Below are 56,241 nucleotides of genomic sequence, written 5' to 3' on the forward strand. Positions count from 1 at the left end.
AGCCAGGATCAAACTCTTCAGTTTAATCTCTGTTTTCTAGCATTGCTGCTAGGGTCACTCACTCAAAATACTGACGAATCATCCGAAGATGATTACGTATTTTGTGCGAGCGTTTGATGCTATATATTTTGAGCTATCTGAACCGAAGTTCAGGGCACATCATCAAACGCCCACACTTATCGACTGTTGATTGTTAAAGAATTCTGCCCTTACAGGCCTTGCTACGTTAGCGACAAATCGTTGTGTTTGTCAGCAGCAGAGAGATGAGATTATGCGGTGTTTCGTGCAGCTCGTCAACCCCTCTTTGTTTCCAGCGCTTCGCGCTTTCGACAGCTCGCTGCGTCGTTGTTCGCTGCGAGGGACAGAACTATAGCGAACCGCCACCCGTTGCGCAAGGGGTAAAATGCGTTTTTTCGCGTTTCCCTTCCGCCGATGACGATCCTCCTCTCCACCCTGAACGCCCGCTACACCCACGCCTCGCTGGGCCTGCGCTACCTGCGCGCGAACATGGGCGAGTTGCAGGACGTTACCCGCATCGCGGAATTCGTCATCGGCGCGAAGACGACCGAACTGGTCGAACGCATCCTCGCACATGAGCCGAAGATCGTCGGCTTCGGCGTCTATATATGGAACGTCGAGGAGACAACAAAGCTTGTCGCCACGCTGAAGCAGGTGGCGCCGCATGTCGTCATCGTCCTGGGCGGCCCCGAGGTCTCGCACGAAACGAACGAGCAGAGGATCGTCCAGCTGGCGGACTACGTCGTCACCGGCTGGGGCGACGTCACCTTCCCCCAACTGTGCCGCGCGATCCTGCACGGCCCGAAACCGCTGATGAAGGTGCACGCCGGCGTGCAGCCACCGATGGCCGACATCGCGCTGCCCTACTCCCTGTATACGGACGAGGACATCGCCCACCGCACCTTGTACGTCGAAGCGTCGCGCGGCTGCCCGTTCAAGTGCGAGTTCTGCCTGTCCGCCCTGGACAAGACGGCCTGGCCGTTCAATATCGATACCTTCCTCGGGGAGATGGAAGCGTTGTACCAGCGCGGCGCGCGCCTCTTCAAGTTCGTCGACCGCACGTTCAACCTGAACATCAAGACGAGCCTGAAGATCATGCAGTTCTTCCTCGATAAGCTGGCGGCGCACCCGGACGATCCCGTGTACGCCCACTTCGAGCTGGTGCCGGATCACCTGCCGGACGCGCTGAAGGAAGGCATCGCCAAGTTCCCGCCGGGGGCGCTGCAGTTCGAAATCGGCATCCAGAGCTTCAACCCGGAAGTCCAGGGGCACATCTCGCGCAAGCAGGACAACGACAAGGCGGCCGCCAACATCCGCTGGCTGTGCGAGCACTCGCACGTGCACATGCACGTGGACCTGATCGCCGGCCTGCCCGGCGAGACGGTGGAGAGCTTTGCGCAGGGCTTCGACAAGCTGTGGGCCCTGGGCCCGCACGAGATCCAGTTCGGCATCCTGAAGCGCCTGCGCGGCACGCCGATTATCCGCCACACGGACAGCTTCGGCCTCGTGTTCGATCCGTATCCGCCTTACACGATCCTGGCGAACCGCGACATCGACTTCGCCACGATGCAGCGCCTGGTGCGCTTCGCGCGCTACTGGGACCTGGTCGCCAACTCCGGCCGCTTCACCTGCACCACGCCGGTGCTGCTGGGTGCACAACCGTTCGCAAACTTCATGGCCTTCTCGGACTGGCTGTACGCGAACACTGATGCCACCCACCGCATCGCGCTGGACCGCCTTGCGGCCCTCGTTGGCAAATACCTGCAGCAGCAAGGCGTCCAGGACGCGGCGGACCTGCTGGCGCGCGACGGCCATGGCGGGAAGCAGAAGGCGGCGCAATCGCCCCAAGTCGCGGCGCCGCAGCGCCAAGCGCGCCACCTGGCCGCGTAAGTGCGCTGTCACACACCGTTGAGGCAGCCCCCGTAGCGAACGAAACGAATCTCACTTACACTGGCGACATGCCCATTGCACACGAGCCAACCTTAACATTTGAACCCGGCGGCGCGTCGGGATCGACGGTCATCACCGCCGATGGCACATGGCAGGTACACGCGCTGGCTCAACGCAAGACCATTAAGGCCATCTCCGCGAAATTCAACCAGATCGCCGCCGATGCCCAATGGGACCTGACCGCGGTCGACAGCATGGACCACATCGGCGCCCAGATGTTCTGGGAAGCGTGGGGCTACAAGCGGCCCGCCACGTTGAAGCTGGCGCCTGGCCAGGAGGAGTTCTTCAAGCGGCTGGAGACCACCGGCCGGCTCGAGCTGCCGCGGCAACGCGCCCAGCGCATGGGCTGGATCACGACGCTCGGTGGCGGCATGCTGCATTTCGCCGAGCACCTGCATGGATTCGTGCGGCTGATCGGGCAAGTAGTGCAGGACCTGTGGCGCTTCATCGCCGCGCCGCAGCGCGGGCCGTGGAAGGAGATCTCCGCGAACATCTTCCATGCCGGCTTCCAGGCGCTGGGCATCACGGCGCTGGTGGGCTTCCTGATCGGCGTCGTGCTGTCCTACCTGTCGGCGCAGCAGCTGCGCAACTTCGGCGGCGACATCTACCTCGTCAACCTGCTGGGCATGAGCGTGATCCGCGAACTGGGCCCGCTGCTGGCCGCGATCCTCGTGGCCGGCCGCTCAGGCTCGTCGATCACCGCGCAGCTGGGTGTGATGCGCGTGACGGAGGAACTCGATGCGATGCTCGTGATGGGGATCTCGCACGGCTTCCGGCTGGTGATGCCGAAGGTCGTCGCGCTGGCCATCTCGATGCCGCTGCTGGTCATCTGGACCGACACGATGGCGCTGATCGGCGGCATGGTGTCGGCCAAGCTGGAGCTGAACCTGTCGGCCCGCTATTTCATCCAGAAGCTGCCGGATGCGGTGCCGCTGGCGAACTACATGATCGGCCTGGGCAAGGGTACCGTGTTCGGCATGCTGATCGCGCTCGTCTCGTGCCACTTCGGCCTGCGCATCCAGCCCAATACCGAGAGCCTGGGCCGCGGCACCACGACGTCGGTCGTCACCGCGATCACCGTCGTGATCCTGGCGGACGCCGTGTTCGCGATCGTTTTCAACGGGGTGGGGTTCTGATGCAGGCGGCCGACGACAAGGACCGCAGCTGCCCGGAGACCCCGGGCAAACTGACGCTGGACGGCAGCGTGCCCGTCGTCGAGATCACGAACCTGCAGACGAAGTTCGGCAAGACGGTCATTCACAATGACCTGAACCTGACGATCGAGCAGGGCGAGATCCTGTCGATCGTCGGCGGGTCGGGCACCGGCAAGACGGTGCTGCTGCGCCAGATGCTGGGCCTGGAGCGGCCGACCAAGGGCTGCGTGCGGGTGTTCGGCGAGGACATCACGCAAGCGAAGCCCGCCCAGCTGCAGCTGTTGCGCAATCACTGGGGCATGCTGTTCCAGCAGGGCGCGCTGTATTCGGCGCTGACGGTGTTCGAGAACGTCGCGCAGCCGATGCGCGAGCTGCGCGTGCTGCCCGATAACCTGGTGCGCGACGCCGTGCTGCTGAAGATGAACATGGTCGGGCTGGGGCCCGAGCATGCGAACAAGATGCCGTCCGACCTGTCCGGCGGGATGATCAAGCGGGTGGCGCTGGCGCGCGCGCTCGCGCTGGAGCCGAAGCTGCTGTTCCTGGACGAGCCGACCGCCGGCCTGGATCCGGACCGTTCGGAAAGCTTCGTCTCGCTGATCAAGTCCCTGCACAGGGAACTGGGGCTGACGGTGGTGATGGTGACGCACGACCTGGACACGCTGTTCGCGCTGTCGACCCGCATCGCCGTGCTGGCGGAAAAGCACGTGATCGCGGTCGGGCCGACCAAGGACGTGATCCAGGTCGATCACCCGTTTATCAAGGAATTCTTCCTGGGCGACCGCGGCAAACGCGCGCTGGAAGCGCTGCAGTAGCAGCCAAGCATAAGGAGCACACATGGAAAACCGATCACACGCCTTCATGACCGGCATCTTCACGCTGTCGCTGCTCGTGGCCGCGATCCTGTTCGGCATCTGGTTCAACCGCGACCGGGTGGAATACGACCCGTACCTGCTGGCCACCACGCTGGCCGTGCCTGGCCTCAACCCCCAGGCGGCCGTGCGCTACCGGGGCCTGGAAGTGGGCAAGGTCGACGAGATCGACTTCGATCCGAAGATGACGGGCCAGATCCTCGTCCACCTGTCGATCGATCCCGAGACGCCGATCACGAAGACCACGTATGCGACGCTGGGCTACCAGGGCGTGACGGGCATCGCCTACATCCAGCTCGACGACGACTCGGTCGGCTCGCCGCGCCTGGCCACCAATGCCGACAATCCGGCCCGCATCCCGCTGCATCCGGGCTTGCTCGACCAGCTAGAGAAGCGCGGCACGGCGATCCTGTCGCAGGCCGAGAAGGTGACGGAAAAGCTGAACGACCTGCTGTCCGACGAGAATCGCAAGACGATCCTGGCCGCGTTCTCGGACGTCAGCGACACCGTCAACCGCTACAAGGAACTGCCCGAGCGCCTCGGCCCGACGATCGACCGGCTGCCCGCACTGGCCACGAAGGCCGAAGGCGCGATCGACTCCGTCAACGCGCTCGCGCAGGACGTCACGCGCCTGTCGCAAAGCCTGCAAGGGCCGGACGGCACGCTGACGCGCCTCGGCAACTCCGTCGACCGCGCCGTCAATGGCGTGGAGGCCGTGACGACGGGCGCGCAGCTAGAGACGCTGCCCAGCATCACGGCGCTGACGGATGAAACGCGCTCGTCGATGCGCTCCGTGCGCCGCACGATGAACACCCTGAACGACCGCCCGCAGAGCATCCTGTTCGGCGCGCCGGAACCCGTCCCCGGCCCGGGCGAGCCGGGCTTCACGGCGCCCGCCAAGTGAGAATGACCGACACCATGACCAAGTTCCGCTTCCTGACCATCGCCACCGCCGCCCTGCTGGCCGGCTGCGCTTCCAGCAAGGGCCCGGCGCCCACCAGCTTCGATTTCGGCCCCGTCGCCGCGCCGGTCGCCGCGACGCCCGCGGCGGCAAGCTTCCCCGCGCTCGTCGTCGCCGACGTCACCGGCCCGGCCATGCTCGATACGGACCGCATGTATTACCGGCTGGTCTACGCCAACGCGCAGCAATCGCTGCCCTATGCGTACAACCGCTGGGCCGCCACGCCGCTGCAGCTGCTGTCGCAGCGTGTAAAGGCGCGCATCGCGCAGGGCGGCGTGAAGGTGCTGTCCACCACCGACGCCACCGGCGGCGTGCCGCTGCTGCGGCTGGAGATGGACGAGTTCTCGCAGAACTTCGCCAGCGCCAAGGAGAGCAGTGCGAACATCTCGCTGCGCGCCTCGCTGTTCCGCGACCACAAGCTCGTCGACCAGCGCACGTTCACCCATTCGGCACCGGCACCCAGCGCCGACGCGGCCGGCGGCGCCAGCGCGCTGGCCGCGGCGTCAGACGCGATCACGGCCGGCCTGCTTGCCTGGCTGGCGACGCTGCCGCCCCGTTGAGCATGAGCGAGGACGAACGCGCGGGTTCCGCGGCCGCCGGCACTCCGGCGCCGATGCCCGCGGCGCACGCCCGGCCACGGCGCGGCTCCCCGGTCGCGCGCGCAGCGCTGCTGGCCTACCTGCTGCTGATCGTCTACGCCAGCTGGTACCCGTTCTCCGGCTGGCACAACCAGGGCTTGTCGCCGCTGATCTTCCTCGAACACACGGCGATGCCACGCTACTGGACGATGTTCGACGCCGTCATCAACGTGATCGGCTACGTCCCGTTCGGCATGCTGATCGCGTATGCGCTGCACCCGCGCATACGCGGCATCTGGGGCTTCCTCGTCGCCGCCGTACTGGGCGCGCTCGTGTCCGGCCTGATGGAAGCGGTGCAGACCTACCTGCCCAGCCGGGTGTCGTCGAACCTCGACTTCTATACGAACGCCGCCGGCTGCGCGCTCGGTGGCCTGATCGGCGTGCTCACGGCGCGCAAGCTGCTGGACACGAGCCACCTGTACCGGCTGCGCCAGCACTGGTTCGCGCCGCATGCCAGCCAGGGCCTGGTGCTGATGGCACTGTGGCCGCTGGCCCAGATCTATCCGACGTCGTTCCTGTTCGGCCAGGGCCAGGTACTGCCGATCCTGTCCGAATGGCTGGGCGAGCTGCTGGAGATGGACATCGACCTGCTGTCCTATGTGCGCCCGGACCCGGAGCTAACGGTGGAACAGTACTGGTTGTCCGAGACGATGATCACCGCGTGCGGCATGGTCGGCGCGGCGCTGACCTTGCTGTGCCTGACGCGCCGCACGGCGCCGCGCGTGCTGCTGGCCGCCACCTTGCTGGTCGCGGCGGTGTGCACGAAGACGCTGGCGTCGGCACTGCTGTTCACGCCCGAGAACGCGTTCGCATGGATCACACCGGGCGCGCAGGGCGGCTTCCTGATCGGCGGGATCATGGTGGCGGGCCTCGCGTTCGCACCGCAGGTCGCGCAGCGCCGCCTCGCGATCGCCACGATCCTGCTCAGCCTCGTGGTCGTCAACAGCACCCCCGTGAACCCCTACTTCAGCGCGACGATGCAAGCGTGGGTGCAAGGGAAATTCCTCAACTTCAACGGCGCGGCGCAGTTCCTCGCGCTGCTCTGGCCGCTCTGCGCGCTGTGGTTCCTGTGGCTGCCCTCCCATCAACTCAATAAGCCGTGATCGCGGGTATCATTACGGCTTGGCTTAACCGCGCATACGAGGCACCATGAGCGACACTCCTTATTTCAAGCACCACGTGTTCTTCTGCATGAACACGCGCGACGACGGCCGCGAGAGCTGCGGCCCGCGCGGCGCCGAGCAGGCGCAGAAGCACGCGAAGAAGCGCTGCAAGCAGCTCGACATCAACGGCGAAGGCAAGGTGCGCATCAACCAGGCGGGCTGCCTGGACCGCTGCGAACATGGCCCCGTCCTTGTCGTCTACCCCGAGGGCACCTGGTACACCTACGTGGACACCTCCGACATCGACGAGATCATCGACAGCCACCTCGTCGGCGGCAAACCCGTTGAAAGGCTGAAGATCAAGTAATGATGAACAAGAACACCAAGCACTTCACGATGCAGGGCGGTGCGGGCCTGATGGAAGGCCTGCTCGACCTGCCGCTGGATGGCAAGAAGCCGCGCGGCATCGCGCTGGTCGCCCATCCGCATCCGCTGTACGGCGGCACGATGGAAAACAAGGTCGCGCAGACACTGGCGCGCGCCTTCGTCGCACTCGATTATGCAGTGGCGCGGATCAACTTCCGCGGCGTGGGCCAGTCCGAGGGCGAGCATGACCGCGGCCAAGGCGAAACGGACGACATGGAGCTGCTGTACCGGCACATGGTCGAGAAGTTTCCGGACCTGCCGGTGGCACTGGCCGGCTTCTCGTTCGGCACCTATGTGCAATCGCACCTGGCGCAGCGCCTCGCCGCGGCCGGTACGCCCGTCGAAGGCCTGGTGCTGGTCGGCGCGGCCGCCGGCAAGTGGCAGATGGCGGACATCCCGCCGCACACGATCCTGATCCACGGCGAGAACGACGACACGATCCCGATGCAGGCCGTGTTCGACTGGGCCCGCCCGCAGGACGTGCCGGTGGTCGTGATCCCGGGCGCGGACCACTTCTTCCACCGCAAACTGAATCACATCAAGAGCTGGGTCATCGCGTTGTGGCTCGGCCGCGCGCAGCAAAAGGACGACCCCGAGGAAGCCTGAGCGCCTATAATGTCCGGGCCCGCTTTTACGCTACGGTAGAAGCGGTTCCGGTTTTCGCTCGGTTCGAGCGCCATTTACAGATTTCCAGATCCATGAAAAAACTCCTCGCGGCACTGGCATCCAGTGTCCTGATTCTCTCTTCCGTCTCCGCCCAGACCCTGCCCGCACCGACGATCGCCGCCAAGTCCTGGCTGCTGCTGGATGCGACCAGCGGCCAGCTGATCGCCGCCCAGGACCCGAACATGCGCGTCGAGCCGGCCTCGCTGACCAAGATCATGACGGCGTACCTGACGTTCGAGGCGCTGCGCGACAAGAAGCTGGACATCAACCAGAAGGTCAACGTCTCCGTGAAGGCATGGAAGGTCGACACCTCCAGCTCGAAGATGTTCATCGACCCGGCGGTGCCCGTGTCGATCAACGACCTGCTGTATGGCCTGATGGTCCAGTCGGGCAACGACGCGGCCGTCGCGCTGGCCGAAGCCGTGGCCGGCGACGAAGCGACGTTCGTCACGCTGATGAACCGCGAGGCCCAGCGCCTCGGCATGACCAACACGCGCTTTGCCAACTCGCACGGCTTGCCGCACCCGGAGAACTACACGACGGCCCGCGACCTGTCGATCCTGGCCAAGCACGTGATCCAGGAATTCCCGCAGTACTACAAGATCGACTCCGTCAAGAGCTTCACGTACAACAAGATCACGCAGCAGAACCGCAACCGCCTGCTGTGGCTCGACCCGACCGTGGACGGCATGAAGACGGGCCACACCGAGTCCGCCGGCTACTGCATGGTGGCGTCGGCCAAGCGCCCGAACGGCAACCTGGAACGCCGCCTGATCTCCGTGGTGATGGGCACGAACTCGGACGCGACCCGTACGGCCGAAAGCCAGAAGCTGCTGAACTGGGGCTTCCAGAACTTCGACACGGTGAAGCTGTATTCGAAGGGCCAGGCCGTCGATACGCCGCAGATCTGGAAGGGTTCGAGCAACACGATCAAGATCGGCTTCCGCCAGGACGTGCTGGTGACGGTGCCGAAAGGCGTCGCCGCGAAGATGAAGCCGGTGCTGGAGCGGAAGGACCCGCTGGTGGCCCCCGTGGCCGAAGGCGCCAACGTCGGCAAGCTGAAGATGATGGTCGACGGCAAACCGCTGCTGGAGCTGCCGGTGGTGGCACTGCAGACGGTGGACCAGGCCTCGATCTTCGGCCGCGCCTGGGACTCGATCCGGCTCTGGCTGAAATAAACCGCCGCAACACAGCAAGCCCGCCATGCGCGGGCTTTTTCTTATGCGCTGCGCCGCCGGCGCCCGCTCTATAATTTCCTGCTCCTCCACTATCGATATCGCTGCCATGACGAAGATGCCCTCCCCCTGCCCTGTCGTTCGCACCTCCGATGACGGCCTCGCGCTGTCGCGTATCGTCGCCGGCATGTGGCGCATGGGCGAGTGGGGGATGACGCCGCAGCAGCGCCTGGCGCTGATCGAGCAGTGCATGGAACTGGGCGTCACGAGTTTCGACCACGCGGACATCTATGGCAACTACGGCGTCGAGGCGCTGTTCGGCGAAGCGCTGGCCTTGCGCCCGACGCTGCGCGAACGGATGCAGATCGTTGGCAAGTGCGGCATCCAGCTCGTCTCGCCGGCCCGGCCCGCGCACACGATCAAGCAGTACGACACGTCGGCGGAGCATATCCTGGCGTCCGTCGACAACTCGCTGAAGGCGCTGCGTACGGATTACCTGGACCTGCTGCTGATCCACCGCCCCGATCCGCTGATGGACTTCGACGAGATCGCGGAAACGTTCGAAGGCCTGCGCGCGGCGGGCAAGGTGAAGCACTTCGGTGTGTCGAACTTCTCGCGCCACCAGTTCGAAAGCCTGCACCGGCGCATCGCGCTGGCAACGAACCAGGTGGAGTTCTCGCCTCTGCATCTCGCTCCGCTGTACGACGAAACCTTCGATGGCTTGCAGGACCGGCGCGTGGCGCCGATGATCTGGTCGCCGCTGGGCGGCGGCCGGCTGTTCCGTGACGATGCGGCAAGCGCGCCGCTGCGCGCGGCGATCGAACAGGTGGCTGCCGAGACGGGGCGCCCGTTCGCGAGCGTGGTGTTCGCATGGATCATGCGGCTGCCGTGCGCGCCGATCCCGCTGACGGGCAGCGGCCGCATCGAGGCGATCGCCGAGGCGGTGCAAGGCGCCCAGTTTGCGCTGACGCGTACGCAGTGGTTCGGCATCCTGCGCGCGGCGCAGGGCCACGAGGTGCCGTGACGGCGCGTGAGTGATGCCCGTCAGTCGTCGGTATAGACCTGCGGCGGCGCGATGCCCTTCCAGCCCGCCTTCCATGCCAGGTTGAGCGCCAGCGTGCCGGCGATGTACAGCACGAAGAACAGCACGAAGTAATAGAAGCGCAGCCACGCGAGCAGGCCGACGTTCACAAGCAGCACCACGAGCGCCGCCATGCTTTTCTTCTGCTTCGAGCTGGGAAAGCGGATCGTCGACACCATCAGGCTGCCGACGACGAACAGCAGCAGCACGACGAGCCAGCCCTGCAGGCTCGTTTCCGGCGGATCGGGCCAGGCGACGACGACGGCGGCGACGCACGCGGCACCCGCCGTGATCGGCATGCCGACGAAGTACTTCGGATCGGTGCGCCCCACGTTGACGTTGAAGCGCGCGAGCCGCAGCGCGCCGCATGCCACGAATACGAACGCTGCGAGGCCGCCGGCGCGCAGCAGCGTCGGATCGGCGGGCCCCATCTGCACGAAGCCGTAGCAGTACAGCAGCATGGCCGGTGCGCAGCCGAAGTTCATCACGTCGGCGATCGAATCGAGCTGTACGCCGAATTCGGAACTGGTGCCAGTGGCGCGTGCGACGAAGCCGTCCAGCGCATCGAAGATGCCGGCCAGGACCAGCAGGAAGGCCGCCAGCCGGTAATCCTGCGGAAAACCGACGTGGGCGTTGTCCACGGAGATCACGATGCTGCCGAAACCGCACGCGATCGACAGCAGCGTGACGGAGCTGGGCAAGGCGAATTTGGCGCGCTGCATGCGCCGGGTGCGCGGTGTATTCAAGGATGCTCGCCAGGTGTTGGGGTGAGTCTTATTGTACCGCCGCCGCTGCGTGAACGAACAATGTTAACGGAACGGCAACGAGATCCCCGCACGGCGGAATTTGGCATAGAATCGGCCAAGGCCGGGCTGGACCGGCGATCGATGGGAGCTGTGACGATGCGCTCGAAGCTTGGCATGAACCTGCGATGGGAACAGATACTGGCGGCGCTGCTGGCCGCAGCGGCATTGTCGGCCTGCGGTGGTGGCGGTGGCGAGGCGGCCAACACAGGCATCACGCCCGTCACGCCCACGTCGCCCACCCCGGTGCCGGGATCGCCGACCGCCACCGGCGACACGGCCGCGGATGGATTCGCGTGGTTCAACTACCGGCGCAACCAGGTCGGCTTGTCCTCGCTCACGCGCAACGCGCAGATCGATACCGCGGCCGCCGGCCACTCGAACTACCTCCGCCTGAACAACACGGTATCGCACGACCAGGCCAGCGGCAACCCGGGATTCACCGGCACGACGCTGGCGAACCGCTTTGCCGCCGCCGGCTACAACCTGGTGCAGCCGTACGCCTACGGCGAGGTGATCTCGGCCGCGGGCGACCGCTCCGGCTTCTTCCATGCCGAAGAGCTGATCGCGGCCATCTACCACCGCTTCGTCATCTTCGAGCCGGTATTCCGCGAGATGGGTGTGGGCGCGTCGACGGGCAACAACAACTACACCTACTTCACCACCGACTTCGCCACCAGGAGCGGTTACGGCGCCGGGCTGGGGCGCGGTAACGTCGTCGTCTATCCCGCCAACAATCAGACAGCCGTACCGGTGAACTTCATGAGTGACAGCGAGTCGCCCGACCCGGTGCCGAACCTGAACGAAGTGGGATACCCGATCAGCGTGCATGCCGACATCTCGGCGACGGTGACGGTGACGAGCTTCACGGTTCGGCCGCGCGGCGGCGCCAACCTGCCGGTGCGCCTGCTGGCGCGCGCCGTCGATCCCGAAACGCCACAATCGGCGGCGGCGATCGTGCCACTGACGAAGCTCGCCGCCGGGACCACGTATGATGTGAGTTTCAGCGGCACCGCGGACAGCGTTGCCGTTACCCGCAACTGGTCTTTTACGACGAAATAGATGATGGATTCAACACAGGCCGTGCTCGACATCGAGCAGGGCATCGCGCGGCTGATGGGCAACAGCCGCATTTACTTCAATGCGCTCAAGCGCTTCGGCATCCAGATCGCGGCAGCGCACGGCATCGCCGAGCAACTGGCCGCCGGCGACCACGCCGGTGCCCAGCGCACGATCCACACGCTGAAAGGGACGGCGGGGCTGCTGGGCGCCGGTGAAGTGCAGGCGCTGGCGATCAAGGTGGAAGCGGCGCTGACGGGCGGCGACACGGCGCCGGCATTACTGGACGAACTGGCGGCGGCGCTGGACCGCGTGCAGGCGCGGATCGACACGGCCGTCGCGGAATCGGCACCGCCGCCGCAACAGCGGGAGGCGATGACGCCGCCGGAGGACATCAACGAGCTGCTCGACCGGCTGGCAGCGCTGTTCGATGAAGGCAACGGCGCGGCGATCGATCTGCTGGAACAATGGGAATCGGTGCTGGAAGAAGCAGTAGGCCAGGCGGCCTGGCAGGCCGTCGCGCGTGCCGCCTACGATTATGACTTCGAAAGCGCACTGGCGGCGCTGGAAAGCGCGCGCCGCCCGGACTGAAGCATCAGCGGGTGTATTCGGCTTCTTCGTCGAACGAATCGGCGCATTCCTTGCCGCAGAAGCGCCGCACGCTGTCCAATGGTTTCTCGCAGTACCAGCACGAGCCCTTTGGGGGCAATGCCTGGCGCGGCCGCGTGGCCGCCGCGATCGGCGCCATCAGCGCGCTTGCACCATCGGCCGGCACCTGCTCTTGGGTCGGTTCCATGATCTTCCCCTTTTCAGACAGCACGTCAACTGCCAGCAAGATTACGTCAGTGGAAGGCTTGCCGCATGAGCCGCGTCAAGACCGCTGAGCGCCCCCGCTCGAGTTGCTCTGATCAATCATAGCAGGATTAAATCAGGTCAACAGGCGAGGTTTCGTGCGCCACCGCACGCCCGGGGCGTTTCGCGGCGGGACCGCCACGCGCCTTCATAGGGAGGAAAAATTTTTCAATGGAAAGATACCGGGCGATAGTCGTAAATCCGCTACCGCCATGCGGGAGGGCGCCTACTTCCCGATACAGAACCGGCTGAAGATCACCCCGAGCAGATCGTCCGACGAGAACGCCCCCGTGATCGTCGACAGCTGCACCTGCGCCAGGCGCAACTCCTCGGCAAACAGGTCCAGCGACTGGTCCGTCTGCGCCGCGTGTTCGCCGGCCCGTTCCAGGTGGCGGGCGGCCGACTTCAGTGCGATCAGGTGCCGCTCGCGCGCCAGGTACAGCGATTCGCCCGTCTGCTGCCAGCCGGCGATGCGCAGCAGCTCGCGGCGCAGCAGATCGATGCCCGAGTGGTCGTGCGCGGACAGGTAGATGTGGGTCGCATCCTCGCTCGCGTCGAGCGACGGCTTGTGGCCGGACAGGTCGATCTTGTTCCAGATCCGCAGCACCGGCACGCCGGCAGGGAAGCCGGCGATGATCGCCTCGTCGGCGCGGGTCGGGCCGTGGTTCGCGTCAAGCATGTGCAGGATCACGTCCGCCTTGCCCACTTCGCCCCAGGTGCGCTCGATGCCGATGCGCTCGACGACGTCCACCGCTTCGTCATGGCCACGGATGCCGGCGGTGTCGATGATGTTCAGCGGGATGCCTTCGATCTGGATCGTCTCGGTGACCTTGTCGCGCGTGGTGCCGGCGATCGGCGTGACGATCGCCACGTCCGCGCCGGCCAGCGCGTTCAGCAACGACGACTTGCCGACGTTAGGCTGGCCCACCAGCACGACGTTCAGGCCTTCGCGCAGCAGCGCGCCCTGCGACGCCTGGCGGAACACCTGGTCCAGCGCCTCGACGATGCCGCGCAGCTGGCCGCGCGCGTCGGACTTTTCCAGGAAGTCGATCTCCTCCTCGGGGAAGTCGAGCGTGGCTTCGACCAGCATGCGCAGGTGCGTCACGCGGTCCACCAGCGCGTGGATCGCCTGCGAGAACGCGCCGGACAGCGATTGCGAGGCCGACTTAGCCGCCGCTTCCGTCGACGCGTCGATCAAATCCGCCACCGCCTCGGCCTGGGCAAGGTCGAGCTTGTCGTTCATGTAGGCGCGGCGTGTGAATTCGCCCGGCTCGGCCAGGCGCAGGTGGCACGCCTGTCCTGCCTCCAGCACCCGCTGCAGCAGCATCTGCAGCACGACGGGGCCGCCATGGCCCTGCAGCTCCAGCACGTCCTCGCCCGTGTACGAGTGCGGGCCTTTGAAGTACAGCGCGAGGCCCTGGTCGATCAGCGTGCCGTCGGCCTGGGTGAACGGGATATACGTCGCGTGGCGCGGCTTCAGGTCGACGCCGGGAAACAGCGCCTGCGCCAGCGCCTGCAGGTTCTTGCCGGAAGCGCGCACGACGCCGATACCGCCGCGGCCCGGTGCGGTGGCGATCGCGGCGATGGGGGAAGTGTCCAGATTCATGGGGAGGATTTTAAAGGAACGAAAAAAGAACCCGTGTTGCACACGGGTTTTGCTGCTGAGCTTGTGTCCCCTGGTGCCTGGCACCAGGGGACACGGGCTCTGCCGTTGGCGCTTACTTCGCTTCCGCCGGCGCCAGCTTCTTCGTGATCACCCACTGCTGGGCGATCGAGAACAGGTTGTTGACGACCCAGTACAGCACGAGGCCGGACGGGAAGAACAGGAACATCACCGAGAACGCCAGCGGCATGAACAGCATCATCTTCGCCTGCGCAGGGTCGGCCGGCTGCGGATTCAGCTTCATCGTCACGTACATCGAGATCGCGTACAGCACCGGCAGCACGAAGAACGGGTCCGGTTTCGTCAGGTCGTGGATCCACAGGGCCCACGGCGCGCCGCGCATCTCGACCGATGCGTTCAGCACCCAGTACAGCGAGATGAACACCGGCATCTGCACGAGGATCGGCAGGCAGCCGCCCAGCGGGTTGATCTTCTCGGTCTTATACAGCTCCATCATCGCCTGGTTCATCTTCTGCGGGTCGCCTTTGTAGCGCTCGCGGATCGCCGTCATCTTCGGCGTGACGACCTTCATCTTCGCCATGCTGCGGTAGCTCGCGGCGGACAGCGGGAAGAACAGCAGCTTGATCAGGATCGTGAAGGCGATGATCGTCCAGCCCCAGTTACCCAGCGCGCCGTGGATCTTCTCCATCACCCAGTACATCGGCTTGGCGACGATCGTCAGCATGCCGTAGTCCTTGACCAGCTCCAGGCCCGGCGTCACCTTCTCCAGCGCCGCCTCTTCCTGCGGGCCGGAATACAGCTTCGCCGTGTTCGACACGGTGGCGCCCGGCGCCAGCGCGCCCAGCGGCTGCACGACGCCGATCGCGTACGTGTTCGTATCCACCTTGCGCGTGAAGATGTCGTGCATCAGCTTCGTCTGCGGCACCAGGGCCGACACGAAGAAGTGCTGCGAGATCGCAACCCAGCCGTTGTCGGCCTTGGTCGGGTGGTCCGGCTTGAAGTTCGGGTTCTCGCGCTTGGCCGCGTCTTCCTTCTCGACCTTCTCGAAGGTCAGCTTCTTGTAGTGGTCCGCTTCCGTGTACAGCGTCGGGCCCGTGAAGCTCGAGTTGAACCACGACGAGCCTTCCGGTTTGTTGCCGTCGTGGACCAGCTGCAGGTACAGCTCCGGGTTGACCGGTGCCGTGCCGACGTTCGTCACGTCGTGGCGCACGTCGATCACGTAGTCGCCGCGCTTGAACGTGTACGTCTTCGTCAGGCGCACGCCACCCTGCTCCGCATCCATCACGAGCTGGATCTGGTTGTTGCCGTCCAGCGCGCGCGGGCCCGGGCGTACCGTGAAGCCGCTGTTATGGTTCGGCAGGTTCGCCGCGCCCACGAGGCCCGACTGCGCCAGGTAGACGCGGTTGCCACCTTGCTGGAACAGCAGCTGGTTCTTCGTCGGGTCGATGCCGTCCTTGAACTTGAGCAGCTCGAGGCGCTTGATCTGGCCGCCCAGCGTGTCGATGTCGACCTTGAACACGTCGGTCGTGATCGTCACGGTCTGGCTCTGGAACGGTGCCGCGTTACCCGGCACCGCGGCCGCGCCGGCGGTCGTGCCGACAGCGGACGGCGTGCCGGCGGGTGCCTTGGCCGGAGCCTGTGCCGTCTTGGCCGGCGTGGGCGCGAACATGGACGGCCGGCCGGTGGAGATCATCCACTCGTTCCACAGGGCGACGAGCGAAACGGCGAAGACGATCCACAGGATGGTGCGTTTATTGATATCCATTGGGTCAAGTCAGGAATGGTTGCAACCGCAAGCGGTCGTGGGGGAATGCTTTGGCGGTACGGGATCGAACCCGCCCGCGTTCCAGGGATGGCAGCGGCACACGCGGCGCGCGGCCAGCCAGCTGCCTTTCGCGGCACCATGCACGCGCAGCGCCTCGAGCGCGTAATTCGAGCAACTGGGGTAGAAACGGCAGCTGGGCGGCATCAGCGGGCTGAGGGCGACCTGGTAGGCGCGCACCAGCAACCGCAGCGGCAACGTGAACAGCTTCATTGCCGTGCCTTCGTCTGCGAAGCGAACAGGCGCGCCAGTTCGATGCGCAGCGCCGCTTTCAACGGCGTGCTGGTGGCCGGGTTGGCCTTCGTATTGACCGGCTTCGCGAGCCGCACGACGCAATCGATCGGCGGCAGGCCGGTCGTGCGGAACAGTTCGCGCGTCAGGCGCTTGATGGTGTTGCGCGTGACGGCGCGCGGTGCGAAGCGTTTGGCAACGACAACGCCCAGCCGCGCATGGGGCAGCTGATTCTGGCGGGTGTAGAGCACGAAGTGCGCGCTTTTCTGAGCTGGGCGCAAACGAAAAACGGATGAAAATTCATCCGTTTTAACGATGCGCCGAGCGCGCGCGAAGTCGTGTGAACCTTCGCCTGTCGAGCCGTTGGAACCGATGTCCACGCTCAGCGAACAAGCTTTGGCTTATACAGCCAGACGCTTGCGGCCCTTGGCGCGGCGTGCGTTCAGAACCTGACGGCCACCACGGGTAGCCATACGTGCACGGAAGCCGTGGGTGCGCTTGCGACGCACGACGGAAGGTTGGTAAGTACGTTTCATGTTGGTCTCGCTAAAGAAGCAAAAAAATGCAAAATCGGGCCTGCCGCGCGGCGGAAGTACTCTGCATGCGCGCCAGTGGAATCCCTTCAGTTATTGGTGCCAATGACATTTCGCGCACCTATGCCAACAACCTCGGCACAAGCTGGCCAATCTCATCGCCCGCTAAGGTCCGCGCTGATCGTAAACTGAAAAAACACGGAGTACGGGCGGGGAACCCTGAATTATCGGCATTCTCTACATCGTTGTCAACAACCGCGCCACCCCGCAGCCGGGGCCGTCGTGCCATTTTTTCCGCAAAATCTGGCACAACCCTGTGGATAACTTGTTGGGTTCGGAGTTAGAATAGCGTGTTACGTGTGGCACTTATGGGCCCGCCGATCGTCCGACACCCTCTGACGCTACGCGGCCACACTTGGTGCCCTCCCACAGCTTTTGCAGACTGACGATTCATGGAAAATTTCTGGCAGACCTGTTCCGCGCAACTGGAACTGGAGCTGACGCCGCAACAATTCAGCGCGTGGATCAAACCACTCGTGCCGCTCGACTACGAGAACGGCAAACTGCGCATCGCGGCGCCCAACCGCTTCAAGCTCGACTGGGTAAAGACCCAGTTCGCCAGCCGCATCACCGCCCTTGCATCGCAATACTGGGAGGCGCCCACCGAGGTGCAGTTCGTGCTCGACCCGCGCCTGAACCCGGCCAAGAAGCCGGTCGCCAGCCCCGCGCCGAGCGTGCCGGGCGCGCCAAGCGTGCACACGGCCGACGTGCGCACGGGCGACCCCGTGACGCCGCCGCCGGGCAACGAATACGCGAACCAGCGCGGCCGCGAACAAAGCCGCATCAACCCGGATCTGACGTTCGAAAGCTTCGTCACCGGTAAGGCCAACCAGCTGGCGCGCGCCGCCGCGATCCAGGTGGCGAACAACCCGGGCGTGTCGTACAACCCGCTGTTCTTCTACGGCGGCGTGGGCCTCGGTAAGACCCACTTGATCCATGCGATCGGCAACCAGGTCATGAGCGACCAGCCGGGCGCGCGCATCCGCTACATCCACGCCGAGCAGTACGTGCGCGACGTCGTGACCGCCTATCAGCGCAAGGGCTTCGACGACTTCAAGCACTACTACCACTCGCTCGACATGCTGCTGATCGACGATATTCAATTCTTCGGCGGCAAGAGCCGCACGCAGGAAGAATTCTTCTACGCGTTCGAGGCGCTGATCGCCGCAAAGAAGCAGATCATCATCACGTCCGACACGTATCCGAAAGAGATCACGGGCATGGACGACCGCCTGATCTCGCGCTTCGACTCGGGCCTGACGGTGGCGATCGAGCCGCCCGAACTCGAGATGCGCGTGGCGATCCTGCTGAAGAAGGCGAAGTCGGAAGGCGTGACCCTGTCCGACGACGTGGCGTTCTTCGTGGCGAAGCACCTGCGCTCGAACGTGCGCGAACTGGAAGGCGCGCTGCGCAAGATCCTCGCGTACTCGCGCTTCCACGGCAAAGATATTTCGATCGACATCGTGAAGGAAGCGCTGAAGGACCTGCTCTCGGTGCAGAACCGCCAGATCAGCGTGGAGAACATCCAGAAGACGGTTGCCGACTTCTTCAACATCAAGGTCGCGGACATGTACTCGAAGCGCCGCCCGGCCAATATCGCGCGGCCCCGCCAGATCGCGATGTACCTGGCCAAGGAACTGACGCAAAAGAGCTTGCCGGAGATCGGCGAACTGTTCGGCGGCCGGGACCACACGACCGTGCTGCACGCCGTGCGCAAGATCGCCCAGGACCGCACCAAGAACCCGGAATGCAACCACGAACTGCACGTGCTGGAACAGACGTTGAAAGGTTGATGGCCCACGTTCAACCCAACGGCAGATGCCGGGGTCAGACCCGGCGGGTCTGACCCCAGGGTTTGCTCTTGGGTGAAAAGAACGACAGCGCTCCGCGCTCTTTGCCTTATCATGCGGCAACAATTAGCATTACGAATTAGTTATTAATTTTTTTATCGAGGATATTTATGCAACTGGTCAAAACCACCCGAGATACGCTACTTCGGCCACTGCAGATCGTGAGCGGTATTGTCGAGCGTCGGCACACGATGCCGATTCTGGCCAATATCCTCATCCGCAAGGAAGGCGAGGCAGTCTCGTTCCTGTCCACCGATACGGAAGTTCAGATCACGACGCACGCGGACATCGGCTCGGGCGCCGAAGTCACCGGCACCACGGTTGCCGCCCGCAAGCTGCTCGACATCCTGCGTGCGCTGCCGGAGTCCGGCGACGTGTCGCTGACCTTGGTGAACAAGCGCCTGACCGTCCAGAGCGGCAAGTCGCGCTTCGCGCTGCAGACGCTGGCCGCCGAGGAATTCCCGACCGTGCAACAGGCCGAAGCCTTCAACGCCTCGTTCTCGCTGCCGCAGAAAACGCTGAAGCACCTGTTCAACATGGTGCACTTCGCGATGGCCCAGCAGGACATCCGCTACTACCTGAACGGCCTGTTGCTGGTGCTGGACGGCGAGAACGTGATCGCCGTGGCCACCGACGGCCACCGCCTCGCGTTCTGCCAGGTGAAGACGGAGCAGTCGTTCGAGCGCCAGGAAGTGATCATTCCGCGCAAGACGATCATCGAACTGCAGCGCCTCCTCGAAGAGAACGACGAAGCGGTGCAGCTGGATATCGCCGCCAACCAGGTCAAGCTGGGCTTCGCCGACATCGAACTGATCTCCAAGCTCGTCGAAGGCAAGTTCCCCGACTACACGCGCGTGATCCCGAAGGGTTACAAGAACGACTTCACGATCGGCCGCGACGAGCTGCTGCGCTCCCTGCAGCGCGCGGCGATCATGACGAGCGATAAGTTCAAGGGCGTCCGCTGCATCATCAGCCCCGGCTCGCTGAAGATCTCGTCGACCAACGCGGACCAGGAAGAGGCGGTCGAGGAACTGGAAATCGACTACGGCGGCGATTCGATCGACATCGGCTTCAACGTCACGTACCTGCTGGACGTGCTGAACAACCTGAAGTGCGACCAGGTCAACGTCTCGCTGGGCGACTCCAATTCGTCCGCGCTGATCTCGATCCCCGACAACCCTGATTTCAAGTACGTCGTGATGCCGATGCGGATCTGATCCGCTTGCAGTTCCTGATTCGTGAATTTACAGAGAAAGCAGTCCATGTCCGAAAGCCATAACGAAGTCCCTGCGCAGGCCAAATCCGAAGAATACGGCGCTTCTTCGATCCAGATCCTGGAAGGCCTGGAAGCTGTCCGCAAGCGCCCCGGCATGTATATCGGTGACACCTCGGACGGCACCGGCCTGCACCACCTGGTGTTCGAAGTGCTGGACAACTCGATCGACGAAGCGCTGGCCGGCTACTGCTCCGAGATCCACGTGACGATCCATTCGGATAACTCGATCTCGATCACCGACAACGGCCGCGGCATCCCCGTCGGCCTGAAGATGGACGACAAGCACGAGCCGAAGCGCTCCGCTGCCGAGATCGTGCTGACGGAGCTGCACGCCGGCGGCAAGTTCGACCAGAACTCGTACAAGGTCTCCGGCGGCCTGCACGGCGTGGGCGTCTCGTGCGTGAACGCGCTGTCGAAACTGCTGCGCGTGACGATCCGCCGCGACGGCAAGGTCCACCAGATGGAATTCGTGCGCGGCGTGCCGCAGAACCGCGAAATCGAAATGCGCGACGGCGTGGCCGTCTCGCCGATCAAGGTCATCGGCGACACCGACAAGCGCGGCACCGACGTGCACTTCTGGGCCGACGAAGACATCTTCACGCACGTGGAATTCCACTACGAGATCCTGGCCAAGCGCATCCGCGAACTCTCGTTCCTGAACAACGGCGTCAACATCAAGCTCTCCGACCAGCGCACCGGCAAGGAAGAGATCTTCGCGTTCGAAGGCGGCACGCGCGGCTTCGTCGAGTACATCAACAAGGCCAAGAACGTGCTGCACCCGACCGTGTTCCAGGCGACCGGCGAACGCCAGTCGGACCAGGGCACGACGATCTCGGTGGACGTGTCGATGCAGTGGAACGACGCCTTCAACGAACAGGTACTCTGCTTCACGAACAACATCCCGCAACGCGACGGCGGCACCCACCTGACGGGCCTGCGCGCCGCGATGACGCGGGTGATCAACAAGTACATCGACGAGAACGAATTCGCCAAGAAGGCCAAGGTGGAAATCTCCGGCGACGACATGCGCGAAGGCCTGACCTGCGTGCTGTCCGTGAAGGTGCCGGAACCGAAGTTCTCGTCGCAGACGAAAGATAAACTGGTGTCGTCCGAAGTGCGCGGCCCGGTGGAAGAGATCGTGGCGAAGACGCTGACGGACTTCCTGATGGAAAAGCCGAACGACGCGAAGATCATCTGCGGCAAGATCGTCGAAGCGGCACGTGCCCGCGAAGCGGCCCGCAAGGCGCGCGACCTGACCCGCCGCAAGGGCGTGATGGATGGCCTGGGCCTGTCGTCGAAACTGGCCGACTGCCAGGAACGCGACCCGGCGCTGGCCGAACTGTACATCGTCGAGGGTGACTCCGCAGGCGGCTCGGCCAAGCAAGGCCGCGACCGCAAGTTCCAGGCGATCCTGCCGCTGCGCGGTAAGGTGCTGAACGTGGAGAAGGCACGCTTCGAGAAGATGCTGTCCTCCGAGCAGATCACGACCTTGATCGCAACGCTCGGCACATCGATCGGCCCGGACGAATTCAACGTCGAAAAACTGCGCTACCACCGCATCATCATCATGACCGACGCGGACGTCGACGGTGCCCACATCCGCACGCTGCTGCTGACGCTGTTCTATCGCCAGATGCCGCAACTGGTCGAACGCGGCCACGTGTACATCGCCCAGCCGCCGCTGTACAAGGTCAAGGCCGGCCGCGACGAGCGCTACCTGAAGGACGACCTGGAAGAAGCGGGCTACATGATGACGGTGGCACTGAACACCGCCGTGCTGACGCCGCGCGAAGGCGCCGACCCGATCACCGGCGAAGCGCTGACGGAACTGGCCCGCCAGTACAATCTGGCGAACGCCGTCATGACGCGCCTGACGCGCGTGATCGACCGTGCCGCGCTGACCGCGATCATGACGGGCGTGAAGCTGGACCTGTCCACGATCGACGCGGCCCGCGCCACCGCGCAGGCCCTGTCGGACAATGTGAACGACGCTGCGGTGACGGTGTCCGTCCGTTCGGACGAGCTGTCGGAAAAGCACATGCTGTGGATCGAGCGCATGCATCACGGTAACGTGAAGGTGTCGACAATCGACGCCGACTTCGTCACCAGCGCCGACTACGCCGTGCTGTCCAACGCCGCATCGACGTTCACGGGCTTGATCGGCGAAGGAGCCTTCATCCGCCGCGGCGAAGGCGAGCGCACGAAGGAATCCGCCGTACGCGACTTCCACGACGCGATGCAATGGCTGCGCGACGAAGCCGAGCGCACCGTCACGAAGCAGCGCTACAAAGGTCTGGGCGAGATGAATCCCGAGCAGCTGTGGGAAACGACGATGGACCCGACCGTGCGCCGCCTGCTGAAGGTGCAGATCGAGGACGCCATCGCGGCGGATCAGATCTTCACGACGCTGATGGGCGACGACGTGGAACCGCGGCGGAACTTCATCGAGTCGAATGCGCTGCGGGCGGGGAATATCGACGTGTAAGCGTCGCCTGCTTCAGCATCTGCACGGCCTCCTTCGGGAGGCCGTTTTTCATTGGCGGTTCAAGCAGCGCTGGCCGTGCCTTGCCGGATCATGCGCGCAATCGTCACGAGATTGACGGCCGCGATGACGACTTCCAGCGCCGTGCCGCCGATCGAGCCCGAGATGACGTTATTGGCGATCCACAGGCAAGTCCCCAGCAGCATCACCAGACGCATCGCGACGCCCTGCAGCAGAAACAACGCCAGCGTGCCCAGACACGACGCCCCGAGCGGCAGCCAGTCGCTGGGCTGCCTGGCCAACGCCATTCCCAGGCCTATATTGACCGCGACGACGGCCAGCGCGATCCAGACGGAACGCGTACGCAGCGCAAGCACTGAGCGCACCAGCGAGACCGTCGAACTGGCCACGGCCGTGTGATTGCCGAGCAGCGCGAAGTGGACGATGTAGGCGAAGCATTCGCCGGCCATGAACAGCTTGAAGCGGCGGTCGTCCGTTTGCAGGAACGAGCTGACGCCGAGGACGAAGGCGACGTAGCCGACGCATTGGGCGGGGGAGAACCAGTCGATGGGCATCAAGATGACGGCGGCCAGCCAATGGCGGCCGCAGGAAAATCGAACAGCCCACGATTATACTGGGCGCGGCCCTGTACGACCGCCGCAGCGCTAATCGGAGCTGAATTCAGCGCACGTAGAGATAAGTGTCGCTCCGCACGAAGTCTTGTGTCCGTGGTACGCGACGGGCACGCCATCGATCGTATGGCTGTCACTGCCCTCGACAATCGTGCACACCCCATGACCCGGCATGGGGCAGACACACTTGTCGCCCAACAGGGCGACCGCCTTGCCGCCGACCTTGAAGTGTGTGGCTATTACCGACATGACCTTGCCGCCATGGCTGGTCGGATCGCCGAGACGAATGACGTTTTTCATGGCTGAGCCTTCGTCAAAGTCCACTCGGTGGGAGTACTCAGGGTGAAGGTGGGCTGATGGTTCTTCAGCTTGTCCAGAACGGTTGTCGGTGCGAGCAATTGGGCCTGCGGCATCCGCGCCCCCTTGACGAAGTGCTGGGTTGCACCGCCGAGAACCTGATGGCCTTCGACATCGGCGCTACAACTCCACCAGCCGGTGGCTGGGCAGGACTGGGAGGCGCGGACGCTGGTCTCTTTGCGTTCCACATTGGCACGGGCCCCCTCCTTCAGTGATGCAGGTTGTACCTGCCGCAGGCGAAGCGATCCCGAGATTTGATCCCATAGTGTCTGCACATCCTTATCAGGCAAGCTGGAATTGACGGGTTCGCCGGGACGGCCGACTCCTGTACTAAGCTCCAGAGTCAGAAACGGCCTCAGCGCATCGGCTTCCTTCACAGTGTCGGATTCCCACATATAGCTGTGCCCATACGTTCCGTTGAGTTCTTTCACACGCTCGGACAATTCTTCACCTGGGATGCCATTGATCTCGCGCCGCCCCTTAAAAATCGTCTTAAAGTGCGATGCATACCTCGCGTGTACGCTGTTATCCGCGTGACGTTGCAGAAGGGTGGTGTCATTCTTCACGCCACTCATCGTACTTAGAGCAATGTTTATGTCTGGACGCTCAGCCCAACCGGCAAACAATACTGTGGACTCAATCGGCTTAGCCGTGGGAATGGGGTCGAGAATTATCCCATTCCCAAAGCAAAAGCCGGACCTTTCGGGCAACTCATCGTTCCGTCGTACGCGAAGTTGGCCAAGCAACGCCTGGAGCTCCTCAACCTCGTCTGAGTCTCCAATTTCCAGATAAAACGTAAAACTCACGCCATCGACACGTGCTAATGCCTCTATCGTCGCACTATTATGGTCGATTTTCTTAGGCCCCTCGAAGTGATAGGTCCACTGCCGATCAAACATAAATATCTTCCCGTTTGCAGGCGCATTCCTAACTTCCCGGACCAGTTCAAGATTTGGAAGACCTCTTTCGTTTTTTCCTGCAGCGAGCTCTTGCTCTCTGGCGAAAAGGCGCCTGCTGAACTGTGCCTCACTTTCAGAAACATCGGAAGAAACCCGCCAGCCATACACCTGAGATCCGCCGTAAGAGAACTGCATGTCTGCAGGAATATCGATCAGAAATCTCCCCACACAGATCGGGTGGAAAGATTCCGCTTTTCCTCGTGTGTCGTCCATTTTTACACCTCCAGAACTGAACCGTGCAGCAGCAATCACTAATGCCGCGAATATTAATATTGATGTCACGCATATTATCAATCTCAAGCGATTCATGATTCCGCAACACCTTTCGCTACAAGTTGCAAAGTTAAAGCGAGCGCGTGCTCATGAGAGAAAACGTCTTGGTGAGAAAATCCCTCGATACTAAATACCTCCTTCACTACATCTTTGCATCCCGCTGCCGATTTCGTTGGCACTGTTCCGTCACCCGCCTCATCTTGAAGCGATGGCACGAACCAATTCGTGTCTTTGGGCGTGAACTCAATAATCCGTCCTCCTCCCCGAAATCTCTCTACACACTTTCCGTTACCGAACACATTGACGCTTGAGTCTGGCGTTGTGCTTTTCCATATAAAGCGACCGTAAGATAAAAATTTAGGATCGCCACCATAAAGCGCATATGTATTCTGATGAAAGTAGACGCCTAAAACACTCTCATGGAACCGCTTTGCCTGCCGTACAGAGCGCGTCATCTTCTGCAGTGCAATCGTTTGATCGCGATGCTGTTCCGCCGGGTCTATAAGACTGGGATCGAATAATCTATACCAGGGCAAGATATCGGCATAGAAGTCGTAGATATTCTGAACAGGGACAGCCAAGCTTTGGCGTGGCTGTTTTCCCGTGCTCATGGGCGACACGCTTAACCATGGGGTTGGGTAGAGATGCGTGGGAAGCAACTCAAGAGCGCCCGGAGCATGAGCCATCACCGGATTCGTATGAGCCGGTGTGCGGCCTGCGATATCGGCAAATTTATCCGCAGCGGCGTTCTGGATCATTCCGTTACTCGGGCTTGATGACTCCGTTCCACAAGCAATCCGGCGGTAACAAACGGGCGCGCCCAGCGCTGGCATGCACGCATGCACAACGCATGCTATCCGGTCGTGTATCTGTTTCGCGCATGCACGCGCGACAAGTCCGCCCATTGAGTGCGTAACAAGAACCACCTGGCGGCAGTCCAGTTCAGGCGTGTTCCAGTGGGCAATGATCTCCTCGATATGCAGTCTGAGCGAGTTAGCGGATTGTTCATTCGATTGCAGCCAGTTATACCCGAACGCGTAAACCGGATACCAGTACTGCGCCAGCTTTTCAATCTCGGCAATCTCCAGCTCCGCCAACGCTCCCTTCTTTGTGCCATTCCACCGTCGCCGGTCAAACAGGTTTAAAGAATGCCAGTTGGATGAGGGGAACGGGGTCGCCGCGCAAGTGAGGAACTGACCAAATTGTGAGTGAAGCGCACACAGCAAAGTCCCGTAACTACTCCAGTGGACCTCGCCCCACCCACGCTCACGCGCCAGGCTCGCATTCATTCCTGCAATCGTTGCTGCAGCCGGCAGATCGATCGCGCCTGAAGGATCAACCTCCAACGTAGGTCCATCCAATATTTTCTGTCGAGTTGACGGAGATCTGTCCTCCCACTTGGTCGCCTCGCTGATCCCCTCATTTATGCCGTTGGGCGGCCGCCAGGCAGACTCCCCCGGCTTCAGTTCCCGATTACGAGGCGCTCCGTCCTTCGTACTCGCCCTCAAATTACTCCCCATAATCCCCGGCACGAGAATTATCGGCATCACCTTCGAAGGCGGCACATCCAGCCGTGCACGCACACGACACTCCTTCGGCGACAGCGTCGTCTTCGCACGCAACGTTCCGTCAGGAGCTGGGGTAGGCTGGCCGATCGGCCGGGTGGGTTCATTCGTGTTCGCCATGTGGACCTCAAGGTTGCTTGTCTGCGGGGTAAATCGTGATGTCGACGTCACCAATGGCGTCGCTGGTGACCAGCTCGGTGCGGCCCTCGTTATCGGTGACGCCTTCGACAGACGAGCCATCCGGCAGATCGAGCCGGTAGCGACGCCCGGCCACCGGTTTGCCGGTGTGACTGCTGAACAGCACCACCCGTTCATCCGTCTCCACCTTCGTGCTCGGGAACTTGACCTCCTTCGCACTACCGCCGCCGCCCTTCGTATGCTCGAACGAGGCTGACTTGATCGTGTACGCCCCTTTGCACTGCTGGACGACTTTCCCATCGCCGTAGTTCACCTGCGCGCCCTTGGTAGCGAGGCGGATTTCCGGTGCCTGCAGCTCGATGCCCTTGCCGGCATTGATCTTCACGCTGCCTGTCGCGGTCAATTCGATATCGCCGTTATGGCTCTGGATCACCACGTTGCCCGAGGCCGCGATCAGCTTCATGCCCAACTTGTGGGCAAAGATGCTGACGCCTCGCAGCGCGCGGAGAAACACGTTGCCGCCCGCGGCCACCTGCGCGTCTTTCGATGACAGCAGGTCGAGCGCGGTCTGCGCCGCCACAGCGACGTTGCTGTCGCTCGCCAGCAGCATGCCTTCGGGAGCGCTGGCCGCAATGACCGCGGCCGGTGCCTTGACGCCGTCCCACTGTCGTATGCGGTCGCAAAGCCGCGCCAGCTCGCCATGCATCGAGCCGTCTTCGGCATGCGTCTGTGCGAGTTGCGACAGTTGCTCTGCCACCGCTTTCAGCATCTCGGCCGTGCCGACCAAGTCGTCGCGGCTCAACTGCGGGCCGCCGGAATCGGCCTTGGCGGAAAGGAGGACGCCACCCGCTCCCCGGATCGCGATCGCGCTATCGGTCCGCAGCTCGGCGCCGTCGCCACGCGTCTCGCTGAACCCATCCACCAGGGGCTCGGTCAGCATTCCCATATTCAGCTGCGCGTCACTGTGGTCGCTGGCCAGCTGTACGCCGATGCGCCCTTTCGTATCGTCGAACCGCAGTTGGTTGCCACGCCCGCCTCCCTGCACCTCCCGGCTCCGCATCCCCGACAAATACCGGTTCCCCGGCAACCCGCCCCCACTGCTCAACTCCGGCGGCTTCCCACGCTCGTTGTACATCTGCCCCACGATCACCGGCTTGTCCGGATCCCCGCCCAGGAATGCGACGAGCACCTCGCTGCCGACGCGCGGCAACGACAGCGAACCGCATTGGCTGTGCCCCGGCCCATTGCCCGCCCAGCTGCTGGCCACGCGCACCCAGGCCGAGTCGTCGTCCGTGTTCGATGCGCCCACGTTCGATGCATGCTGGTGGTCCGCTGCGCGCGTGGCGGGGAAGCGGATCTTCACGCGGCCCAGCGCGTCGCAATGCACCTCCTCGTTCGCCGGCCCGACGACGATCGCGCTCTGCATGTGCACGGGCGGCAGGTCGGTGCGCGGGTCGTAGGCGGGGACGAGCGGTACGCCGCGGCGGACGGCCGTGAAGCGCATACGGACGGGGCGGTGGTCCAGGTCGTCGTTGGCCCAGCCGCTGCGGTGGAACACTTTCGCTACCCGCTCGGCCAGGTCGCGCGGCAGGTTGTTCTTCGCCGTGATGTGCAGTTCGGTGACGACGAATTCGCGCTCCATCTGCGGGTGGCGGTCGATCTCGGGGTGGCCCGTCAGCTCGAAGTATTCGCCGGCGCGGAAGTCACGCACGCTGCCCTCGCCGATGAAGCACTTGGTCTCGAAGTCGTGCCGCTTCATCGCCAGCGTGCCGAGCGCGGTAAGGTCGTCCGGATCGTCGCCCGCATGCGGCGGCAGTACCCGATAGTCGTCCAGCGCCGCGCCGACATCGCCGCCGCTCGGCCCCTGGTCCGTGTCGCTGTCGAGGCGCACCTGCATCAGTTCCGGGGCCCATGGGGTACGGTAGTCCCAGCTGTGCAACGTGACGACGCGCGGCTGCAGCTTGCGGACGCCGGTCCAGCCGGTGATCGCGTCGCGCCCCTCGGTGGCGGCGTCGCGGTGGTAGCGCACGGTGCCGGCCGTGCTTTGCCGCGCGCTTTCAAAACGGTTCATCAGGACCAGCTGGTGCTTCGGATACCGCTCCGATTCGTCCGGCCGGAAGCACCATGCGATGCCGCGGCGTTTGAGCAGACGGCGGATGAACGCGGCGTCCGTCTCGTTGTGCTGCATCGTGAATTCGCGCTGCGGATAGCTCACCTGCTCGAAGACGTCATCCGTCGCGATGCCGAACACGGGGCCCAGCACGCTGTTGTTGCGCTGCCATTCGTCCACCAGCCGGCGTACGATCTCCACTTCGTTGAGGTTGCGGTACACGCGGGTGTTGGTGCGCTTGTCCAGCACCGCCAACGCATCGCGGATCACCAGCTGGTAGCTCGCCAGGCCGCCGTCGCTCTCGCCGGCCCACGCTTCCGTGACGATGCCGCACACCGAGCGCAGCTTGCCGCGGTCCGTTACGATGTCGATCGCGGCCGGCTGGGCGATGAACTCCTTCAGCGGCAGCTGCGCATCGAGGGCCACGCACAGCACGCGGTACTCGAAGCCGCCGCACAGCGTTTCGACACCCTGCACCCGCTGCGGCAGCAGCACGTCTTCCATCATCATGCGCGGGTGGTCGACGCGCAGGCGCAGCGGACGGTTTTCCGTCACCAGGTCGCGGTGCGTGACGAGGAAATCGACGAACGCATTGACGATACCCATGCAGCCTCCTAAAGCGGCGAAACCTCGCCCATCCGTTCGGCACAGCGCAGCAGCTCCGCGCCGCTGGTGGAGCGCAGCACGACCCTGGTGAAATTGGTGCGCCCCGTGCAGCGGGCGTAGTAGTCGTCCAGCAGCCTGGCGAACACGAAGATGCTGCGCTGGGCAAATGCACTTTCGTCGATCGTCACTGCCACTTCCAGGCCATACGCCAGCAGCCCATGCCCCAGGTAGCGCGTCCACTTCATGTGTTCGGTGCGATGCACGGCGACGATGCCGGACAACTGGCGTTGCGCTACCGCGCAGTCGGCGGACGCGTTTTGCCCCAGCATCTCGACGAGCATGTTCCGCGAGTGGCAGCCGTATCCCCACGCCAGCGTGCGGATCAAGTCCCATTGGCCGCCGCGCCGGTCCGCCAGCGCGCAGGGCCGCGTCGGTTGGCGCAGCAGGCGGATCACGCGCCCGCCGGCCTGCTGGTCGCCCGTCAGGTCGCCGTCGGCATGACCGATGGGCAGGCTCGCCGGCAGGTCGCCGTTCGTGCATGTCAGCCGCATGTCCACCGTGCCGCTTTGCAGGCTGACGGGTTGCTCGTCGCGGTCGACGATCGTTACCTCGTCCTGCGTGCCCGTCGTGGCGTTTGCCAGCCGGGCGAGCCACAGGTACTCGGCCTGCCGGGTAAGCCCCACGTTCAATGCCGCCATGCGGGCGTTGATGGCCTGGCCATCCTTGTTCCCCGTCAGCTGGGCGGAATCGATCCGGTAGAACGTGCCCTCCGCTTCGCCGGCGCGCGGCACGACGATCTGGTAGGTCTTGCGCCCTTTCACCAGCCGCACGGGTTCCGCCGGCCGTTCGAACAGGTTGATCACGGGCGTGCATCCGAGCCGGAACGTTGCCGCTGACAGGGTTTCCAGCAGCCGCGGCGCCGGCGTCTCGTGCAGGTCCGGCAGGATCAGGTGCAGCGTGACGCTGCGCGCGCCGGGTGGCGCATGCGCGAGCACGGTGTGCAGGTCGATATCGAAGAAGTCGAACTTCTCCGGCATCGCGAAGTACTCGGCCCACAGGCGCAGCCCCGTTTCCACGTCGGTCAGCACCGGCAGCATCGCCTCCTCGGGGCGGTAGCCCACTGGCGTCAACGGCAGCGCAGCGAGCTTGCGCCATTGCTGGTCCGACTCCACGCAGGTGCACAGCGTGCGTGCCAGCAGCGCGTCGTACAGGGCCGTGCGGGTGGCGGCATCGGCATCGACGAATACACGCACCTTGTCGATACCCAGTTCGTCGAGACCGCGTGCCGGCTCCGTGCTGTCGATCGTCAGCTTGATCGCGCCGCCGGTGCCATCGGGAATACGCAGGTCGGCCGGCACGTCGATGCACGGGACGAAGCTGGCGGCAGTGATCGCAAGTGGCGCGAGCGTCACGTCGTAGACGGTGCGGAAGCGGCACGCCGGAGTAGCCCGCGTGCGCCAAGACGTGCCGCGCGGGATCGTGCTGGTCGTGCGCTCGTCGGTGCCCTGCACCTGGGCGATCGAGCATGATGGCAGCGGCCGCAGGTAGAACGGTTCGGTGTTTTCCAGCAGGTCGCTCGTGAAGCGGTCGTGCGCATGGTCCAGTTTCCACGCCTGTTGCGCGCACAGCAGCGCGGTGCCCTGCACGACTCTTTCGATGCCGGGATCGGCACTTTCGCCATCGGCCAGCGCCAGCTTGGCGGCCATCTCTGGCTTGCTGCGCACCAGCTCGCGCAAGTTGCGGCGCAGGATGGCCAGTTCCTGCATGAAGTAGGGAAGCAGCTTTTCCATGGTCAGAGCGGTAATGAGGTTGCTGCCCGCGCCGTGCAACGCACCAGCTCGCGCCCCGCCTCGTCGACAACGACCAGCTGCGTGAAGCTGTGCGGCTGCGCGTAATACGCGAGGAACCGGTCCATCACTTGGGCGAACACAAACACGCCGCGCCGGGCGAATGCCACGTCGTCGATCGTGACGCGCACCTCGATACCGTGCATCCAGGCCGCCCCTTGCGGGAAGCGCAGCCAGGCAGCGGCGCCATGGTGATCGAGGCCGACGATGCCCGCCAACAGCTGGGCCGGCGCATCGTACAGGCGCAGCAGGTTCAATAACGCCGGCAATCCCTGCCGCGACAGCCTGCGCTCGGTGGGCGAGCGGGCGGCCAGCACGTGCCATGGATGGGCGTTCGGGCGCGCTGCCGTTGGCACCATCAGCAACCGCGCCGCGCCGCCTTGCCCCGTCAGATCGCCGCCGGGATGGCCGATCCGCAGCCCGGCCGGCGGCTCGGCGTTCGTACAGGTGACGCGCACCGCCACCGTGCCGCATCGCAGGTCTAGCGGACGCTGTTCACCGTCCACGAACGAGATCGTGTCCTGCACGCCCGCCGCCGTATCCGCATGCCGGAGCAGCCAGCACCCGGTGTTGCGGGAACCGCGCGGCCCGTCGAACGGCGCGAGCACGTTGCCGTCGTGCGCCACCGCATCCACGCTGAACAGCGCCACGCGGGCTTCGTCTCCCTGCGCGATCCGCAATGGATAGGCGTTATGGCCCGCGCTGACCCGCACCGGTTCGGCGACCCGTTCGAACAGGTTGACGACGGGCGTGCACCCCAGCCGCAGTGTCGCGGCGGACAGCGCTTGCAGTGCTTCGGCCGCGTCCAGTTGCGGCAGCGCTACGTGCAGGACGAGGCGGTGCGTGCCGGCCGGGCAGCGCGCCAGCACCGGCTGCAAGTCGATGTCGAAGAAGTCGAACTTGGCGGAGAAGGCAAAGTACTCGGCCAGCAACCGCAAGCCCGCTTCGTCGCCTTGGCGCGGCGGCAGCAATGCCTCGTTGTCGGCGCATCCCACCGCGGCGAACGGTGGGACGGCCAGCTGGCACCATTGCCGGTCGCTGTACAGGCAGGTGCATACCGCATGCATGAACAACGCATCGTGCAGGGCGCTGCGTAGCGCGGGTGGCGCATCAATATAGACGCGCAGCGGCGTGGCCGCGGCCACGTCCAGCGGCAGCGCGGGATCGATGCTCTCGATGGCGATGACGATCTCGCTGCGGCATTCGGGCGGCAGCCCGAGGGCCGCGGGCATGTCCAGGCACGGCAGGAAACGGGCCGACGTGATCGCGACAGGCAGCAGCGTCACGTCGTAAACCGTGCGGTAGCGGCATGCGGGCCGGCCCCGCGTCACGAGTTCGGTGCCCCGCGCGAGCGTTGCCGGCGCGGCGCCGAGCACCTGCGCAATGGCGCACGACGGCATTACGCGGCCGTGCTCCGGTGGCAAGTCATCGATCAGTGATGGCGCGTGCTGCTCCGGAGGGCGTTGCCCGCGCGCGGCACGGAACGCCACCGACTGCATCATCCGTTTCAGCTCCGCGTCGCTGGGCGGTTTGTCCATGCTGCGCTCCCGTGATAACGAGAGGCAATATTTACACAGGCAAACTCGGCGTTATTGACGCCACGCAACAACTAACGGCGCTATCGTCAGCCCAGCGTATCCGCCCAGATATTGGCAGCCCAGCTCTGCGCGTACGTGCCTTCCAGCGCGCTGGCGTCCTTCGACAGGCCGCCGGATCCCGGCACCACGAGCAAGGTCTTCTTCGCCGCGTCGTAGGCGTGCACGGAGGCGACGTGGATCACGTCCTGGTCCGACACGTAGCTGTAGCACGTGTTCGTCAGCACGGGGGCGGCAAACGGCGCGCGGCCGGACAGCAGGTCGACGACGGCCGCCGCGCACACCTTGGCGTGCTGGTTGGCCATGTGCGCGGACTTCGGCATCAGCGGCGCCGTCTGGATCGCGTCACCGATCACGTGCACGTTGGCGGCCTGCGTCGATTCGAACGTGACGAAGTCCACCTCGCACCAGCGTGCATTCGCGTTGGCCAGCCCCGTCTTCGCGGCGATCGCCCCGGCGCGGTGCGGCGGGATCACGTTCAACACGTCCGCCGTCACCTTCTCGCCCAGTTCCGAGATCGCCGTGCGCGTTGGCGCATCGATGTCCACCGTGCGGAATCCCGGGCGGTATTCGATGATGCCGCCGTAGCGCTCCTTCCAGATGCGCTTGAACAGCGGGCCTTTCGATACGACGTCCTCGTTCGCATCGAGCAGCAGCACCTTCGAACGGGGCTTGTGGCGGCTGAAGTAATGCGCCACCTGGCACGCGCGCTCGTACGGGCCGGGCGGACAGCGGTAAGGCGCCGGCGGCACCGCCAGCGCATACACGCCGCCATCCGGCATCGCTTCGAGCTGCGCGCGCAGCGCCACCGTTTGCGCGCCCGCCTTCCAGGCGTGGAGGATCTCGCCATTGGCCGGCATGCCCGGCAGTTCGTTGAACAGGAACTCGATGCCGGGCGCCAGGATCAACCGGTCGTACACCAGCATGCTGCCGGACGAGAGCACGACGGTGCGCTTGGCCACGTCGATGCCGGTGGCGCTGTCGCGCACCAGTTGCACGCCGTGCCGGCCCGTCAGGCCGTCGTAGCCGCGCGTCAGGTCGGCGATCTGGCGCGAGCCGCCCAGCACCAGGTTCGACAGCGGGCACGAGATGAACGTGGGATTCGGCTCGACCAGCGTCACGTCGATGTCGCCGCCGCTCCAGATGCGCACGTAGCGGGCCGCTGCCGCGCCGCCATAGCCGCCACCGATGACGACGACGTGCGGCTTCGCCCGAGGTGCCACGGTGGCGCAGCCGGACAATACAGCCGCGGCGCCGGCAGCGCCGAGGAAGGCGCGGCGCTTCATCGCTGCGCTCCCTTCTGCGCCGCGAACCAGGCGGCGATCTGCTCGAGCTGTTCGTCCGTGTAGCCCTTCGCCAGCTGGGTCATGATGGTGGCGGGCCGGCTGCCTTCCTTGAACGCCTTCAGGCTGGCCAGCAATGCTTCCTTCGGCTGCCCCGCCAGCGCCGGCAGCGCCGTGCCGGCCGGGTTGCCATTCGTGCCGTGGCACCCCGTGCACGTGGCGGCCAGGCGCTCGCCGGTGGACGGCGGCGGTGCCGCCTGGGCCGCGGCGGCCAGCAGCGCTACGATGGCGACGACGATCTTCATGGCCGTACTCCCGGTGATTCCATTGTCATGCCTTGTGCCCGCAGCGCGAGCCAGGCTTCCAGTTCGACGAGGTCTTGCGCGTCCGGTGGCGGCAGCGCCGCACGCACGCCGTTCATGCAGTTGCGCAGCCGGCGCTGCAGGCTGCCCATGCCCTGCCATTCGAGGCGGTAGATCGGATAGGCGTTCGCGTGACCTTGCGGGATCGTCGCACCGGCCAGCTTGCGGCCCCAGTGATCGTCATGGCATTGCGCGCACGACAGGTTCAGCTGGCCGATGCGCGTATTGAACAGCCGCTTGCCCCGCTCGGCGGCGGCACGCGTGCCCGCATCGTTCGGCGGCGCCACGGGCATGCCGCGCGACTGCAGCGCCACGTAGGCTTCCAGCGCCAGCAGCTCGTCCGACTCGGCCTTCCACGGAGCCGCTTGCTGCGCGCCCGTGCGGCACTGGTTGATGCGCTGGCCCAGGTTTAGCACCCGGCCGGCCGCCTTGTCGAATGCGGGATACCGCGCCGCGACGCCACGCATCGACGTCTTCGCATCGCCATGGCAGGCGGCGCAGCTCTTGTCGGCCTTGCCCGCCTTCGTGCTCCACAGCGCTTCGCCGTTGGCCACCCACAGCATGGCCGGGTTCTGCGTATCGTCGCGCTGCATCGCCCACGTCGATTCGCTCATGAATTCGCTGCCGGACTTGCGCCGATCTTGCGTCTGCGTCTGGGCTTGCGCCAGCGCTGCAGCGAGCATCAGCAACAGCGGCAGCGCCGGCGCGCTCATGGCGCCACCGTCAGCGCGATGCGCTCCGTTTGCGCGAAGCCGTGGTCGCCCGTCCAGCTGAACTCCAGCGTGCCCGTTTCCGTGGCGATCGTGAAGAACGCGATGTAGGGATTGGCGGCGATCGCCGGGTGCAGCTCGGCCGCGAACACCTGCTCGCCGTTGTAGGTGCACGTGAAGCGGCGGATGACGTCCTGCGGCAGCGGCTTGCCGTCCGCCCCCGGCCGGTAGCCGGACTCCATCGGGTGCGCGATCAGTGCGCGGATCTCGATAATGTCGCCGCGCTTCGCCGTCTTCGGCATGTGGATCAGCGCTCTAGCCATCAGGGCGCCTCCCCTTCGATGCAGGCGGCCAGCGTGACGATCACGTCCACCGTCTGCTGCCAGCAGCTGCCGTCGCTCATCCTCGCGACGGCGACGAGCTTCTGCGACGTGGCAAGGCGGATGCGCGTCGATACCTCGGCCTTGCCGGCGCGCGGGCCCAGCGTGAACTTCGCCACGTCCGTTTCCGGATTGCGCTCGTTGAAGATGGCGATGCCGGCCACGTGGTCGGCCGCCGTCATCGGGCTGTCGACGCGGATCGTCACCGGCACGGCGTTGCCATTGTCGATCAGCTTGGCGATCTCGAACGTCACGCGCCCCGTTTGCGGCGGCTTGTTGTCCGTATAGGCAGCGACGGCGGCGGCCATCTGTTCAGGCGTGGCGGATGCCGGGCGCACCAGCGCCAGCAGCGTGCCCGCGGCGATCAGCTGGCGGCGGTGGCGGTTTGGTCTCATCGGTTGCCCTTCAGTGTCGCCAGAAAGGCTACCACGTCTTCGATCTGCTGGGCCGAGAGGATCGTGCGGCCCTGGTGCGCCGGCGCCACGCGCACCAGCCCTTCGGTGCGGTAGTACGACGGCATGATGGTGTCCGGATTGATGCGCGCCGAGTCGGCGATGCGCAGGCGCAGCTGCGGCACGGTCCAGCGTGCGCCTGCGCCGTCCAGGCTGGGCGCCAGGTCGCCCTGGAAGCGCTCCTCGGGAATCGGGGCCGTATGGCACAGCAGGCACAGGCCCACCTGGCGGTCCGCCACGATCGCGCGGCCGCGGACCGGGTCGCCGGGCGTGGTGCCGGGCAGCGGGTGGTCGATACCGTCGGCGGCAGCGCTGATCTGGCACGCACAGGCCAACAAGAATGGGGACAGCCCCCTTGCTACCGCCTGCATCCAACAGCAGGCGGTGGCGGTGTTGGGGGCTGTCCCCTGAAGCGCCATCGCTACGCTTTCTTCAGGCTGTGGTTCTTCAGCGGCAGCTCGCGGATGCGCTTGCCGGTGGCGGCGAAGATCGCGTTCAGCACTGCCGGCGCGGCGACGGCAATGGTCGGCTCGCCGACGCCGCCCCAGAAGCCGCCGGATGGCATCACGATCGTCTCCACGGCCGGCATCTCGTCCATCTTCAGCACCTGATAGGTGTCGAAGTTGGTTTGCTCCATCTGCCCATCCTTCACCGTGCAGGCGCCGTACAGCGCGGCCGACAGGCCGTACACGAACGAACCTTCCACCTGCGCCTCGATCTGCTGCGGGTTCACCGCGTGGCCCGGATCGGTCGCCGCGACGATGCGGTGGATCTTCAGTTTGCCGTCCTTCGCCACCGACACTTCCGCGCAGGCCGCCACGTAGCTGCCGAAGCCCATCGTTTGCGCGATGCCGCGATAGATGCCCTTCTTCGGCTTCTTGTCCCAGCCCACCCGCTCGGCCACAGCGTTCAGCACGGCCAGGTGCTTCGGGCTGTCCTTCAGCAGCTTGCGGCGCAGCGCCAGCGGGTCCTGCTTCGTCGCGTGCGCGATCTCGTCGATGAAGCACTCCACGTAGATCGTGTTCTGGTTCAGGTTCACACCGCGCCAGAACCCCGGCGGCACGGCCGGGTTGTACATCGCATGATCGATCAGCAGATTCGGCACGCCATAGCCGAACGTCCCTTCCGGGCCGGACGGGTTCAGGCCCTGGAACGCGGCCGGATCCTTGCCGTCCTTGACGTTCTGCGGGAACAGCGCGGCCAGGATCGACTGGCCGGCAATGCGCATGTGCAGCGCCGTCACGTTGCCCTGCTTGTCCAGGCCCGCCGTCAGCTTGCACTGCGTGACAGGGTGGTACTGGCCGTGCAGCATGTCCTCCTCGCGCGTCCAGATCAGTTTTACGGGCGTGCCTAGCATCTCCTTGGCGATCAGCACCGCCTGGCGCAGCCAGTCGTGCACGGCGCCGCGCCGGCCGAAGCCGCCGCCGAGGTGGAGCTTGTAGACGTCGCACTTCTCCTGCGGCAGGCCGGCCGCTTCCGACGTGGCGGCCAGCGCCGCTTCGCCGTTCTGCGTGGGCGTCCACACTTCGCAGCGCTCCGGCGTCCAGCGCGCCGTGGCGTTCATCACTTCCATCGTCGCGTGGTTCTGGTGCGGGTATGCATACACGGCTTCGATCTTGCGCGCGGCGCCGGCCAGCGCGGCCTTCGCATCGCCTTTCGCATTGCCGGAGGCAGCCTCCGGCGCAGCGAGCTTCGCCTTGATCGCCGCCGCCACGTCGGCGCTGGACAGGTTCGCGTTCGGGCCCTTGTCCCATTCGATCGGCAGCGCATCGAGCGCCGTCTTCGCGCGCCACCACGTGTCCGCCACGACGGCTACCGCATTGTCGCCCACCTGCAGCACCTTCTTCACGCCGGGGCGGCCCTTGATCGCGTCGGCATCGAAGCTCTTCAACTTGCCGCCGAAGACGGGGCAAGCCTTGATCGCCGCGTTCACCATGCCCGGCAGCGCCAGGTCCATGCCGTACACCTGCTTGCCCGTCGTCTTGTCGACCGTGTCCAGGCGCGCCAGGCGCTTGCCGGCGATCTTCCAGTCCTTCGGGTCCTTCAGCGCCACGTCCTGCGGCGGCGTCAGGCGGCCGGCCGCGTCGGCGACCTTGCCGTAGGTGACGGTGCGGCCCGTGGGCACGTGCGTGATCACGCTGTCGGCCGCGCGGCAGTCGGCGACCGGCACCTGCCACTGGTCGGCTGCCGCCTGCACGAGCATCATGCGCGCCGCCGCGCCGCCCTTGCGCACGTAGTCGTGCGATTCGCGCACGCCGCGGCTGCCGCCCGTCGAGTAGCTGCCCCACACGCGCTTCCTGGCCAGGTTCGTGCCGGGCGTCGGGTATTCGGTCGTCACGCGGCTCCAGTCCGCGTCGAGCTCCTCGGCCACCAGCTGCGCCAGTCCCGTCAGCGTGCCCTGGCCCATCTCGGAGCGGGCGATGCGGATGACGATCGTGTCGTCCGGCTTCACGACGACCCAGGCATTCACCTCGGGCGCCTGGCCGGCGGGCTGGGCCTGGGCCGTGAACGGAATGTGGAAGCCGACGACAAGGCCGGCGGTGGCGGCGGCGGAGCGTTTCAGGAAGCCGCGGCGCGCGGGCGACGCAACGGTAGCGGTGCTCATGCCTTGCTCCCTTCACGATGTTCGATGGCGAGATTGGCGCTCGTCGGATCGCCGCCGCGCGCGACGACGTGGATCGCCTTGCGCACGCGGTTGTAGGTGCCGCAGCGGCAGATGTTCGTCATGGCCGCATCGATGTCCGCGTCGGTCGGTTTCGGCTTGTCCTTCAGGAGTGCGGTGGCGGCCATGATCATGCCGGACTGGCAGAAGCCGCACTGCGGCACGTCCAGCGCGGCCCACGCCTTCTGCACGGGGTGCGAGCCGTCCGGCGACAGGCCTTCGATCGTGACGATCTTCATCTGTTCCGTCACCGTCGACACGGGCCGCACGCAGCTGCGCGTCGCTTCGCCGTCGATGTGCACCGTGCAGGCGCCGCATTGCGCGATGCCGCAGCCGTACTTGGTGCCGGTCAGCCCCAGCTGCTCGCGCAGCACCCACAACAGCGGCGTATCTTCCTCCGCCTCGAATTGCCGTACCTGTCCGTTCACGTTCAACTTCATGCCTGGTCTCCTGGTGAAGAGTGGGTGGGAGCGCGGGCGGGCGCATGGCCGGGGATCATCCCAGCACCGCGCGCGCCGATCAATGGGCGGCGGTTGGCAGCTGTATTCAAGTTCCGTCAACAATACTTTGTAGGCAACCCGGCGGATATCTTACAGCCGATTTATCTAGTCCGCATTCGTTCCGGCAATTTTGACTACGATCAAGGTTTTTGTTGCGGCGCATCACTAAACTGGCTTCCGCTAACACGTCAAAACGAAGAGGAAGCATCATGAAAAAAGCAGTCATGGCAGTAATGGCGGTCACCGTGGGCATGCTGGCAGGCCAGGCTTCGGCACAGGAATCGAACTGGCTCGTGCGCGCCCGCGCCGTGCACATCGACCCGGCCGACAAGGCCGATCCGGTCGGCGGCGTCGGCGCATCGGACCGCATCAGCGTCGAGAACAAGACGATTCCGGAAGTGGACATTTCCTACTTCTTCACCAAGAACATCGCCGCTGAACTGGTGCTGACCTATCCGCAGAAGCACGAGGTCTACCTGGACGGCAAGAGCATCGGCACGTTCAAGCACCTGCCGCCGAGCCTGATGGCCCAGTACCACTTCACGCCTGAAAAAACGATCAGCCCGTACCTCGGCCTCGGTATCAACTGGACCACGTTCTCGAAGAACAAGCTGCTGAACGGCCAGGGCAGCCTGGAACACGACAGCTTCGGCCTGGCCGCGCAAGCGGGCGTCGACTTCAAGCTCGACAAGAACTGGTCGCTGAACGTCGACGTCAAGAAAGTGCAGATCCGCAGCGACGTGATGATCGCCGGCACGAAGGTCAGCAAGGTCAAGGTCGACCCGGTGCTGCTCGGCGTGGGCGTCGGCTACCGCTTCTAAGCACGATAACAACAACGAGTACAGCGTTTCAACCTGGAGTTACTCCAAGCCTTTAGCCTGCCCGGCTTGCCGGTGCAGGCTTTTTTTTTGCCAAAAAATGCCTGGAAAATGAGGTCTGTCCGTGATGCGTTTAGTTGGCAAGCTGCGTGCGCTGAAGACGCCTGCTTTAACCCAACGGCGAAGGCTGGGGTCAGACCCGCCGGGTCTGACCCCGGGGTTTCGGGTCTCGGGTTTGCCTTAACTGAACGGCATTAGGGTCTGCCCTCATTTTCCAGGCAATGTTTTTATCGGGCCAGCTCTTCGCGCAGCTCGCGCGCGAGCGCGCGGCGGCCTTCGTCTGGCAGCCAGGTGCCGACGGCGATCGAGATGCCGCGCGCTTCCAGGCGGATCGGGTCGCGCCGCCGCCGTGGTGCCACCACGCGCAGCCAGTGCGGGTCGAGCTGGAACAGCTTGATCTTCCCGCCGCGTAGCTGCTCGACGAACAGCTTGCCATGCTCCAGCACGATACGGTCGCAATCGGACGCGTGCCGGCTGTAGTTGACGAATGCCGCCGTCACCGCGGCGATCTCCAGCGCCGCGAACACCAGCACGTACCAGGCGCCTTGCCATGTGAAGAACACGGCCACGACGACCGACAGAACGAGCAGCAGCGCCCAGGCGGCCATCGTCTGGCGCGGCGTCAGCGAGCAGTTGCGGCGCACCAGCCACTCGCGCCTGCCGCCATCGAAGGGCCAATCGCGTTTCATCGCGCATCCTCGCTTGACGATTCCTCGGCGGTGCCCGGCACGGTCGTCATATCGTTCTCCTGTCGATTGCGAGGCAATGTAACCTTCGTTGAACTGCCGCGCACACACGATAGCGCGCGGCAAGCGATCGCTGTGGTGCGGTACCAACTCAGCCGCTTGCACCTTTGGCAGGGCGTTACAGGAAGGCCAATGGATCGTTGTATGGGCGAGACAGGGCCCGTCAAAAGAACCGTATCGCCCAGCAATACAGCCTTCTTTCGTGCAACATGAAAGCTGAATCGGCGGCCGCCAAGAGCCGCGCATGACTGATATTCAACAAGTGGGGTAGACATGTTCAATCTAAAGATCGGCGCTCGTCTCGGGCTGGGGTTCGGCGCGGTGCTCGCGCTGCTGCTGGTCGTGCTGGCGATCGGCCTGAGCTCGATGGCGCGCATCGGCGCGCGTACGGACGATATCGTGGCGGACAAGAACGTCAAGCTGGAAGCGGCCAACACGATGGTCGACAACATCCGCAACGTCACGCTGGCGCTGACGACGATCATCGTCACCCCGAGCACGCCGCAGGTCAACGCGGAGCTGGAGAAGGTGGCCGGCTACCGCAAGAATTACGCGGCCGCGAAGGCCAGGCTGGTGAAGCGGCTGACGACCGAGCGCGAGAAAGCGCTGATGGCGAAGGTCGATGCGCTGCTGGCCGACGGCGCCGCCAAGAACGACAAGCTGATCGCGCTGCGCAAGGATGGCGAGATCCAGGACGGGACGGAATACCTGCTGAACACGGCGGCCCCCACGCTGACGGGCGTGCTGACCGCGATGGACGAGTTGATCGACTATGAAGCCGAGCAAGCCAATGCGGCGGGCGCGGAAGCCAATGCGGTCTATCGCAACGCCCAGCTGCTGATGATCGCACTCGGCATCGCTGCGCTGGCCGTCGGCGCCGCGATCGCGTATTTCGTCACGCGCTCGATCACCCGCCCCATCGGCGAAGCCGTCGACGTGGCCGAGACGGTGGCCGCGGGCGACCTGGCATCGACCATCGCGACCGATCGCAGCGACGAGACGGGCCGCCTGCTGAGGGCACTGAAAGGCATGAACGACGCGCTGCTGAACGTCGTCGGCCAGGTGCGCAGCGGCACCGAAGCGATCGGCACGGCGTCGCGCGAGATCGCGGCGGGGAACATGGACCTGTCGGCGCGCACCGAACAGCAGGCCGGCTCGCTGGAGGAAACCGCCTCGACGATGGAAGAACTGACCAGCACCGTGCGCCAGAACGCGGACAACGCGCGCCAGGCCAACCAGCTGGCCCGCAACGCATCCGAAGTAGCCACGCGCGGCGGCGCGATCGTCTCGCAGGTGGTCGACACGATGGGCACGATCAATGCCTCGTCGAAGAAGATCGTCGACATCATCGGCGTCATCGACAGCATCGCGTTCCAGACCAATATCCTCGCGCTGAACGCGGCGGTGGAAGCGGCCCGTGCCGGTGAGCAGGGCCGCGGTTTCGCCGTCGTGGCAACGGAAGTGCGCAACCTGGCGCAGCGCTCGGCCGGAGCGGCCCGCGAAATCAAGGAACTGATCACCGCTTCCGTCGCGGACGTCGACCAGGGCTCGCGCCTCGTCAATGAAGCGGGTACGACGATGGGCGACATCGTGCAGAGCATCACGCGCGTGACGGACATCATGGGCGAAATCGCTTCCGCGAACCAGGAACAGACGACCGGCATCGAGCAGGTCAACCAGGCCATCACGCAGATGGACGAGGTGACGCAGCAGAACGCGGCCCTTGTCGAGGAAGCGGCGGCCGCATCGCAAAGCATGCAGGAGCAGGCGGCCCGGCTGGCCGAGGTGGTGGCGTTCTTCCGCACTGGCGAGACGGCCGCCGCGGCCGCTGCCGCCGCCGCGCAGCCGGTAGCCGGCAGCAGCGCGGTCGCCCTGGCCCGCCCTGCCGAGCGCAAGCCGGCGGCACCGATTCGCACCGGCGTGAAAGTGCCGGCCCGCAGTGCCGACGAGTGGGAAGAGTTCTGAGGTAGCGTGGACGGTCAGGCGCCGCCGCGCTTGACGTGCACGCGGGCCGCGCCGTCCATCGTCGTCAGGCCGGCGGTGTGCCCCGCGGCAGTACCAGCGAGAACACGGAACCCTCGCCCGGTTTGCTGGCCACCGTCAGCGTGCCCTTGTGCGCCTCGGCCAGCTGGCGCGAGATGTACAGGCCCAGGCCAAGGCCGGACGGCACGCCGTTGCCTGCGCCCCGTTCATACGGCAGGAAGATGCGGGCCTGCATCGCTTCGTCGATGCCTGGGCCCTGGTCGATCACGTCCACACGTGCCTCCGCTTCCGTGGCGACGAGGCGGATGCTGACCGGCTTGCCGCCGCCGTAGCGCAGCGCGTTCGTCAGCAGGTTGACGATCACCTGCTCGATGCGGAACTCGTCCCACCAGCCGCTCACCGCTTGCGGCGCATCCAGTTCGAACGTGGTGCCCGCATCCTGCGCCTGGCGCGACAGGTCGCTGGTCAGGCGCCGCAGCATGTCCTGCAGCTCGGTCCAGCCGGGGCGGATCGACAGCACGCCGCTGCGGATGCGCGACACGTCCAGCATGTCGTCGATCAGCCGGATCATCGCCTGGATCTGGCGCTCGTCGCGCGCCACCATCTTCGTCAGCGCATCTTCACCGAACGCTTCCAGGTTGCCGCGATCGAGCTGCATCTTGCGCATCTGCGTTTCGAGGAACAGCGTGTTCAACGGTGTCCTCAATTCGTGTGCGACCATTGACATGAACTCGTCGCGCATGCGCAGCGCGTAGCGCAATTCCTCCTGCGCGGCGCGCAGCTCGTTCATCGTGGCCTGTTGCTCTTCCACGCGGCGGCGGATTTCCATGCGCTGACAGTGCAGGTCGACGAACACGTTGACCTTGCTGCGCACCGCATCCGGATCGAGCGGCTTGTAGAGGAAGTCGACCGCGCCAGTTTCATAGCCCTTGAACGCGTAATTGAGTTCCTTGCCGGCGGCGCTGACGAACACGATCGGGATGTGCCGCGTCTTGTCCGTGCCGCGCATCAGCTCGGCCAGCTCGAAGCCGTCCATGCCGGGCATCTGCACGTCGAGGATCGCCAGCGCGAAGTCGTGCTCGAGCAGCAGGGTCAGTGCTTCCTCGCCGGACATCGCCTGGTACACGGCCCGGTCGTCGGCGCGGATGATGGCGTTGAGCGCGCGCAGGTTCTCCGCCAGGTCGTCGACGATCAAGAGCTTCGTGGGTTCCTTGTTGGGCTCCTTGGCCACGTGGTTCATTGTGTACTCTCCAACTTTATGCGGGCAGCGCCAGCAGCAGCTCGCGGATATCCCGCAGCGGCAGCACGAGGTCGGGCGGCCGCTTCCTGATCGCTTCGTTCGGCATCACGGCGACTTGCGCCTCGGCCGGGTCCTGCACCACCGTCAGCCCGCCGGCCGCGCCGATCGCCGCGAGGCCGGCGGCACCATCCTGGTTGGCACCCGTCAGCAGGATGCCGGCCAGCCGCGCGCCATACACGTCGGCCGCCGATTCCATCGTGATGTCGATCGCCGGCCGCGCGAAATGCACCGGGTCTTCCAGCGACAGCGAGAACACGCCGCCTTCCTCGATCGACAGGTGGTAATCGGCCGGCGCGAAATACAGCGTGCCCGGTTCCAGCTCTCCCTTGTCCGCCGCCTCCTCGACGCGCAGCGCCATGCGCTGCCGGAACACTTCCACCAGCTGGTTCTGGCGGCCGCGCATCACGTGCAGTACCGTCACGACCGGCAGCGGATAGTCGGCCCGCAGCGACGGCAGGATGTCCATCAGCGCGTTGACGCCGCCGGCCGACGCGCCGACCACCACCGCCTCGATCCGGTCGACGCGGCGCGAGTTCAACGCCTGGCGCACCATCTCGTTCATCACAGTTTCCTGAACAGCCGCTCGCGCTTGACGATCGGCTCGAACAACGGGCCATAGGCGGAGAAGTCGATGCTCTCCTTGCTGCCCAGGCCCAGGAAGCCGCGGTGGCACAGGGATTCATGAAACAAGCCGAGCGCCCGCTCCTGCAGCTTCTTCTTAAAGTAAATCATCACGTTGCGGCAGCTGATGAACTGCGTTTCCGCGAACACCGCGTCGGTGGCCAGGCTGTGATCCGCGAACGTCACGTTTTCCGCCAGCGAGCGATCGAACAGCGCCGCGTTGTAGGCCGCCGTGTAGTAATCCGAGAACGCGCGCCGCCCGCCGGCGGCCTGGTAGTTCTCCGTGTACGCCCGCATGTTCTCCAGCGGGAATACTCCTTTCTTGGCCTTTTCCAGCGACTGGGGATTGATGTCGGTCGCGTAGATGATACTGCGTTCCAGCAGCCCCTCCTCCTTCAGCAGGATCGCCAGCGAATACACTTCCTCGCCGGTGCTGCAGCCGGCCACCCAGATCTTCAGCGAAGGGTAGGTGGACAGCACGGGCATCACGTGCTCGCGCAGCGCCGCATAGTAGGTGGGGTCGCGGAACATCTCCGTGACGGGGATCGTCAGGTATTGCAGCAGCTCGGAAAACGCGCTCGGCTCGTGCAGCACGCGCGACTGCAGCGTCGAGATCGTGTCACAGCCCATCTCGCGCATCGCATGCAGCACGCGCCGCTTCTGCGACGCGCCGGTGTAGTCGCGGAAGTCGTAGCTGTACTTCAGGTAGATCGCCTCCATCAGCATGCGCAGCTCGATGTCGGTATCGCTGTGCTGGGGGCGGATCGGCTGCATCATGTCGGTTCCTCAGATGCGGTCCAGCGCCGGCATCCAGACGCGCAGCAGCGAATACAGGCGCGACAGGTCGATCGGCTTGGCCAGGTAGTCGTTGGCGCCGGCCGCCAGGCACTGTTCCTGGTCGTCCTTCATCGCCTTGGCCGTGATGGCGATGATCGGCAGGCGGTTGAAGCGCCCGTCGGCGCGGATGCGGCGCGTCGCTTCCAGGCCGTCCATCCCCGGCATCATCACGTCCATCAGCACCAGGTCGATGTCGGCCACGGCGTCGAGCTTTTCCAGTGCCTCGAAGCCGTTGCGGCCGATCTCGACGATCGCGCCCTTCTGCTCCAGCGCCGAAGTCAGCGCGAAGATGTTGCGCACGTCGTCGTCCACCAGCAGGATGCGGCGGCCTTCGAACACCCGGTCGCGCGAGCGCACCGTTTTGAGCATCGACTGCCGTTCGGACGACAGCTCGGACTCCACCTTGTGCAGGAACAGCGTGACTTCGTCGAGCAGGCGTTCCGGCGAGCGGGCGCCCTTGATGATGATCGAGCGCGAGTACTTGTGCAGGTCCGCTTCCTCGGCGCGCGTCAGGTTGCGGCCCGTGTACACGATCACCGGCGGGAACGACGCGATCTCCTCGTGCGACATGCGCTGCAGCAGCTCGTTGCCCTGCATGTCCGGCAGCTTCAGGTCGATGATCATGCAGTCGAAGATCGTGGTGCGCAGCAGCGCCAGCGCCTCCTCGCCGGAGGCCACCGCCTCGATCTCGATGTCTTCGTCGGAGATCAGCTGCACCACGCTGTCGCGCTGGCGCGCATCGTCCTCGACCAGCAGGATGCGCTTGATCTTCTGCGTGAACTTCTGCTCCAGCCGCGCGAACACCTCCATCAGTTCCTCGCGCGTGGTGGGCTTGAGCGCAAAGCCAATCGCGCCCATGTGCAGCGCCGCCTCGCCCGCGTCCGATGCCGATACCACGTGCACGGGGATGTGGCGGGTCGCCGGATTGTCCTTCAACAGCTGCAGCACGGACAGGCCGGAGCGATCCGGCAGGCGCACGTCCAGCAGGATCGCGCTGGGCTGGTACTGCTCGGCCATCTGCAGGCCTTCGTCCGCCGCGAACGCGACGAGGCAGCGGTAATCCATCTCGTGCGCCAGGTCGTACAGGATGCGGGCGAACGCCGGCTCGTCCTCGATCACGAGCACGGTGCGCTCGGGCGGCGGGGCCTTGTCGCGGTCGTCGTCGAACGCGCGCGTGACGGGGGCCGGGCTGGGTGCGGAGTCCGACGCCGGCGCGGGTGCCGGCGTGAAGCGGGGCAGCGGCGCTGGCGTCGGCGGCACTGCGGCGGTCGCGGGCGCCGGGGCCGGCGACAGCGCCGAGTCCACCTTGTGCGGCGGCGCCGACCATTGCACCGGCAACGTCAGCGTGAACGTGCTGCCCTGGCCGACGGCACTCTCCAGCGTGATCGTGCCGCCCAACAGCGTGGCCAGGTCGCGCGAGATCGACAGGCCGAGGCCCGTGCCGCCGTACTTGCGGCTCGTGCCGCCGTCGGCCTGCTGGAACGCGCCGAAGATCGCGTCGTGCTGGTCGGCGCGGATGCCGATGCCGGTATCCTGCACGGCGAAGCGCACCTGGCCGTTCGGGTCCGGCTGCACGCGCAGCGCGACGGCGCCCTTGTCGGTGAACTTCAACGCGTTCGACAGCAGGTTCTTGAGGATCTGCTCGAGGCGCTGGCAATCCGTATAAATCGTGTCCGGCAGGCCGGGCTCCATGACCAGCATGAAGTCCAGGCCCTTCTGGCGCGCCAGCGGGTCGAACGTGCGCGACAGCCCTTCCATCACCTGCTGCAGGCGCAGCTCTTCCGGGTTCAGTTCCAGCTTGCCCGCCTCGACCTTCGAGATGTCGAGGATGTCGTTGATCAGGTTTAAGAGGTCGTTGCCGGCCGAGTAGATCGTCTGCGCGAAACGCACCTGCTCGTCGTTCAGATTGCCCTGCGCGTTATCGGCCAGCAGCTTGGCGAGGATCAGGGAACTGTTCAGCGGCGTGCGCAGCTCGTGCGACATATTGGCGAGGAACTGCGACTTGTACTGGCTGGCGCGTTCCAGGTCGCGGGCGCGCTCTTCCAGCAAGGTCTGGGCGTCGTTCAGCGCCGTGTTCTTCTGGTCCAGCACGACGGCCTGCTCGGCCAGCTGCTCGTTGGTCTGCTCCAGCTCCGCCTTCTGGTTTTCCAGGCTGGCCTGCGATTCCTCCAGCACGCGCGACTGCTCTTCCAATTCCTCGTTGGCGGTGCGCAGTTCTTCCTGCTGCACCTGCAGTTCCTCGTTCAGCTGCTGCGATTCGACGAGCAGTTCCTGCATCCGCTGGCGCGCCAGCGTGGCGTCGATCGCCGTGCCGATATTGTCGGCGACGAGGTTCAGGAACTCCGTCTCGCGCTCGCCGACGGGGTGCAGGAAGCCCAGCTCGACGACGCCGTTGACACGGCCGTCGCTGGCCACCGGCAGCACCAGCACCTGCGTGGGCGTGGCGCTGCCCAGCGCGCTCGACAGCTTGAGGTAATCCTTCGGCAGGTTCTCCAGGTGGATCAGGCGGCGCATCTGCGCGGCCTGGCCGACGATGCCTTCATCCGGCGCCAGCAAGCGGCCGCGCTCCTCGTCCTCCGACGAGAAACCGAAGGCGGCGACGCGTTTCAGCAAGCCGTCCGGCTCGCGCACGTACATCGCGCCGACGACGACGTTCAGGTAGCGCGCCAGGAAATGCAGCAACGCGGTGGACAGCGCCGGCAGCGTCATCTGGCCGATGCCCTGCTCGGCGAGCTGGCTCTGGCCGGAGCGCATCCATGCCTGGCGCTGCACGCGCTCGGCATGCACGCCCTGTTCCTTCAGCGCCGAATTGTAGGCTTCGGAAAGCTTCATCAATTCGCTGCGGCCGAACCAGGCAAGCAAGCCGCTGATGATGAGGCTGATCGTGAGGAAGCCGACGACCGTCATGTACGTGACGGTCTTGGCATCGTCGGCGCGGTCCATCCGCAGCCGCTCCTCGGTGCCGATGAAGGTCTGGAACAGCGAACGGAGTTCGTCGAATTCCACCTTGCCCCGCTGGGCCCGGACGACGGACAGGTAATCGCCGCCTGTCGTGCGCAGCCGGATCATGTCCTCCGCGGCGCGCTCCCATTGCTGCTGCTGGGTGCGGATATTGCGCAGGCGGTCGATCTGCGTGGGGTTGTCCTTGACCAGCTCGTTCAGCGTGTTCACCGCCGTCTCGATCTTCGGCTTGGCCAGCTTGTACGGCGCGAGGAACGACTCCTCGCCGGTCAGCAGGTAGCCGCGCATGCCTGTTTCCATGTCGACGGTCAGCTTGCGTAATTCCTGCGCATTGCCGATCACGCGCTCGGAGTGCTCGACCATCGTCAGCGCATGCAGCAGGTAGGCGAACACGGCAACGAACACGGCCGCGCTGACGATGCCGGCGGCCAGCGGCAACGTGATGTTGCGGAACAGAATGCGGCGGAAGCGTTGGTCGTCGATACGGGTGTGGGGCATGGGTGGGCTGGTCTTGGCGAACAGAACGGAGAAAATGCAAAGTTTATCCGAATTGCAACGATTGCTGTCCGGTTGGGCAATCGTGCGCGCATCGCTATAATCGGTTGCACTACCTCATCGACAACACATCCATGCGCAAGCTGATTTTCCTGGCACCGCTGCTGCTGGCAGGCTGCTACAACGATTCCGCCACCTTCTATGCCGACAGCTCGCAGGAACACACGCTGACCGTGCGCCGCCAGCAGGATTACTTCTGGAGCGACGAGGGCCGCTTCACGCTGCTGGCGACCCGGCTGCCGGACTGCCAGCGCCGCATCGACCTGGCCGAGCTGCCGCTGGAGGACACGACCGTGGAACTGTACAGCGAGGGCGACAACCACTGGTCGCTGCGCGCCGGCAAGCAAGTGTGGCACGTGGAAACCCAATCGTGCGCGCTGGTCGCGCAGGACAGCACCCCGACCGGCACGAAGGTGGGCGACTTCAAGGCGGAGATCGACAAGATGAGTTTTGTCGAGGCGGGCGACGCCAAGAACTGAGGCGGCGTCAGAGCCCTGAGCGCAGCGTTTGCAGCAGAGCCGGTGCGTGCGGCCCCTGCGCCAGGCGGTCGGCCAGCTTGGCCAGTTGCAGGCGGTTGCGCTGGCTGAAGGCGTCGGGGATCGCGGCGATATCGGCAGCGATCATGCTGGCAGCCTGTTCGATCCGCCCAACGGATGAGCTTGTGTCCGATTCCGGGGTCGACCCCAGGGTGGACACGGGCTCTGCCGTAGCCTCCAGCAGCGCCGTCAAATACGTGACGCCCCATTGCAGCCGCGTGGCAGTGCCCGGCGCGGTGCGCCACGCTTGCTCGTACCAGTCCAGCATCGCGGCCGTGTCGCCGCGCCGGCGGGCACCGGAGGCCAGGTACAGCATCAGGTAGTACGGTGCCAGCGCGCCCGGCAGTTCGGCTTGCAGCAGCGCCTGCGCTTCGTCGTGCAGGCCGGCGTCGTTCAGCGCGCTGTAGGCCGTGTTGACGAGCGTGTGGCGTTCATACGGCGTTTCGGCGGCGGCCAGCGCGTCGTGGACTGCGGCGCGCATCCGTTCGGGCATGCCGGGTGCCGGGTGGCCCACGCGGGCCATGCGCATTTGCAGCCGCACGGCCAGCAAGCGGTCGGACGTGGACAGCCACATGTCGTCCGCCCACGCCTGCGCCAGGTCGAACAGCAAACCCGCCACCTGCGCATTGCCGGACTGGCGCACCAGGTTGCCGTGGTTGAAGAAGATGTCGCGGTTGGCGCGCACGAACTCGGCGTCACGGCACAGGTCCACCAGCCACGATGCCGCGGCCGGGTCGGCGTGCAGTGCCAGCGCCAGCAAGCGCAGGCGGGAAGCCGCGGCGGGCACCGGGCACGCTTGCGCCAGCGCCTGCAACACGTCGTGGACGGGGCGCCCTTGCAGCAGCACGCCTTCATCCGTGTCCCACGCGTAGTGAGCCAGCAGCGTCCATTCGGCGGCGGCAAGCGTTCGGGAACCGTCCAGCGCGGCGGCCAGCGAGGCCGAGGCGCTGTGTGACGCGTCGAGCGCGCCGTCGAGCAGCGTGACGAACATGTCGCCATCGATCTCGCCCGGCAGCCGCGTGACTTCGACGCCGCCGGGGGTGTACAACACGAGCGTGGGATAGCTGCGCAGTTTCAGGCGCTGCGCCAGCGCCTGGGCGCCGGGGACGTCGCCATCGATCCACACGGGAACGACGGCGCGCATCCGCTCGGCGAATTCATCGTGCGCGAAGATGTCGGCCTTGACGCGGTTGCACGGCGGACACCACACGGCGCCCCAGTACAGCAGCAGCGGCTTGCCCGTGGCGCGCGCCTTGGCGGCCGCTGCCTCGAAGCCCTCTTCCCACGCGACGACGCCCATCAGTCGCGGGCCAGCGCCAGGAACTCGGTGCGCAGCGCCAGGTTCGGCTGCAGCTCGCCCAGCATCGCGGACGTGATCGTCTCTTCGCCCGGCGAACGGATGCCGCGGCTTTCCATGCACATGTGGCGGCACTTGACGACGACGCCCACCGCCTTCGGCTCCAGCACTTCCATCAGCGTGTTGGCGATCTGCACCGTCATGCGCTCCTGCACCTGCAGGCGCTTGGCGAAACAATCCACCAGGCGGGTCAGTTTCGACAGCCCGACGATCTTACCGTTCGGCACATAGCCGACGGTGGCCTTGCCGAAGAACGGCGCCAGGTGGTGTTCGCAATGGCTGTAGACGGGGATGTTGCGCACGACGATCAGCTCGTTGTACTGCTCCGCACCGTCCTCGAACGCCTTCAGGATCTCGACGGGATCCTGCTCATAGCCGGACGTCCAGTGCTTCCACGCCTTGGCAACGCGGTGCGGGGTTTCCGCCAGTCCCGGACGGTCCGGATCCTCGCCGAGCGAGGTCAGGAATCGGCGCCAGTCTTGGTCGGAAAAAGAATCTTTAGACATGATGAATGCTGCTCAATTGAAAGGGGATCGCGAGAGTATACAGAAAATAGTCTTGCTTCACCGGCCCGCCTGCCGCGGCCGGTAGGCGCCGATCAGCTCGCTGGCGATGGAGACGCCGGGCGGGATCTCGGGAAATTCATCGTCCGGGCCGAACCAGCGCGCCTCGGCGATCTCGGCCGGGTCGGTGCGGATGTCGCCCTCCAGGTACTCGGCCGTGAACGCGATCATCAGCGAATGGGGGAACGGCCACGACTGGCTGCCGAAATAGCGCAGGTTGTGCACCTTCAAGCCCACCTCTTCCATCACTTCGCGATGGACGGCTTCCTCGGCGCTTTCGCCCGCTTCCAGGAACCCGGCCAAGGCCGTGAAGCGCTGGTACGGCGACTGGCCGTGCCGGGCCAGCAGCACCGCGTCGCCCTTCCTGATCAGCACCATCATCGCCGGCGAGATGCGCGGGTAGGCGGTGAAGCCGCACGCGGGGCATCGGCAGGCGCGCTCGCCGGCAACGGCCGTCATCGGCGTGCCGCACACGCCGCAATAGCGGTGCGTACGGGCCCATTCGGCGATCTGGGCGGCGCGCCCGGCCAGCGCGACGAACGCATCATCCTTCACGCCGAACAGCGCACGCAAGCCATGCCAGTCGTGAGCATCGTCGGGCAGGGCTTCGTCATCCGTCCACGCGACCTGGCAATAGCGGCCCTGCCACAGGCCCACCGGGTGCACGCGCTCCGGCGGCGCCAGCGTGGCCGGCAACGCCAGGTCGGCACTGCGCAGCAGCAGGCGGCCACGGTGGAACAGGAAAGTCAGTGGATCGTCGCTCGGCTGGGGCGCGAGCAGGGGCGTGAAATCGGCGGGAGTCATCAGCATGCAGCCATCTTACCGCCGTTCCGACGGGCCCGCAGGACACGTTGCAAACACCAATAGTTGCTCTGCGGCGACATTTTCCGTCGGTGTGCCGTACAACACGGTATGATTATGTTTTCCTGCGGCCGCCGGAGCTGTCTCCTCGGCAGTGCTTGCCGGAATCTCATTCATTTTCCGGCGTCCGGCGCCCCCGACCTGAACATGGCCTATCCCAAAGTCAGCATCGTCATCCCCTCCTACAAAGTCGATCATTTCGAAGCCTGCCTGCGCTCGGCGATCGGCCAGAGCTACCCGAACATCGAGGTCACCGTCAGCGACAACTGCCCCACCGAGGGCATCCGCGAGATCTGCGCGCGGTATCCGCAGGTGATCTACCAGCGCAACACGGCGACGCGCAGCGACAACGTGCTGCAGGCGATGTATGCGGCGAAGGGCGACTTCATCAAGCCGCTGTTCGACGACGACGTGCTGCACCCGTTCTGCGTCGAGCGCATGGTGGCCGCGTTCCAGGGCCGCGACGACGTGACGATGGTGTTCTCGGCATCGCAGGTGATCGACATCTCGAACCAGCGCATCGAAACGCGCCGCCCGTACGAGGCCAGCGGCACGATCGCCGGCCGCGACCTGCAGCGCAGCATGACCTTGGGCATGTGCAACTACGTGGGCGAATACACGACGATCATGTTCCGCCGCACCACGCTGTGGAAAATCGCGCCGCACGACCTGTTCAAGGTGGGCTCGCACGATTGCACGCGCGGGCTGGCCGACGTGGCGACCTATTACAATCTGACGGCCGGGGCCAGCGCGTTCTACATCGACGAGGAACTCTCGTACTTCCGGCGCGATCCGGCGCTGCAGTCGAATTCGAACATCAACGCGAACCCGAACTTCGGCTATTGCTTCTCCGACTATCTGGACCTGCTGCTGGCCGCCCATGAAACGGGCGTGATCACGACGGAGGAACTGCTGGCCACCGAACCGCGTGCACAGGCCGTGTCGATCCAGCTGTCCGGCGTGTTCGACCAGATCGTGCGTTCGTACGAGCGCCTGCAGGCTTACGTGCAACCGTTGAAGGGGTAACACGATGGGAATGATGGAACAGTGCCGTATCATCGACCTGCCGAAGCACTCGGACCCGCGCGGCAACCTGTCCGTCGTCGAAGGCGGCATCCACGTACCGTTCGACATCGAGCGCGTGTACTACCTGTACGACGTGCCGGGCGGCTCGTCGCGCGCCGGCCACGGCCACGTCGAGCTGCAGCAGCTGATGATCGCGATGTCCGGCAGCTTCGACGTGATCGTCGACGACGGCTACGAACGCAAGAAATTCCACCTGAACCGTTCGTACTACGGCCTGTACATCCCGAAGCTGATGTGGCGCGAGGTGGAGAACTTCTCGTCCGGCGGCGTGTGCCTCGTGATGGCGTCGACGAAGTTCGACCGCGGCGATTACTACTATGACTACAACGAGTTCGCTGCGATGGTGCGCAGCCGGGCTCAGACCTGACAAGGCTTAGCCCATGAGCGTACCCTTCCTCGATCTCCAGGCCATCAACCTCGCCCAGGCGGCCGAACTGGAGGCCGCGTTCAGCCGTGTGCTGCGGTCCGGCTGGTTCATCCTCGGCAAGGAAGTCGAGCGCTTCGAAGAGCGCTTCGCCGCCTACTGCAATGCGCGCCACGGCATCGGCGTCGCCAACGGCCTGGACGCGATCATGCTCGTGCTGCGCGCGTGGGGCGTGGGCCCCGGCGACGAAGTCATCGTGCCCAGCAATACGTTCATCGCCACGTGGCTGGCCGTGAGCCAGTGCGGCGCGACGCCGGTGCCCGTCGAGCCGGTGGAGGCAACCTACAACATCGACCCGGCCCGCATCGAGCAAGCGATCACGCCGCGCACGAAGGCGATCGTCGCCGTACACCTGTACGGCCAGCCGGCCGACATGCCGGCCATCATGGCCATCGCGGAACGCCACGGCATCAAGGTGCTGGAAGACGCGGCGCAGGCGCACGGCGCGCGCTGCCACGGCGAGCGCACGGGCCACCTGGGCCATGCGGCCGCGTTCAGCTTCTACCCCGGCAAGAACCTGGGCGCCTTGGGCGACGGCGGCGGCATCGTCACGGACGACGACGCGCTGGCCACGCTGCTGCGCACCTACCGCAACTACGGCTCGCAGAAGAAGTACCACAACCTCGTGCAGGGCTTCAATTCGCGCCTGGACGAGATGCAGGCCGCGTTCCTGAACGTGAAGCTGGACGTGCTGGACGACGGCAATGCGCACCGCCGCGTGATCGCCGCCCGCTACGACGCGCAGCTGGCCGGCATCCCCGGCCTGACCTTGCCGGCCGTGCCGGCATGGGCCGAACCCGTGTGGCACCTGTACGTGGTGCGCCATGCGCAGCGCGATGCGCTCGCCGCGAAACTGGCCGAACGGGGCATCGGCACGATCGTCCACTACCCGATCGCGCCGCACATGCAGCAGGCGTATGCGGAACTGGGCTTCCAGGAAGGCGCATTCCCGATCGCGGAGGCGATCCACCGCGAGGTACTGAGCCTGCCGATCGGCCCGCACATGACGCTGGAGCAGGCCGATGAAGTGGCGGCCGCGGTGCGTGCCGTGTGCGCCGAGCTGGGAGCGGCGGCATGAGCGAACCGCGCTTCGTCCGCCCGCGCGCCGTGCGCGGCAACAAGCTCGTGTTCCGTGACGCGCAACCGGGCGATGCGGAGTTCATCCTGGCCTTGCGCACCGACTCGCGCAAGAACCGCTACCTGTCGGCCACGTCGCCGGACGTGGCGAAGCAGGCGGCCTGGCTGGAACGCTACGCCACCGACCCGGAACAGATCTATTTCATCATCGAGAACCTGGAAGGCAAACCGGTCGGCACGGTGCGCCTGTACGACCGCCGCGGCCATTCGTTCTGCTGGGGTTCGTGGATCAAGGCGGACGATGCGCCATCGGGCTTCGGCATCGAGTCGGCGCTGATGGTGTACCACTACGCGCTGCACCTGGGCTTCACGGCCGCGCACTTCGACGTGCGGCGCGACAATGCCGGCGTGCTGAGTTTCCACCAGCGCTTCGGTGCGAAGATCGTCGACGAGAACGAACTCGATTACTTCTTCGAGATCGACCTCGATGCGATCCGCGCGACGCTGGACAAGTTCAAGTCCTTCCTGCCGGACGGCATCCGCATCGAGTGAGCGCCTGGCAAAACCGCCATGGCTGCGTCGCAGCGTCTTGCCGTACCGGCGTACTGTCTTCGACGCTGCGCCTTGCCCTGACGGCTTTGTCAGGCGCTCCAATGATTCAGGTGCCTGCCGCGTTGTAACCGCTCAGCAGGCTCTGGTTGCTCCACAAATAATCCCACTCGCCGAAACGCCCGCAGGTGCGTACGCCCTGCTCGCGCAGCCAGTCGCGCACCGCGGCGCGGCGCTCTTCCATGCCCAGGTCGAAGATCACGTTGCCCCAGGCGAGGCGGCGGTGGTCGACGAACAGGATGTCGTCTTCCGTCGCCAGGCCCATCTTCTTCAGCGCATACACGGTGTTCTCGCGCAGCGCCTCGGGCGTGTAGCGCGATGCGCGGCCGCGCGAGTACACCTCGAACTGCAGCGAGCCGCAGCCAGCGGGGGCGTTCTCGGGCGATTTGACGGACGGCGAATAGGCGCGGCTGGCGGCGATGTCGCCGTCGTAGATGTAGAACCACAGCTCGCGCGTGACCTCGCGCTTGAAGCCCACCGACAGCAGGTCGATCGACGTCGCTTCCAGTGTGTCCGCGGCCTGCTGCACGCTCTCCGGCGCACCGGCGCACATCGGCACCAGCAGCGGCAGCGGCAGCGTGCTGACGAGCTGCTGGTATTGCAGCGCCTGGCCGTTCGCGAATTCGACCACGCGGCGCACCGGGTCGATCGCGGTCACGCGATAACCGTAGCGGATCGTGGCCGCGTCGATCAGCGGGGCGATGAACGCCTTGTAGCCGCCGGCCGCCGGGTAGCGCATCTCTTTCGTGTAGTACGTGTTCGGCGTATCGGCCGTCATCATGC

Annotated in this window: 53 protein-coding genes (1 of these 53 only partly in view); 22 read left to right on the plus strand and 31 right to left on the minus strand. The window is 65.2% G+C overall.

What is annotated here, in order from left to right; translation table 11 throughout:
- Positions 1 to 432 precede the first annotated feature (432 nt).
- The 10 genes from IP92_RS27920 (at position 433) to IP92_RS27965 (ending at position 9,984) form a co-directional block, all read left to right on the plus strand.
- Complete coding sequence (locus IP92_RS27920) at positions 433 to 1,908, plus strand: B12-binding domain-containing radical SAM protein (protein WP_145881598.1); 1,476 nt, start codon at positions 433 to 435, stop codon at positions 1,906 to 1,908.
- 68 nt (positions 1,909 to 1,976) lie between these two features.
- Positions 1,977 to 3,104, plus strand: a complete 1,128-nt coding sequence (locus IP92_RS27925; RefSeq protein WP_145881601.1) for an MlaE family ABC transporter permease — start codon at positions 1,977 to 1,979, stop codon at positions 3,102 to 3,104.
- On the plus strand, positions 3,104 to 3,934 hold the full coding sequence (locus IP92_RS27930; RefSeq protein WP_145881603.1) for an ABC transporter ATP-binding protein: 831 nt from the start codon (positions 3,104 to 3,106) through the stop codon (positions 3,932 to 3,934). Before IP92_RS27925 ends, IP92_RS27930 begins: the two co-directional genes overlap by 1 nt.
- Positions 3,935 to 3,956: 22 nt before the next feature.
- A complete protein-coding gene (locus IP92_RS27935; protein WP_145881605.1) occupies positions 3,957 to 4,895 on the plus strand; it encodes an MlaD family protein in 939 nt (312 codons plus the stop codon).
- A gap of 2 nt (positions 4,896 to 4,897) precedes the next feature.
- Complete coding sequence (locus tag IP92_RS27940) at positions 4,898 to 5,512, plus strand: ABC-type transport auxiliary lipoprotein family protein (RefSeq protein ID WP_145881607.1); 615 nt, start codon at positions 4,898 to 4,900, stop codon at positions 5,510 to 5,512.
- 2 nt (positions 5,513 to 5,514) lie between these two features.
- Positions 5,515 to 6,693, plus strand: coding sequence for a VanZ family protein (locus IP92_RS27945; protein ID WP_371860992.1), 1,179 nt, complete (start codon positions 5,515 to 5,517; stop codon positions 6,691 to 6,693).
- 46 nt (positions 6,694 to 6,739) lie between these two features.
- Entirely contained in the window at positions 6,740 to 7,060 is a 321-nt protein-coding gene (locus IP92_RS27950; protein WP_145881610.1) for a (2Fe-2S) ferredoxin domain-containing protein, read from the plus strand.
- Between the two features lie 2 nt (positions 7,061 to 7,062).
- Positions 7,063 to 7,725 carry an alpha/beta hydrolase gene (locus tag IP92_RS27955; RefSeq protein ID WP_145881712.1) on the plus strand — a complete coding sequence of 221 codons (663 nt, stop codon included), beginning with the start codon at positions 7,063 to 7,065 and terminating at the stop codon, positions 7,723 to 7,725.
- Between the two features lie 92 nt (positions 7,726 to 7,817).
- Positions 7,818 to 8,963, plus strand: coding sequence for a D-alanyl-D-alanine carboxypeptidase family protein (locus IP92_RS27960; protein ID WP_145881612.1), 1,146 nt, complete (start codon positions 7,818 to 7,820; stop codon positions 8,961 to 8,963).
- A 115-nt stretch (positions 8,964 to 9,078) separates the two neighbouring features.
- Complete coding sequence (locus IP92_RS27965; RefSeq protein WP_145881714.1) at positions 9,079 to 9,984, plus strand: aldo/keto reductase; 906 nt, start codon at positions 9,079 to 9,081, stop codon at positions 9,982 to 9,984.
- A 20-nt stretch (positions 9,985 to 10,004) separates the two neighbouring features.
- Here the strand turns inward: IP92_RS27965 and pssA are convergent, their stop codons facing one another.
- Positions 10,005 to 10,763, minus strand: coding sequence for a CDP-diacylglycerol--serine O-phosphatidyltransferase (gene pssA, locus IP92_RS27970; RefSeq protein WP_145881716.1), 759 nt, complete (start codon positions 10,761 to 10,763; stop codon positions 10,005 to 10,007).
- Positions 10,764 to 10,961: 198 nt separating this feature from the next.
- On the opposite strand from pssA, the gene IP92_RS27975 reads away from it, so the two are divergent.
- On the plus strand, positions 10,962 to 11,906 hold the full coding sequence (locus IP92_RS27975; RefSeq protein WP_229419011.1) for a CAP domain-containing protein: 945 nt from the start codon (positions 10,962 to 10,964) through the stop codon (positions 11,904 to 11,906).
- Positions 11,907 to 12,494 carry an Hpt domain-containing protein gene (locus IP92_RS27980; protein ID WP_145881616.1) on the plus strand — a complete coding sequence of 196 codons (588 nt, stop codon included), beginning with the start codon at positions 11,907 to 11,909 and terminating at the stop codon, positions 12,492 to 12,494.
- 4 nt (positions 12,495 to 12,498) lie between these two features.
- On the opposite strand, the gene IP92_RS27985 is transcribed toward IP92_RS27980, so the two are convergent.
- The 6 genes from IP92_RS27985 to rpmH all read right to left on the minus strand — a co-directional run bounded on the left by IP92_RS27985 (position 12,499) and on the right by rpmH (position 16,968).
- The gene (locus IP92_RS27985; protein WP_145881618.1) at positions 12,499 to 12,699 is read right to left on the minus strand and encodes a hypothetical protein; all 201 of its coding nucleotides are present in this window, start codon (positions 12,697 to 12,699) and stop codon (positions 12,499 to 12,501) included.
- A gap of 282 nt (positions 12,700 to 12,981) precedes the next feature.
- Positions 12,982 to 14,361, minus strand: a complete 1,380-nt coding sequence (gene mnmE / locus IP92_RS27990; protein ID WP_145881620.1) for a tRNA uridine-5-carboxymethylaminomethyl(34) synthesis GTPase MnmE — start codon at positions 14,359 to 14,361, stop codon at positions 12,982 to 12,984.
- Positions 14,362 to 14,473: 112 nt separating this feature from the next.
- Positions 14,474 to 16,144, minus strand: a complete 1,671-nt coding sequence (gene yidC / locus IP92_RS27995) for a membrane protein insertase YidC (protein ID WP_145881622.1) — start codon at positions 16,142 to 16,144, stop codon at positions 14,474 to 14,476.
- Between the two features lie 9 nt (positions 16,145 to 16,153).
- Positions 16,154 to 16,414, minus strand: coding sequence for a membrane protein insertion efficiency factor YidD (gene yidD, locus IP92_RS28000; protein WP_145881624.1), 261 nt, complete (start codon positions 16,412 to 16,414; stop codon positions 16,154 to 16,156).
- Complete coding sequence (gene rnpA, locus IP92_RS28005; protein WP_229419012.1) at positions 16,411 to 16,812, minus strand: ribonuclease P protein component; 402 nt, start codon at positions 16,810 to 16,812, stop codon at positions 16,411 to 16,413. Before rnpA ends, yidD begins: the two co-directional genes overlap by 4 nt.
- A 21-nt stretch (positions 16,813 to 16,833) precedes the next feature.
- Complete coding sequence (gene rpmH / locus IP92_RS28010) at positions 16,834 to 16,968, minus strand: 50S ribosomal protein L34 (protein WP_040378179.1); 135 nt, start codon at positions 16,966 to 16,968, stop codon at positions 16,834 to 16,836.
- A gap of 449 nt (positions 16,969 to 17,417) precedes the next feature.
- Between rpmH and dnaA the strand changes: the two genes are divergently transcribed.
- From dnaA to gyrB, 3 genes are all read left to right on the plus strand, one after another.
- Positions 17,418 to 18,818 (plus strand): chromosomal replication initiator protein DnaA, encoded by a 1,401-nt coding sequence (gene dnaA, locus IP92_RS28015; RefSeq protein ID WP_145881627.1) that lies wholly within the window; start codon positions 17,418 to 17,420, stop codon positions 18,816 to 18,818.
- A 167-nt stretch (positions 18,819 to 18,985) separates the two neighbouring features.
- Positions 18,986 to 20,092, plus strand: a complete 1,107-nt coding sequence (dnaN, locus tag IP92_RS28020) for a DNA polymerase III subunit beta (protein WP_145881629.1) — start codon at positions 18,986 to 18,988, stop codon at positions 20,090 to 20,092.
- Between the two features lie 45 nt (positions 20,093 to 20,137).
- Positions 20,138 to 22,636, plus strand: coding sequence for a DNA topoisomerase (ATP-hydrolyzing) subunit B (gene gyrB, locus IP92_RS28025; RefSeq protein WP_145881631.1), 2,499 nt, complete (start codon positions 20,138 to 20,140; stop codon positions 22,634 to 22,636).
- A gap of 59 nt (positions 22,637 to 22,695) precedes the next feature.
- On the opposite strand, the gene IP92_RS28030 is transcribed toward gyrB, so the two are convergent.
- The 15 genes from IP92_RS28030 to IP92_RS28100 form a co-directional block, all read right to left on the minus strand.
- Positions 22,696 to 23,208, minus strand: coding sequence for a YgjV family protein (locus IP92_RS28030; protein WP_199271948.1), 513 nt, complete (start codon positions 23,206 to 23,208; stop codon positions 22,696 to 22,698).
- Between the two features lie 90 nt (positions 23,209 to 23,298).
- On the minus strand, positions 23,299 to 23,565 hold the full coding sequence (locus IP92_RS28035) for a PAAR domain-containing protein (RefSeq protein WP_145881634.1): 267 nt from the start codon (positions 23,563 to 23,565) through the stop codon (positions 23,299 to 23,301).
- On the minus strand, positions 23,562 to 24,794 hold the full coding sequence (locus IP92_RS28040; protein ID WP_145881636.1) for a T6SS immunity protein Tli4 family protein: 1,233 nt from the start codon (positions 24,792 to 24,794) through the stop codon (positions 23,562 to 23,564). The genes IP92_RS28035 and IP92_RS28040 overlap by 4 nt, the downstream gene beginning before the upstream one ends.
- 92 nt (positions 24,795 to 24,886) lie before the next feature.
- The gene (locus IP92_RS28045; protein WP_158206751.1) at positions 24,887 to 26,437 is read right to left on the minus strand and encodes an esterase/lipase family protein; all 1,551 of its coding nucleotides are present in this window, start codon (positions 26,435 to 26,437) and stop codon (positions 24,887 to 24,889) included.
- 109 nt (positions 26,438 to 26,546) lie between these two features.
- A complete protein-coding gene (locus IP92_RS28050; protein ID WP_145881640.1) occupies positions 26,547 to 29,273 on the minus strand; it encodes a type VI secretion system Vgr family protein in 2,727 nt (908 codons plus the stop codon).
- An 8-nt stretch (positions 29,274 to 29,281) separates the two neighbouring features.
- Positions 29,282 to 31,063 carry a type VI secretion system baseplate subunit TssF gene (tssF, locus tag IP92_RS28055; RefSeq protein WP_145881642.1) on the minus strand — a complete coding sequence of 594 codons (1,782 nt, stop codon included), beginning with the start codon at positions 31,061 to 31,063 and terminating at the stop codon, positions 29,282 to 29,284.
- 2 nt (positions 31,064 to 31,065) lie between these two features.
- Positions 31,066 to 32,658, minus strand: a complete 1,593-nt coding sequence (tssF, locus tag IP92_RS28060; RefSeq protein WP_145881644.1) for a type VI secretion system baseplate subunit TssF — start codon at positions 32,656 to 32,658, stop codon at positions 31,066 to 31,068.
- Positions 32,659 to 32,744: 86 nt separating this feature from the next.
- On the minus strand, positions 32,745 to 34,001 hold the full coding sequence (locus IP92_RS28065; protein WP_145881646.1) for an NAD(P)/FAD-dependent oxidoreductase: 1,257 nt from the start codon (positions 33,999 to 34,001) through the stop codon (positions 32,745 to 32,747).
- Positions 33,998 to 34,303 carry a c-type cytochrome gene (locus IP92_RS28070; protein WP_145881648.1) on the minus strand — a complete coding sequence of 102 codons (306 nt, stop codon included), beginning with the start codon at positions 34,301 to 34,303 and terminating at the stop codon, positions 33,998 to 34,000. Before IP92_RS28070 ends, IP92_RS28065 begins: the two co-directional genes overlap by 4 nt.
- On the minus strand, positions 34,300 to 35,073 hold the full coding sequence (gene soxA / locus IP92_RS28075) for a sulfur oxidation c-type cytochrome SoxA (protein ID WP_145881650.1): 774 nt from the start codon (positions 35,071 to 35,073) through the stop codon (positions 34,300 to 34,302). Before soxA ends, IP92_RS28070 begins: the two co-directional genes overlap by 4 nt.
- Positions 35,070 to 35,393 carry a thiosulfate oxidation carrier complex protein SoxZ gene (soxZ, locus tag IP92_RS28080; protein WP_145881652.1) on the minus strand — a complete coding sequence of 108 codons (324 nt, stop codon included), beginning with the start codon at positions 35,391 to 35,393 and terminating at the stop codon, positions 35,070 to 35,072. Before soxZ ends, soxA begins: the two co-directional genes overlap by 4 nt.
- Positions 35,393 to 35,845 (minus strand): SoxY-related AACIE arm protein, encoded by a 453-nt coding sequence (locus tag IP92_RS28085; RefSeq protein WP_145881654.1) that lies wholly within the window; start codon positions 35,843 to 35,845, stop codon positions 35,393 to 35,395. Before IP92_RS28085 ends, soxZ begins: the two co-directional genes overlap by 1 nt.
- On the minus strand, positions 35,842 to 36,240 hold the full coding sequence (gene soxX, locus IP92_RS28090) for a sulfur oxidation c-type cytochrome SoxX (RefSeq protein ID WP_229419013.1): 399 nt from the start codon (positions 36,238 to 36,240) through the stop codon (positions 35,842 to 35,844). Before soxX ends, IP92_RS28085 begins: the two co-directional genes overlap by 4 nt.
- An 83-nt stretch (positions 36,241 to 36,323) precedes the next feature.
- Positions 36,324 to 38,507, minus strand: a complete 2,184-nt coding sequence (locus tag IP92_RS28095; protein WP_145881659.1) for a xanthine dehydrogenase family protein molybdopterin-binding subunit — start codon at positions 38,505 to 38,507, stop codon at positions 36,324 to 36,326.
- Positions 38,504 to 39,004, minus strand: a complete 501-nt coding sequence (locus IP92_RS28100) for a (2Fe-2S)-binding protein (protein WP_145881662.1) — start codon at positions 39,002 to 39,004, stop codon at positions 38,504 to 38,506. Before IP92_RS28100 ends, IP92_RS28095 begins: the two co-directional genes overlap by 4 nt.
- A gap of 269 nt (positions 39,005 to 39,273) precedes the next feature.
- Between IP92_RS28100 and IP92_RS28105 the strand changes: the two genes are divergently transcribed.
- Positions 39,274 to 39,885, plus strand: a complete 612-nt coding sequence (locus IP92_RS28105) for an OmpW/AlkL family protein (RefSeq protein WP_145881664.1) — start codon at positions 39,274 to 39,276, stop codon at positions 39,883 to 39,885.
- Positions 39,886 to 40,169: 284 nt separating this feature from the next.
- On the opposite strand, the gene IP92_RS30050 is transcribed toward IP92_RS28105, so the two are convergent.
- Entirely contained in the window at positions 40,170 to 40,631 is a 462-nt protein-coding gene (locus IP92_RS30050; RefSeq protein ID WP_158206752.1) for a DUF2244 domain-containing protein, read from the minus strand.
- 330 nt (positions 40,632 to 40,961) lie between these two features.
- Here IP92_RS30050 and IP92_RS28115 point away from each other — a divergent pair, with 330 nt between their 5' ends.
- The gene (locus tag IP92_RS28115; RefSeq protein ID WP_145881668.1) at positions 40,962 to 42,653 is read left to right on the plus strand and encodes a methyl-accepting chemotaxis protein; all 1,692 of its coding nucleotides are present in this window, start codon (positions 40,962 to 40,964) and stop codon (positions 42,651 to 42,653) included.
- A gap of 64 nt (positions 42,654 to 42,717) precedes the next feature.
- On the opposite strand, the gene IP92_RS28120 is transcribed toward IP92_RS28115, so the two are convergent.
- The 4 genes from IP92_RS28120 to IP92_RS28135 are packed head-to-tail and all read right to left on the minus strand — an operon-like array spanning position 42,718 to position 48,888.
- Entirely contained in the window at positions 42,718 to 43,911 is a 1,194-nt protein-coding gene (locus IP92_RS28120) for a hybrid sensor histidine kinase/response regulator (protein WP_145881670.1), read from the minus strand.
- Between the two features lie 16 nt (positions 43,912 to 43,927).
- On the minus strand, positions 43,928 to 44,533 hold the full coding sequence (locus tag IP92_RS28125) for a chemotaxis protein CheB (protein ID WP_199271949.1): 606 nt from the start codon (positions 44,531 to 44,533) through the stop codon (positions 43,928 to 43,930).
- On the minus strand, positions 44,533 to 45,369 hold the full coding sequence (locus IP92_RS28130) for a CheR family methyltransferase (RefSeq protein WP_229419014.1): 837 nt from the start codon (positions 45,367 to 45,369) through the stop codon (positions 44,533 to 44,535). The genes IP92_RS28125 and IP92_RS28130 overlap by 1 nt, the downstream gene beginning before the upstream one ends.
- Before the next feature lie 9 nt (positions 45,370 to 45,378).
- Positions 45,379 to 48,888: a response regulator gene (locus IP92_RS28135; protein ID WP_145881672.1), complete on the minus strand. Its 3,510-nt coding sequence runs from the start codon at positions 48,886 to 48,888 to the stop codon at positions 45,379 to 45,381.
- Positions 48,889 to 49,019: 131 nt separating this feature from the next.
- Here IP92_RS28135 and IP92_RS28140 point away from each other — a divergent pair, with 131 nt between their 5' ends.
- Positions 49,020 to 49,424, plus strand: a complete 405-nt coding sequence (locus IP92_RS28140) for a hypothetical protein (RefSeq protein WP_145881674.1) — start codon at positions 49,020 to 49,022, stop codon at positions 49,422 to 49,424.
- A gap of 7 nt (positions 49,425 to 49,431) precedes the next feature.
- Here the strand turns inward: IP92_RS28140 and IP92_RS28145 are convergent, their stop codons facing one another.
- Genes IP92_RS28145 through nudC form a run of 3 tightly spaced genes read right to left on the minus strand, consistent with a single transcriptional unit; the run spans position 49,432 to position 52,211 of the window.
- The gene (locus tag IP92_RS28145; RefSeq protein WP_145881676.1) at positions 49,432 to 50,781 is read right to left on the minus strand and encodes a thioredoxin family protein; all 1,350 of its coding nucleotides are present in this window, start codon (positions 50,779 to 50,781) and stop codon (positions 49,432 to 49,434) included.
- Positions 50,781 to 51,344, minus strand: coding sequence for a GTP cyclohydrolase I FolE (gene folE, locus IP92_RS28150; protein WP_145881678.1), 564 nt, complete (start codon positions 51,342 to 51,344; stop codon positions 50,781 to 50,783). Before folE ends, IP92_RS28145 begins: the two co-directional genes overlap by 1 nt.
- A 57-nt stretch (positions 51,345 to 51,401) precedes the next feature.
- Positions 51,402 to 52,211 (minus strand): NAD(+) diphosphatase, encoded by an 810-nt coding sequence (nudC, locus tag IP92_RS28155; RefSeq protein ID WP_145881680.1) that lies wholly within the window; start codon positions 52,209 to 52,211, stop codon positions 51,402 to 51,404.
- Positions 52,212 to 52,409: 198 nt separating this feature from the next.
- Between nudC and IP92_RS28160 the strand changes: the two genes are divergently transcribed.
- The 4 genes from IP92_RS28160 to IP92_RS28175 are packed head-to-tail and all read left to right on the plus strand — an operon-like array spanning position 52,410 to position 55,401.
- Positions 52,410 to 53,288, plus strand: coding sequence for a glycosyltransferase family 2 protein (locus IP92_RS28160; protein ID WP_145881682.1), 879 nt, complete (start codon positions 52,410 to 52,412; stop codon positions 53,286 to 53,288).
- 10 nt (positions 53,289 to 53,298) lie between these two features.
- Positions 53,299 to 53,715, plus strand: coding sequence for a sugar 3,4-ketoisomerase (locus IP92_RS28165; protein ID WP_371860993.1), 417 nt, complete (start codon positions 53,299 to 53,301; stop codon positions 53,713 to 53,715).
- A 13-nt stretch (positions 53,716 to 53,728) separates the two neighbouring features.
- Positions 53,729 to 54,850, plus strand: a complete 1,122-nt coding sequence (locus IP92_RS28170; protein WP_145881687.1) for a DegT/DnrJ/EryC1/StrS family aminotransferase — start codon at positions 53,729 to 53,731, stop codon at positions 54,848 to 54,850.
- Positions 54,847 to 55,401 carry a GNAT family N-acetyltransferase gene (locus IP92_RS28175; RefSeq protein ID WP_145881689.1) on the plus strand — a complete coding sequence of 185 codons (555 nt, stop codon included), beginning with the start codon at positions 54,847 to 54,849 and terminating at the stop codon, positions 55,399 to 55,401. Before IP92_RS28170 ends, IP92_RS28175 begins: the two co-directional genes overlap by 4 nt.
- Before the next feature lie 106 nt (positions 55,402 to 55,507).
- Here the strand turns inward: IP92_RS28175 and IP92_RS28180 are convergent, their stop codons facing one another.
- A protein-coding gene (locus IP92_RS28180; RefSeq protein ID WP_145881692.1) for a protoporphyrinogen/coproporphyrinogen oxidase crosses the window boundary here: on the minus strand, positions 55,508 to 56,241 show its 3' portion. Its footprint extends 532 nt past the window's final position; 734 of the gene's 1,266 nt are visible here — the last part of the coding sequence; the start codon falls outside the window, past its right edge — the gene reads right to left on this strand; its stop codon occupies positions 55,508 to 55,510.

This window comes from Pseudoduganella flava (assembly GCF_007830495.1).
Classification (GTDB): domain Bacteria; phylum Pseudomonadota; class Gammaproteobacteria; order Burkholderiales; family Burkholderiaceae_D; genus Rugamonas; species Rugamonas flava.

What these genes read in the sequence shown, in the direction of transcription:
- IP92_RS27920 (WP_145881598.1), top strand. Translation starts at nt 433, where the DNA reads ATGACGATCCTCCTCTCCACCCTGAACGCCCGCTACACCCACGCCTCG.
- IP92_RS27925 (WP_145881601.1), top strand. Translation starts at nt 1,977, where the DNA reads ATGCCCATTGCACACGAGCCAACCTTAACATTTGAACCCGGCGGCGCG.
- IP92_RS27930 (WP_145881603.1), top strand. Translation starts at nt 3,104, where the DNA reads ATGCAGGCGGCCGACGACAAGGACCGCAGCTGCCCGGAGACCCCGGGC.
- IP92_RS27935 (WP_145881605.1), top strand. Translation starts at nt 3,957, where the DNA reads ATGGAAAACCGATCACACGCCTTCATGACCGGCATCTTCACGCTGTCG.
- IP92_RS27940 (WP_145881607.1), top strand. Translation starts at nt 4,898, where the DNA reads ATGACCGACACCATGACCAAGTTCCGCTTCCTGACCATCGCCACCGCC.
- IP92_RS27945 (WP_371860992.1), top strand. Translation starts at nt 5,515, where the DNA reads ATGAGCGAGGACGAACGCGCGGGTTCCGCGGCCGCCGGCACTCCGGCG.
- IP92_RS27950 (WP_145881610.1), top strand. Translation starts at nt 6,740, where the DNA reads ATGAGCGACACTCCTTATTTCAAGCACCACGTGTTCTTCTGCATGAAC.
- IP92_RS27955 (WP_145881712.1), top strand. Translation starts at nt 7,063, where the DNA reads ATGAACAAGAACACCAAGCACTTCACGATGCAGGGCGGTGCGGGCCTG.
- IP92_RS27960 (WP_145881612.1), top strand. Translation starts at nt 7,818, where the DNA reads ATGAAAAAACTCCTCGCGGCACTGGCATCCAGTGTCCTGATTCTCTCT.
- IP92_RS27965 (WP_145881714.1), top strand. Translation starts at nt 9,079, where the DNA reads ATGCCCTCCCCCTGCCCTGTCGTTCGCACCTCCGATGACGGCCTCGCG.
- pssA (WP_145881716.1), bottom strand. Translation starts at nt 10,763, where the DNA reads ATGCAGCGCGCCAAATTCGCCTTGCCCAGCTCCGTCACGCTGCTGTCG.
- IP92_RS27975 (WP_229419011.1), top strand. Translation starts at nt 10,962, where the DNA reads ATGAACCTGCGATGGGAACAGATACTGGCGGCGCTGCTGGCCGCAGCG.
- IP92_RS27980 (WP_145881616.1), top strand. Translation starts at nt 11,907, where the DNA reads ATGATGGATTCAACACAGGCCGTGCTCGACATCGAGCAGGGCATCGCG.
- IP92_RS27985 (WP_145881618.1), bottom strand. Translation starts at nt 12,699, where the DNA reads ATGGAACCGACCCAAGAGCAGGTGCCGGCCGATGGTGCAAGCGCGCTG.
- mnmE (WP_145881620.1), bottom strand. Translation starts at nt 14,361, where the DNA reads ATGAATCTGGACACTTCCCCCATCGCCGCGATCGCCACCGCACCGGGC.
- yidC (WP_145881622.1), bottom strand. Translation starts at nt 16,144, where the DNA reads ATGGATATCAATAAACGCACCATCCTGTGGATCGTCTTCGCCGTTTCG.
- yidD (WP_145881624.1), bottom strand. Translation starts at nt 16,414, where the DNA reads ATGAAGCTGTTCACGTTGCCGCTGCGGTTGCTGGTGCGCGCCTACCAG.
- rpmH (WP_040378179.1), bottom strand. Translation starts at nt 16,968, where the DNA reads ATGAAACGTACTTACCAACCTTCCGTCGTGCGTCGCAAGCGCACCCAC.
- dnaA (WP_145881627.1), top strand. Translation starts at nt 17,418, where the DNA reads ATGGAAAATTTCTGGCAGACCTGTTCCGCGCAACTGGAACTGGAGCTG.
- dnaN (WP_145881629.1), top strand. Translation starts at nt 18,986, where the DNA reads ATGCAACTGGTCAAAACCACCCGAGATACGCTACTTCGGCCACTGCAG.
- gyrB (WP_145881631.1), top strand. Translation starts at nt 20,138, where the DNA reads ATGTCCGAAAGCCATAACGAAGTCCCTGCGCAGGCCAAATCCGAAGAA.
- IP92_RS28030 (WP_199271948.1), bottom strand. Translation starts at nt 23,208, where the DNA reads ATGCCCATCGACTGGTTCTCCCCCGCCCAATGCGTCGGCTACGTCGCC.
- IP92_RS28035 (WP_145881634.1), bottom strand. Translation starts at nt 23,565, where the DNA reads ATGAAAAACGTCATTCGTCTCGGCGATCCGACCAGCCATGGCGGCAAG.
- IP92_RS28040 (WP_145881636.1), bottom strand. Translation starts at nt 24,794, where the DNA reads ATGGACGACACACGAGGAAAAGCGGAATCTTTCCACCCGATCTGTGTG.
- IP92_RS28050 (WP_145881640.1), bottom strand. Translation starts at nt 29,273, where the DNA reads ATGGGTATCGTCAATGCGTTCGTCGATTTCCTCGTCACGCACCGCGAC.
- tssF (WP_145881642.1), bottom strand. Translation starts at nt 31,063, where the DNA reads ATGGAAAAGCTGCTTCCCTACTTCATGCAGGAACTGGCCATCCTGCGC.
- tssF (WP_145881644.1), bottom strand. Translation starts at nt 32,658, where the DNA reads ATGGACAAACCGCCCAGCGACGCGGAGCTGAAACGGATGATGCAGTCG.
- IP92_RS28065 (WP_145881646.1), bottom strand. Translation starts at nt 34,001, where the DNA reads ATGAAGCGCCGCGCCTTCCTCGGCGCTGCCGGCGCCGCGGCTGTATTG.
- IP92_RS28070 (WP_145881648.1), bottom strand. Translation starts at nt 34,303, where the DNA reads ATGAAGATCGTCGTCGCCATCGTAGCGCTGCTGGCCGCCGCGGCCCAG.
- soxA (WP_145881650.1), bottom strand. Translation starts at nt 35,073, where the DNA reads ATGAGCGCGCCGGCGCTGCCGCTGTTGCTGATGCTCGCTGCAGCGCTG.
- soxZ (WP_145881652.1), bottom strand. Translation starts at nt 35,393, where the DNA reads ATGGCTAGAGCGCTGATCCACATGCCGAAGACGGCGAAGCGCGGCGAC.
- IP92_RS28085 (WP_145881654.1), bottom strand. Translation starts at nt 35,845, where the DNA reads ATGAGACCAAACCGCCACCGCCGCCAGCTGATCGCCGCGGGCACGCTG.
- IP92_RS28095 (WP_145881659.1), bottom strand. Translation starts at nt 38,507, where the DNA reads ATGAGCACCGCTACCGTTGCGTCGCCCGCGCGCCGCGGCTTCCTGAAA.
- IP92_RS28100 (WP_145881662.1), bottom strand. Translation starts at nt 39,004, where the DNA reads ATGAAGTTGAACGTGAACGGACAGGTACGGCAATTCGAGGCGGAGGAA.
- IP92_RS28105 (WP_145881664.1), top strand. Translation starts at nt 39,274, where the DNA reads ATGAAAAAAGCAGTCATGGCAGTAATGGCGGTCACCGTGGGCATGCTG.
- IP92_RS30050 (WP_158206752.1), bottom strand. Translation starts at nt 40,631, where the DNA reads ATGAAACGCGATTGGCCCTTCGATGGCGGCAGGCGCGAGTGGCTGGTG.
- IP92_RS28115 (WP_145881668.1), top strand. Translation starts at nt 40,962, where the DNA reads ATGTTCAATCTAAAGATCGGCGCTCGTCTCGGGCTGGGGTTCGGCGCG.
- IP92_RS28120 (WP_145881670.1), bottom strand. Translation starts at nt 43,911, where the DNA reads ATGAACCACGTGGCCAAGGAGCCCAACAAGGAACCCACGAAGCTCTTG.
- IP92_RS28125 (WP_199271949.1), bottom strand. Translation starts at nt 44,533, where the DNA reads ATGAACGAGATGGTGCGCCAGGCGTTGAACTCGCGCCGCGTCGACCGG.
- IP92_RS28130 (WP_229419014.1), bottom strand. Translation starts at nt 45,369, where the DNA reads ATGATGCAGCCGATCCGCCCCCAGCACAGCGATACCGACATCGAGCTG.
- IP92_RS28135 (WP_145881672.1), bottom strand. Translation starts at nt 48,888, where the DNA reads ATGCCCCACACCCGTATCGACGACCAACGCTTCCGCCGCATTCTGTTC.
- IP92_RS28140 (WP_145881674.1), top strand. Translation starts at nt 49,020, where the DNA reads ATGCGCAAGCTGATTTTCCTGGCACCGCTGCTGCTGGCAGGCTGCTAC.
- IP92_RS28145 (WP_145881676.1), bottom strand. Translation starts at nt 50,781, where the DNA reads ATGGGCGTCGTCGCGTGGGAAGAGGGCTTCGAGGCAGCGGCCGCCAAG.
- folE (WP_145881678.1), bottom strand. Translation starts at nt 51,344, where the DNA reads ATGTCTAAAGATTCTTTTTCCGACCAAGACTGGCGCCGATTCCTGACC.
- nudC (WP_145881680.1), bottom strand. Translation starts at nt 52,211, where the DNA reads ATGCTGATGACTCCCGCCGATTTCACGCCCCTGCTCGCGCCCCAGCCG.
- IP92_RS28160 (WP_145881682.1), top strand. Translation starts at nt 52,410, where the DNA reads ATGGCCTATCCCAAAGTCAGCATCGTCATCCCCTCCTACAAAGTCGAT.
- IP92_RS28165 (WP_371860993.1), top strand. Translation starts at nt 53,299, where the DNA reads ATGATGGAACAGTGCCGTATCATCGACCTGCCGAAGCACTCGGACCCG.
- IP92_RS28170 (WP_145881687.1), top strand. Translation starts at nt 53,729, where the DNA reads ATGAGCGTACCCTTCCTCGATCTCCAGGCCATCAACCTCGCCCAGGCG.
- IP92_RS28175 (WP_145881689.1), top strand. Translation starts at nt 54,847, where the DNA reads ATGAGCGAACCGCGCTTCGTCCGCCCGCGCGCCGTGCGCGGCAACAAG.